This is a genomic window from Candidatus Poriferisodalis sp. (assembly GCF_965203655.1).
Lineage (GTDB): Bacteria > Actinomycetota > Acidimicrobiia > Acidimicrobiales > Poriferisodalaceae > Poriferisodalis.
On sequence record NZ_CBDBDD010000009.1, the window covers coordinates 572,743 to 629,739 of the forward strand.

At 68.1% G+C, this 56,997-nt stretch carries 51 protein-coding genes (2 of these 51 cut by a window edge); 34 read left to right on the top strand and 17 right to left on the bottom strand.

Going from position 1 to position 56,997, the window contains the following annotated elements:
* Positions 1-143 carry the 5' end (the start) of a thiamine pyrophosphate-binding protein gene (locus ACOGW9_RS14010; protein ID WP_419912279.1) on the bottom strand. 1,879 nt of this gene lie to the left of the window's left edge, so the window shows 143 of its 2,022 coding nt (coding positions 1-143); the start codon lies at positions 141-143; the stop codon falls past the left edge of the window.
* A gap of 104 nt (positions 144-247) precedes the next feature.
* Between ACOGW9_RS14010 and ACOGW9_RS14015 the strand changes: the two genes are divergently transcribed.
* From ACOGW9_RS14015 to ppk2, 5 genes are all read left to right on the top strand, one after another.
* Complete coding sequence (locus ACOGW9_RS14015; protein ID WP_419912281.1) at positions 248-736, top strand: SixA phosphatase family protein; 489 nt, start codon at positions 248-250, stop codon at positions 734-736.
* Positions 733-1,935 carry an aminomethyltransferase family protein gene (locus ACOGW9_RS14020; RefSeq protein WP_419912283.1) on the top strand — a complete coding sequence of 401 codons (1,203 nt, stop codon included), beginning with the start codon at positions 733-735 and terminating at the stop codon, positions 1,933-1,935. The genes ACOGW9_RS14015 and ACOGW9_RS14020 overlap by 4 nt, the downstream gene beginning before the upstream one ends.
* Positions 1,935-2,873, top strand: a complete 939-nt coding sequence (locus ACOGW9_RS14025; protein ID WP_419912285.1) for an ornithine cyclodeaminase family protein — start codon at positions 1,935-1,937, stop codon at positions 2,871-2,873. Before ACOGW9_RS14020 ends, ACOGW9_RS14025 begins: the two co-directional genes overlap by 1 nt.
* On the top strand, positions 2,870-3,748 hold the full coding sequence (locus ACOGW9_RS14030; protein WP_419912287.1) for a DMT family transporter: 879 nt from the start codon (positions 2,870-2,872) through the stop codon (positions 3,746-3,748). Before ACOGW9_RS14025 ends, ACOGW9_RS14030 begins: the two co-directional genes overlap by 4 nt.
* Positions 3,749-3,823: 75 nt before the next feature.
* On the top strand, positions 3,824-4,675 hold the full coding sequence (gene ppk2 / locus ACOGW9_RS14035) for a polyphosphate kinase 2 (protein WP_419912289.1): 852 nt from the start codon (positions 3,824-3,826) through the stop codon (positions 4,673-4,675).
* Positions 4,676-4,702: 27 nt separating this feature from the next.
* Here ppk2 and ACOGW9_RS14040 read toward each other — a convergent pair whose 3' ends face one another.
* The 3 genes from ACOGW9_RS14040 to ACOGW9_RS14050 form a co-directional block, all read right to left on the bottom strand.
* A complete protein-coding gene (locus ACOGW9_RS14040) occupies positions 4,703-6,346 on the bottom strand; it encodes a SulP family inorganic anion transporter (protein WP_419912292.1) in 1,644 nt (547 codons plus the stop codon).
* A gap of 95 nt (positions 6,347-6,441) precedes the next feature.
* The gene (locus ACOGW9_RS14045) at positions 6,442-7,185 is read right to left on the bottom strand and encodes an SDR family NAD(P)-dependent oxidoreductase (protein WP_419912294.1); all 744 of its coding nucleotides are present in this window, start codon (positions 7,183-7,185) and stop codon (positions 6,442-6,444) included.
* A gap of 103 nt (positions 7,186-7,288) precedes the next feature.
* On the bottom strand, positions 7,289-8,356 hold the full coding sequence (locus ACOGW9_RS14050; RefSeq protein ID WP_419912296.1) for a TIGR03617 family F420-dependent LLM class oxidoreductase: 1,068 nt from the start codon (positions 8,354-8,356) through the stop codon (positions 7,289-7,291).
* A 98-nt stretch (positions 8,357-8,454) separates the two neighbouring features.
* Here ACOGW9_RS14050 and ACOGW9_RS14055 point away from each other — a divergent pair, with 98 nt between their 5' ends.
* Genes ACOGW9_RS14055 through ACOGW9_RS14065 form a run of 3 tightly spaced genes read left to right on the top strand, consistent with a single transcriptional unit; the run spans position 8,455 to position 11,968 of the window.
* Positions 8,455-9,795, top strand: coding sequence for an MFS transporter (locus ACOGW9_RS14055; protein ID WP_419912298.1), 1,341 nt, complete (start codon positions 8,455-8,457; stop codon positions 9,793-9,795).
* Positions 9,796-9,805: 10 nt separating this feature from the next.
* The gene (gene hmgA / locus ACOGW9_RS14060; RefSeq protein ID WP_419912300.1) at positions 9,806-11,128 is read left to right on the top strand and encodes a homogentisate 1,2-dioxygenase; all 1,323 of its coding nucleotides are present in this window, start codon (positions 9,806-9,808) and stop codon (positions 11,126-11,128) included.
* A 27-nt stretch (positions 11,129-11,155) separates the two neighbouring features.
* A complete protein-coding gene (locus tag ACOGW9_RS14065) occupies positions 11,156-11,968 on the top strand; it encodes an SDR family NAD(P)-dependent oxidoreductase (RefSeq protein ID WP_419912302.1) in 813 nt (270 codons plus the stop codon).
* Positions 11,969-12,038: 70 nt separating this feature from the next.
* Here ACOGW9_RS14065 and ACOGW9_RS14070 read toward each other — a convergent pair whose 3' ends face one another.
* Genes ACOGW9_RS14070 through ACOGW9_RS14080 form a run of 3 tightly spaced genes read right to left on the bottom strand, consistent with a single transcriptional unit; the run spans position 12,039 to position 15,149 of the window.
* A complete protein-coding gene (locus tag ACOGW9_RS14070) occupies positions 12,039-13,418 on the bottom strand; it encodes an LLM class flavin-dependent oxidoreductase (RefSeq protein WP_419912304.1) in 1,380 nt (459 codons plus the stop codon).
* Positions 13,419-13,461: 43 nt separating this feature from the next.
* Entirely contained in the window at positions 13,462-14,211 is a 750-nt protein-coding gene (locus ACOGW9_RS14075; protein ID WP_419912306.1) for an ABC transporter ATP-binding protein, read from the bottom strand.
* Positions 14,208-15,149: an ABC transporter permease gene (locus tag ACOGW9_RS14080; protein WP_419912308.1), complete on the bottom strand. Its 942-nt coding sequence runs from the start codon at positions 15,147-15,149 to the stop codon at positions 14,208-14,210. The genes ACOGW9_RS14075 and ACOGW9_RS14080 overlap by 4 nt, the downstream gene beginning before the upstream one ends.
* A gap of 96 nt (positions 15,150-15,245) precedes the next feature.
* On the opposite strand from ACOGW9_RS14080, the gene ACOGW9_RS14085 reads away from it, so the two are divergent.
* From ACOGW9_RS14085 to ACOGW9_RS14140, 12 genes are all read left to right on the top strand, one after another.
* Positions 15,246-18,365, top strand: a complete 3,120-nt coding sequence (locus tag ACOGW9_RS14085) for a glycosyltransferase family 2 protein (protein WP_419912310.1) — start codon at positions 15,246-15,248, stop codon at positions 18,363-18,365.
* Between the two features lie 27 nt (positions 18,366-18,392).
* The gene (locus tag ACOGW9_RS14090; protein ID WP_419912313.1) at positions 18,393-19,307 is read left to right on the top strand and encodes a phytanoyl-CoA dioxygenase family protein; all 915 of its coding nucleotides are present in this window, start codon (positions 18,393-18,395) and stop codon (positions 19,305-19,307) included.
* Between the two features lie 108 nt (positions 19,308-19,415).
* Positions 19,416-20,192 (top strand): SDR family NAD(P)-dependent oxidoreductase, encoded by a 777-nt coding sequence (locus tag ACOGW9_RS14095; protein ID WP_419912315.1) that lies wholly within the window; start codon positions 19,416-19,418, stop codon positions 20,190-20,192.
* Positions 20,193-20,239: 47 nt separating this feature from the next.
* Positions 20,240-20,686, top strand: coding sequence for a glycine/sarcosine/betaine reductase selenoprotein B family protein (locus tag ACOGW9_RS14100; RefSeq protein ID WP_419912317.1), 447 nt, complete (start codon positions 20,240-20,242; stop codon positions 20,684-20,686).
* A gap of 18 nt (positions 20,687-20,704) precedes the next feature.
* A complete protein-coding gene (locus tag ACOGW9_RS14105; protein WP_419912319.1) occupies positions 20,705-21,385 on the top strand; it encodes a hypothetical protein in 681 nt (226 codons plus the stop codon).
* A gap of 77 nt (positions 21,386-21,462) precedes the next feature.
* Positions 21,463-22,770, top strand: coding sequence for an MFS transporter (locus ACOGW9_RS14110; RefSeq protein WP_419912321.1), 1,308 nt, complete (start codon positions 21,463-21,465; stop codon positions 22,768-22,770).
* A gap of 89 nt (positions 22,771-22,859) precedes the next feature.
* The gene (locus ACOGW9_RS14115; RefSeq protein WP_419912323.1) at positions 22,860-26,423 is read left to right on the top strand and encodes an indolepyruvate ferredoxin oxidoreductase family protein; all 3,564 of its coding nucleotides are present in this window, start codon (positions 22,860-22,862) and stop codon (positions 26,421-26,423) included.
* Between the two features lie 10 nt (positions 26,424-26,433).
* Positions 26,434-27,363, top strand: coding sequence for a phenylacetaldoxime dehydratase family protein (locus ACOGW9_RS14120; RefSeq protein WP_419912325.1), 930 nt, complete (start codon positions 26,434-26,436; stop codon positions 27,361-27,363).
* Between the two features lie 84 nt (positions 27,364-27,447).
* Entirely contained in the window at positions 27,448-28,821 is a 1,374-nt protein-coding gene (locus ACOGW9_RS14125) for a pyridoxal-phosphate dependent enzyme (RefSeq protein ID WP_419913089.1), read from the top strand.
* Positions 28,821-30,020, top strand: a complete 1,200-nt coding sequence (locus tag ACOGW9_RS14130; protein ID WP_419912327.1) for a cystathionine gamma-synthase — start codon at positions 28,821-28,823, stop codon at positions 30,018-30,020. The genes ACOGW9_RS14125 and ACOGW9_RS14130 overlap by 1 nt, the downstream gene beginning before the upstream one ends.
* Before the next feature lie 182 nt (positions 30,021-30,202).
* Entirely contained in the window at positions 30,203-31,402 is a 1,200-nt protein-coding gene (locus ACOGW9_RS14135) for an ammonium transporter (protein WP_419912329.1), read from the top strand.
* A 91-nt stretch (positions 31,403-31,493) separates the two neighbouring features.
* Positions 31,494-32,204: a histidine phosphatase family protein gene (locus ACOGW9_RS14140; protein ID WP_419913091.1), complete on the top strand. Its 711-nt coding sequence runs from the start codon at positions 31,494-31,496 to the stop codon at positions 32,202-32,204.
* A 47-nt stretch (positions 32,205-32,251) separates the two neighbouring features.
* Here ACOGW9_RS14140 and ACOGW9_RS14145 read toward each other — a convergent pair whose 3' ends face one another.
* Both ACOGW9_RS14145 and ACOGW9_RS14150 read right to left on the bottom strand, forming a co-directional pair.
* Positions 32,252-33,535 carry a M18 family aminopeptidase gene (locus tag ACOGW9_RS14145; RefSeq protein WP_419912331.1) on the bottom strand — a complete coding sequence of 428 codons (1,284 nt, stop codon included), beginning with the start codon at positions 33,533-33,535 and terminating at the stop codon, positions 32,252-32,254.
* A gap of 7 nt (positions 33,536-33,542) precedes the next feature.
* Entirely contained in the window at positions 33,543-34,391 is an 849-nt protein-coding gene (locus ACOGW9_RS14150; RefSeq protein WP_419912333.1) for an LLM class F420-dependent oxidoreductase, read from the bottom strand.
* A gap of 164 nt (positions 34,392-34,555) precedes the next feature.
* On the opposite strand from ACOGW9_RS14150, the gene ACOGW9_RS14155 reads away from it, so the two are divergent.
* Together ACOGW9_RS14155 and ACOGW9_RS14160 are read left to right on the top strand one after the other, a co-directional pair.
* Positions 34,556-35,338, top strand: coding sequence for a hypothetical protein (locus ACOGW9_RS14155; protein ID WP_419912335.1), 783 nt, complete (start codon positions 34,556-34,558; stop codon positions 35,336-35,338).
* Positions 35,339-35,367: 29 nt separating this feature from the next.
* Positions 35,368-37,098, top strand: a complete 1,731-nt coding sequence (locus tag ACOGW9_RS14160) for a SulP family inorganic anion transporter (protein WP_419912337.1) — start codon at positions 35,368-35,370, stop codon at positions 37,096-37,098.
* Here ACOGW9_RS14160 and ACOGW9_RS14165 read toward each other — a convergent pair.
* Positions 37,095-37,826 carry a DNA alkylation repair protein gene (locus ACOGW9_RS14165; RefSeq protein WP_419912339.1) on the bottom strand — a complete coding sequence of 244 codons (732 nt, stop codon included), beginning with the start codon at positions 37,824-37,826 and terminating at the stop codon, positions 37,095-37,097. The two genes, ACOGW9_RS14160 and ACOGW9_RS14165, sit on opposite strands and share 4 nt — an antisense overlap.
* 197 nt (positions 37,827-38,023) lie before the next feature.
* Here ACOGW9_RS14165 and ACOGW9_RS14170 point away from each other — a divergent pair, with 197 nt between their 5' ends.
* Positions 38,024-38,782, top strand: a complete 759-nt coding sequence (locus ACOGW9_RS14170) for a rhomboid family intramembrane serine protease (RefSeq protein ID WP_419912341.1) — start codon at positions 38,024-38,026, stop codon at positions 38,780-38,782.
* Positions 38,783-38,807: 25 nt separating this feature from the next.
* Here ACOGW9_RS14170 and ACOGW9_RS14175 read toward each other — a convergent pair whose 3' ends face one another.
* Positions 38,808-39,734 carry an EamA family transporter gene (locus ACOGW9_RS14175; RefSeq protein ID WP_419912343.1) on the bottom strand — a complete coding sequence of 309 codons (927 nt, stop codon included), beginning with the start codon at positions 39,732-39,734 and terminating at the stop codon, positions 38,808-38,810.
* 139 nt (positions 39,735-39,873) lie between these two features.
* Between ACOGW9_RS14175 and ACOGW9_RS14180 the strand changes: the two genes are divergently transcribed.
* The 7 genes from ACOGW9_RS14180 to ACOGW9_RS14210 all read left to right on the top strand — a co-directional run bounded on the left by ACOGW9_RS14180 (position 39,874) and on the right by ACOGW9_RS14210 (position 48,263).
* The gene (locus ACOGW9_RS14180; protein WP_419912345.1) at positions 39,874-41,127 is read left to right on the top strand and encodes a branched-chain amino acid ABC transporter substrate-binding protein; all 1,254 of its coding nucleotides are present in this window, start codon (positions 39,874-39,876) and stop codon (positions 41,125-41,127) included.
* Positions 41,128-41,236: 109 nt separating this feature from the next.
* Positions 41,237-42,382, top strand: coding sequence for a branched-chain amino acid ABC transporter permease (locus ACOGW9_RS14185; RefSeq protein ID WP_419912347.1), 1,146 nt, complete (start codon positions 41,237-41,239; stop codon positions 42,380-42,382).
* Complete coding sequence (locus tag ACOGW9_RS14190; protein ID WP_419912349.1) at positions 42,379-44,202, top strand: branched-chain amino acid ABC transporter permease; 1,824 nt, start codon at positions 42,379-42,381, stop codon at positions 44,200-44,202. The genes ACOGW9_RS14185 and ACOGW9_RS14190 overlap by 4 nt, the downstream gene beginning before the upstream one ends.
* Positions 44,199-44,999, top strand: coding sequence for an ABC transporter ATP-binding protein (locus ACOGW9_RS14195; protein WP_419912351.1), 801 nt, complete (start codon positions 44,199-44,201; stop codon positions 44,997-44,999). The genes ACOGW9_RS14190 and ACOGW9_RS14195 overlap by 4 nt, the downstream gene beginning before the upstream one ends.
* A gap of 67 nt (positions 45,000-45,066) precedes the next feature.
* A complete protein-coding gene (locus ACOGW9_RS14200) occupies positions 45,067-46,380 on the top strand; it encodes a branched-chain amino acid ABC transporter substrate-binding protein (RefSeq protein WP_419912353.1) in 1,314 nt (437 codons plus the stop codon).
* 163 nt (positions 46,381-46,543) lie between these two features.
* Positions 46,544-47,362, top strand: a complete 819-nt coding sequence (locus ACOGW9_RS14205) for an ABC transporter ATP-binding protein (RefSeq protein ID WP_419912355.1) — start codon at positions 46,544-46,546, stop codon at positions 47,360-47,362.
* A gap of 28 nt (positions 47,363-47,390) precedes the next feature.
* Complete coding sequence (locus tag ACOGW9_RS14210; protein ID WP_419912357.1) at positions 47,391-48,263, top strand: DUF1932 domain-containing protein; 873 nt, start codon at positions 47,391-47,393, stop codon at positions 48,261-48,263.
* Positions 48,264-48,341: 78 nt separating this feature from the next.
* On the opposite strand, the gene ACOGW9_RS14215 is transcribed toward ACOGW9_RS14210, so the two are convergent.
* Positions 48,342-49,238, bottom strand: coding sequence for an LLM class flavin-dependent oxidoreductase (locus ACOGW9_RS14215; RefSeq protein ID WP_419912359.1), 897 nt, complete (start codon positions 49,236-49,238; stop codon positions 48,342-48,344).
* Between the two features lie 124 nt (positions 49,239-49,362).
* Here ACOGW9_RS14215 and ACOGW9_RS14220 point away from each other — a divergent pair, with 124 nt between their 5' ends.
* Both ACOGW9_RS14220 and ACOGW9_RS14225 read left to right on the top strand, forming a co-directional pair.
* Entirely contained in the window at positions 49,363-50,157 is a 795-nt protein-coding gene (locus tag ACOGW9_RS14220) for an SDR family NAD(P)-dependent oxidoreductase (RefSeq protein WP_419912361.1), read from the top strand.
* A gap of 46 nt (positions 50,158-50,203) precedes the next feature.
* On the top strand, positions 50,204-50,791 hold the full coding sequence (locus ACOGW9_RS14225) for a GGDEF domain-containing protein (protein WP_419912363.1): 588 nt from the start codon (positions 50,204-50,206) through the stop codon (positions 50,789-50,791).
* Between the two features lie 33 nt (positions 50,792-50,824).
* On the opposite strand, the gene ACOGW9_RS14230 is transcribed toward ACOGW9_RS14225, so the two are convergent.
* The 3 genes from ACOGW9_RS14230 to ACOGW9_RS14240 all read right to left on the bottom strand — a co-directional run bounded on the left by ACOGW9_RS14230 (position 50,825) and on the right by ACOGW9_RS14240 (position 53,845).
* Complete coding sequence (locus tag ACOGW9_RS14230; protein WP_419912365.1) at positions 50,825-51,316, bottom strand: hypothetical protein; 492 nt, start codon at positions 51,314-51,316, stop codon at positions 50,825-50,827.
* Between the two features lie 70 nt (positions 51,317-51,386).
* Positions 51,387-52,178, bottom strand: a complete 792-nt coding sequence (locus tag ACOGW9_RS14235) for a hypothetical protein (protein ID WP_419912367.1) — start codon at positions 52,176-52,178, stop codon at positions 51,387-51,389.
* Between the two features lie 68 nt (positions 52,179-52,246).
* Positions 52,247-53,845 carry an acyl-CoA dehydrogenase family protein gene (locus ACOGW9_RS14240; protein ID WP_419912369.1) on the bottom strand — a complete coding sequence of 533 codons (1,599 nt, stop codon included), beginning with the start codon at positions 53,843-53,845 and terminating at the stop codon, positions 52,247-52,249.
* Between the two features lie 160 nt (positions 53,846-54,005).
* Between ACOGW9_RS14240 and ACOGW9_RS14245 the strand changes: the two genes are divergently transcribed.
* Together ACOGW9_RS14245 and ACOGW9_RS14250 are read left to right on the top strand one after the other, a co-directional pair.
* On the top strand, positions 54,006-54,527 hold the full coding sequence (locus ACOGW9_RS14245) for a MaoC family dehydratase (protein WP_419912371.1): 522 nt from the start codon (positions 54,006-54,008) through the stop codon (positions 54,525-54,527).
* Positions 54,502-55,431, top strand: coding sequence for an A/G-specific adenine glycosylase (locus ACOGW9_RS14250; protein WP_419912373.1), 930 nt, complete (start codon positions 54,502-54,504; stop codon positions 55,429-55,431). The genes ACOGW9_RS14245 and ACOGW9_RS14250 overlap by 26 nt, the downstream gene beginning before the upstream one ends.
* Positions 55,432-55,462: 31 nt before the next feature.
* Here the strand turns inward: ACOGW9_RS14250 and ACOGW9_RS14255 are convergent, their stop codons facing one another.
* Together ACOGW9_RS14255 and ACOGW9_RS14260 are read right to left on the bottom strand one after the other, a co-directional pair.
* On the bottom strand, positions 55,463-55,981 hold the full coding sequence (locus ACOGW9_RS14255; RefSeq protein WP_323672043.1) for a UGSC family (seleno)protein: 519 nt from the start codon (positions 55,979-55,981) through the stop codon (positions 55,463-55,465).
* A gap of 73 nt (positions 55,982-56,054) precedes the next feature.
* Positions 56,055-56,997, bottom strand: the 3' portion of a protein-coding gene (locus ACOGW9_RS14260) for a thioredoxin family protein (protein ID WP_419912375.1). The gene runs 566 nt beyond the window's last position; only the last 943 of its 1,509 coding nucleotides appear in the window; the start codon falls outside the window, past its right edge; its stop codon occupies positions 56,055-56,057.

Sequence of the window (56,997 nt, forward strand, 5' to 3'; positions counted from 1 at the left end):
AGGCTCTCGTGACCGACCGTCACGGTGGTGACCCGTCCCACGTCCAGCTCGTCAACCCCCAGCAGCCGATGCCAGGCGAACTTGCCGGAAGGCAGCGCCGGTACCACGGAGCTCGGCGTCGGATCTGGGGATGTATCGCTCATCGCTCACCCCTGTTCAACTCGCGCTCATCGTCGCACACTGCGCCCGGGGTCCCGTGGTCGCGACGCGGCGCCGGACAGTGCCGCGCGGCTCTAGCGTTCTGCGGGTGCTGCATCTCGTGCGACACGCTTCGGCCGGCGACCGGCACTCCTGGCGAGGCGATGACGACGCTCGGCCGCTGGATGCGGTAGGTCACGCCCAAGCCGAGGCCATCGCCTCAGCGCTCGCCGCCGCCCCAGTCCGCCGCATCCTGTCGAGTCCCAGCGTCCGCTGTACCCAGACGATCGAACCGCTTGCAACCAAGCTGGGACTCGACATCGAGATCAGCGCCGAGCTAGCCGAAGGCGCAGACGGATGGCGGACCGAAGCCCTCCTCGAACGCCTGTGCGGCGAAGCGGGCGACAGCGTGCTGTGCAGCCACGGCGACGTCATACCCGAGGTGCTGTGGCGCCTGTCGTACCGCGGCGTCGAAGTGAGCCCGACACGCTGCAAGAAGGCGTCCATCTGGGAACTCCACGTGCTCGATGGCGCAGTCAGCCATGGCATCTACCGATCCCCTCGTAGTCTCGGCGCCCGGCTGGAGGATCTGATATGAGGACCAACCGGCACTACTACCTCGAGTCGTACGAGCAGATCTCGCTGGCGCCGTACCGGATCAGCCGATCGCCCTTCGCTCATCGGTACACGACCGATCAGACCATCCACGCGGTGTACTGCAACCGGCTGTACGCGGTGAAGTCGTCACCGGATGAGAGTCCCATCGAGGGTTACTGGAAGCTGCGCCGCGGCGTCATGCTCTATGACGTTCCCGAGAAGCCGCTGGAGATCGTCGGGCCCGACGCGGCGCTCCTGCTCGAGCGGGTGCTGGCGTGCAGAGTCGCCGATCTCGGCATCGGCCGCTGCCGTTACGGCCTCGCATGCAACGACGACGGAACGATCCTGATGGACGGCGTCGTGATGCGCTTGGGCCCCGACCGTTTCTGGTACGTCATCGCCAACGGCGAGTTCTTGAGCTGGCTGCGGGCACACGCCATCGGACTCGATGTCAGCGTCAACGACCCCCATTCTCGGGTGCTGCAGATACAGGGCCCCACGTCGCTCGAGGTGCTCGACGCGGCCATCGGCGGCGGCCTGCCGGCCGACTTCAAGTACTTCCGTGCCGGCTTCTTCGACGTGTGCGGGCAGACACTGTGGGTGTCGCGGACCGGGTGGACCGGCGAGGTGGGCATCGAGATCTACTGCAATAGCGGACCGGTGCCCACCGATCACGACGCCCTGTGGGACGGCCTGTTCGCGTGCGGCGAGCCGTTCGGCATGGAGTTCAGCACTGCATCGTCGATGGGGATACGGCGCATCGAGTCGGGCATCCTCGACAACGGCACCGACATCGAGCCAGGACTGACGCCCTACGGCGCCGGTCTCGGCCAGTTCGTCCGGCTCGACAAGGACGACTTTGTAGGCAAGACAGCGCTGTGCGAAGCCGACCGCATCCAGCTGCTGTTCGGTCTGATCTGCCCTACCGCGATGCCGGAGCCCCAGATGGGCGTCAGCTACGCCGATCAGCACGTCGGCCACGTGACGATCGGCACCTGGTCGCCCACGCTCGATGTCGGCGTCGGCTACGTGCGATTCGACGAGCCGCTCGCGGGTGACGACTGGCTCACAAAGACCGTTGCGCTGCGTGACTACGAGGGCACACAGCACGCGGCCACCGTGGACACCCTGCCGTTCGTCGACAAAGAGAAGCAGTTGCCGCGCGTCGCCTGGCAAGGCCCGGGCACAGGCGCGGGGTGATGCTGACGCTCGACGCGGCGGCGGTACGAGAGGCCACGCCGTGGAACGAGCTGATTGAGTCCATCGCAGAACTGCTCGCCGGCGGCACCGCCAACGTTCCCCAGCGAGAGATACACGATGTCGGGCTGCCAGGCGGCGGCGCCGGCTCGCTGCTGGTCATGCCCGCATGGCTGGATGCCGAACTGCTGGGTGTGAAGGCGGTCACGTACTTCCCCTCCAACGCGGGCACGGACCTGCCCACCATCAGCGCCGGCTTCCTGCTGTTCGACGGCAGGACCGGGCAGCTGTGCGCCACCCTCGACGGCGACGAGCTCACGCTGCGACGCACGGCGGCCGTCTCGGCGCTGGCCGCCGACCGCTTGGCGCGCCCCGACGCCAGCGGGTTGCTGGTTGTCGGCACCGGCAAGCTGGCGCCCAACCTGGCGCTCGCCCACGCCGCCGTCCGTGAGTTCGAGGTGATCGAGGTGTGGGGCCGCACGCCGGGCAATGCCGCCGCGACGGCTCGCCGGTTGGTCAGCGAAGGCTTGCCTGCACGACCCGTCGAAGCACTGGACGCCGCCATCGGGCGAGCCGACATCGTGACGTGTGCCACCGGTGCGACCAGCCCGCTCGTGAGTGGCGAGCTGCTCGGGCCCGGCACCCACCTGGATCTGGTGGGGAGCTTTCGCGCTGACATGCGCGAGGCCGACGACGCAGCGGTGCTGGCCGCCACGCTGTTCGTGGACACGCTGGAGGGAGCAGTGCTGGCCGGCGATCTGGCCCAGCCGCTCGCCTCCGGAGTGATCTCGGGCTCCAACATCGCCGCCGACTTGGCGTCGCTGGTCACCGGCAGCCACCCCGGCCGGACCTCGGACGCCGAGATCACCCTGTTCAAGTCCGTCGGTTTCGCGCTGAGCGACCTCGCAGCAGCCAGACTCGTGCATCGCCGCCTCTCGTGATCGGCCGTAACGGCGGCCGCCGCTTCGGCTGGGGCCTCGCGGCGCTCGGCATGCTGCTGGTGTCCACCGACTCGCTGTGGGTGCGCGTCTCAGGAGCCGACGCGCTGAACATCGCCTTCATCGTGGGCGTGCTGTCACTGCTGCTCTACGGCGTCATGGCCCTGCGCCAGGCAGCGGCCTCGTGGGCGTCGCTGCGCGCCGATACCTGGCCGCTGCTGGCGATCGGCGTCCTCGGAGCGATAAGTCAGCTCACCTTCATCTCGGCGATCACCCACACCGAGGTGCCCAACGTGGTGGCGATCGTGGCCTCCGCGCCGGTGCTGGCCGCGGCGTTCGCGTGGGTGGCCCTGCGCGAGCGGACATCGCCTCGTGTCGCCGCGGGCATCGCCCTCACTGTGGTGGGCATCGGCATGGTGGTGTCGACGTCGATTGGTTCGCCCAACCTCTGGGGCGACTTCCTGGCTCTCATCGCGGTGATCTGCTTCGCCGCCAGCACCGTCATCTGGCGCCGCCATCGCGACATGAGCCGTCTCATGGGACTTGCCTTGGCGGCGTTGCTCGTGGTTCTCCCCACCGCCTTCGTGGCCGATCCCGGAGGGCTCGACGCCCCAGCCTGGTTAGCCATCTTGGCCATGGGCCTGGTCTGCAACCCGCTCGGCCGCCTGTCCTACAGCAACGCTCCGAGGTACGCGCCGGCCAGCGAGGTAGCGCTCTTCGCTCCGGTGGAAACCGTGGCCGGCATCGTGTGGGCAGCGCTGTTCTTGGGGGAGTACCCGGCGATCGTCACTCTGGCAGGCGCGGTCGTGGTGATCTTTGGGATGCTCTATGCCACGGTGCTGGACCGCCGCGGAGCGGTGGCGTTCGGCAGCGACTGAACGCTGCTGATCCGCGAGGACCCCCCGACCGCCCGGGTCTTCGCCCCGCGGTTCGCTCGGATACTGTCCGAACACATGGCGTCGGAAACCGAGGCGGACGCGACTGCATCCGACTTCGAGGAATTCCCTGAGCTTCCCCCGAAGCGACCTAGCCGCTTGTCCCGCCGCGCCTACGAGCGCGAGCTCAAGCTCCTGCAGCAGGAACTCGCCCGCCTGCAGCGCTGGATCCGTCACAACGGGCTGAAGGTCGTCGTCATCTTCGAAGGCCGCGACGCTGCGGGCAAGGGCAGCACGATCAAGCGCATCATGGAGCGGCTGAACCACCGCGTGGTGCGGGTCGTCGCGCTCGGCACACCCAGCGACCGCGAGAAGACCCAATGGTGGTTCCAGCGTTACGTCGAGGAGCTGCCGGCGGCGGGCGAGATGGTGATCTTCGACCGCAGCTGGTACAACCGCGGCCTTGTCGAACCGGTCATGGGCTTCTGCAGCGAAGAGGAGTACGAGGAGTTCCTGCGGTCATGCCCCGAGTTCGAACGGATGCTGGTCCGCTCAGGGATCATCCTCATCAAGTACTGGTTCTCGGTCAGCGACGAGGAGCAGGAGCGCCGCTTTCGAAGCCGGATCGCCGACCCGGCCCGGCGTTGGAAGCTCTCCCCGATGGACCTTGAGGCCCGTGCCCGCTGGGTGGATTTCTCACGCGCCAAGGACACGCTGTTTGCCCACACCGACATCAAGCAGGCACCGTGGTACGTCGTCGATGCCGACGACAAGCGGGCGGCCCGGCTGAACTGCATCGCTCATCTGCTGTCGCAGATCCCCTACGAGGCCGTGCCGTGGGAGCACGTCGAGTTGCCTGAGCGCGAATCGGCAGGCGGGTACGTGCGGCCGCCGATGTCAGACCAGACCTTCGTGCCCGAGTTGTACTGAGCCGTCGCGACTGGTCGGCCGATCGGCTCAAGCCTCGGCCCGGGACTCCATGTTGATCTCGAGCAGCCGGGCGGCGATGGTGCGGGCCTCGTCGAAGCTCGCCACGAAGTGGTCGCCGGGCACACTGTGCAGCACATCGAGCGACTGCAGGCTGCCCGAGGGCAGGCTCTCGAGCCCGATCACGATGCACTCGGTGTCGTGCTCCATCGCTGCATCGATGAGCTGCTCCACCACCAGCGCAGCGCTGTCGTCGACGTAGCTCGTCTCGGTGAAGTCCAAGATGACGACTTCGTGCTCGACGATGTCCTTGCTGATGGCAATGCGCAGCCGGTTCGACGAGGCGACGGTGAAGCTGCCACGCATCTTGACCATGCCGACCCTGGCGGAGAACGCGTCGAACTGGCTGATGTCCACCCGGTCGCTGTCGGCGAAGAACACTGCGTCGAGCATCGGCACCGACAGCACGCTGTCAAGCTCCAGCCGTTCGAAGCGACGGCTGGCCGCCAGCGCTGCGGCGACGACGCCGGCCGCGATGGCCACCAGCAGGTCGACGAACACCGTGAGGCCGAGCGTCAGCAGCATCACCAGCATGTGCTCGCGCTGCACCCGGTACAGGTGCGTGATGAGCCGCCAGTCGATGAGCGTGAGCCCCAGCCACAGCAGGATGCCTGCGAGCACCGCATAGGGGATGGCGTCGATGAGTCCGCTGAGCACCACGATCAGCACCAGCGCCAGCACTGCCGAGATAGCACCCGCAGCACGGGTCTGAGCCCCTGCCCGGATGTTGGCCCCGGTGGCATCGGGGGAGCCGGCGCCGGCCAGACCGCCGAACATCGCGGCCACCGCGTTACCGAGTCCGACGCCGATCAATTCTCGATTCGGATCATGCTGCTGGCCCGTCATGGAGTCGGCTTGCGATGCGCTCATCAGGCTGTTCATCGCGCCGATGAGAGCAATGGTGACGGCGGCGCCGACAGCGCCCCAGAAGCCGCCTGGGGGCATCTCCATGGCCCAGAACGACGGTGCCTCGATGACGTCGGCGATGCGTGGCGCCCCGTCGAACATGAGCGCTCCCACGATGACGCCGCACACCAGCGCGCCGGGAACTCGCGGCACATAGCGACGCCATCGCTTCGGCCAGCCGGCGCAGATCACGAACGTGGTGACGGCCAGTCCGAACGCATGAAAGTCCATGTCGCTTGCAGCGTCGTCCCAATGACGGATCGAATCGATCGGGTTGCCTCCGACCGGATCAGCGCCGAAGAACGGCAGCACCTGCAGCAGCACTACCATGACCCCGATGCCGCTGATAAAGCCCGAGGTGACCGAGTGCGGCGTGTACTGCACGAGGCTGCCGAGCCGCAGCAGCCCGATCAGCACCTGCATGATTCCGGCGATGAAGATGATGGTGAAGGCCTCGACTGCGGTGTCGGCGTAACGCACGAGCACGAACGACACGGCGATGGCCACCGGTGCAGTTGCGGCGGAGATCTGCACCCGGGTGCCCCCGAGCACCGCAGCGATCAACCCGACGGCGACCGCACCCCAGAGTCCGGCGATGGGACCGAGTCCGGACACCACACCGAATGCGAGCGCCAGCGGCAGCACGACGATCGCAGAGACCACGCCAGCTTGCAGGTCGGCGCGAAGGCGCTGGGTGTCGTAGTTCATTGCAGATCTCGCCGCGTAGGTTCGTCCGCGGGTCACAGTAGTTGAGGCCTGAGCGGCTACCTACGAATCCGGCTGCCTCTGATCATGCTGCACTCTCAACCAAACATGCCCCCGTCCACGGTGAATTCTTGGCCGGTGCAGTAGCTGCTCGCGTCAGTGGCGAGGAACAGCACCACCCGGCCGACTTCGGCGGGTTCGGCGATGCGTCCCAGCGGCACCTGTCGCAGGATCCGGCGGGTGCGGTCGCTGTCCTCGGTGAACACGTTGGTCTGCGCCAGCATCTCGGTGTCGATGTAGCCGGGGTGCACCGAGTTGACCCGCACGTTGCGGCGGCCCAGCTCCTTGGCGGCCGACTTGGTCATGCCGCGCACCGCCCACTTGCTGGCGCTGTAGGCGAATGAGCCAGCGGTGCCCATCAGTCCCGCCACCGAGCTGATGTTGACGATCGATCCTGACTCGGCCTCGGCCATCGCGGCGCCGACTTTCTGCATGCCCAGGAACACGCCGCGGGCATTGATTGCCAACATGCGGTCGAAGTCGGCAGTCGAGGTCTTCATCAGCCCTGCGCCTTGGAAAATGCCGGCATTGTTGACCAGCACGTCGATGCGCCCGTGGCGAGCGAGCACGTCGGCCACGACCGAGTCCCAAGCCGCCTCATCGGCCACGTCGTGATGCAGGTAGTCGCACCCCAGCTCGCCCGCGGTGCGCTCGCCCTCGTCGTCGAGCACGTCGGTGAGCACCACCGTCGCGCCCTCGCTGGCGAAGAGCTCGCCTTCGATCGCACCCTGTCCCCGTGCGCCGCCGGTGATGATCGCAACTCGTCCGTCCAGAAGACCCATCTGCCTCTTCCCCTCGCTGTGAGATTGGATCCCGGCGCAGACCGCACAGGATCGACGGCGAGACCCTAGACCCCGGAAGATCCGCGTTCCCAAGTCCGGAGGCTCAAGTCCGGGCAGCCTCGCCCAGTTCGACCAGGATCGCGCTGAGCTGCTCGCCGTCGCCCGGCGTGTTGACAGGAATCGAGAACTCGATGCGGTCGATGTGGGGGCCGTATCGCTCGGCGAGCAGCCCGCCGATCTGGTCGTACGTGCCGACCGTGGCGATGGTGTGCAGCATCTCGTCGGACACGATCGCCGAGATCTCGTCCCAGCGTTGTGCTTTCGACAGCGCCGCAGCCTGTTCGGCCTCGTCAGTCCAGTCGTGCACATCGAAGGCCGCCTGGTAGGCGGGAGTCGAGAGGTAGAAGCCCACGCGCTCGCGCACCGTGCGGGCCACGTCGGCCAAGGCTGTCTTGTCGGGTGCCGTGGCGACAAGCGGCTTCATGCACCATTCCACGTTGCCGGCGTCTCGCCCGGCCCGTTCGGCGCCGCGGGCGACAGCAGGCGCCATGACCTCGGTGATGTAGCGGGGCGAGCACACCGGGTGCAGCCGCACACCATCGGCAACCTCGCCGGCGACACCGCACATGTTCGGGTTGATCGCCGCGATGTGCACCGGAATGCGGGGATGGGCGATCGGGCCGGGATCGAACAGCGGCACCATGAGGTTCAGGCTGTAGTGCTCGCTCTCGTACTCCAGCGGCGTTCGGTCCTGCCAGCAGCGCCACACCGACCGGACCGCGCCGACGTAGTCGCGCATCCACGGCCCCGGCGCCGACCATTCCATGCCGTAGCGGCGGCGGATATGGCCGCGCACCTGCGAGCCCAGCCCCAGGATCGACCGTCCCCCCGATGCCTTCTGCAATGTCCACGCCGACAGCGCGGTGACGGTCGGCGAACGGGGAAACGCCATCGCCACCGAGGTGCCGAGACCCAGCGTGGTCGTTGCCACCGCCGCCATGGCCAGCAGCTGGTACGGGTCGTCCTTGGTTTCTTCCACGACGAGGGCGTCGTAGCCCAGCGCCTCGACCTGTACGGCGGCGTTGCCGATGCTCGTGACGTCGAGCGGCACATCGGGTGCACGCAGCCCAGGGTCGAGCTTGCCCAACGGCAGCAGCGTCTCAGTCTTCATCGCACCCAGGGAAGATACGCAGTCGCGCCGAGGCGCGTCGGTAGTCAAAGCGGTCGTCGGCGCGTATCTGCGGGGAAGCGGCCATAGGGTGCGCTGCGATGCGGACGGGCGATGCCCCGAGCGCGACGGCGGGCGCGCCTGACGAGGTCGCTGCGACTGGAGACGGCCCGATGCAGCGCTTCGGCCTGAACTTCGTGCTGGTCGCGACGATGGTGCTCGGCCCGTTCCCGATCATGGCGCCGGCGGTGGTGGCGGTCGATCTCATCGGCGATCTCGGCATCACCACCGGTGCGTTCAGCGTCGCCCTCACCGCCAACACGGTCGTCGCCGCGCTCTTCGCGCCGCTGTCGGGTCGCATCACCGATCAGATCGGGCCGAAGGTGTCCACGGTGCTCACGATCGGCACGGCCGGCGTGGGCCTGTTCGGCATGGCCTTCGCGCCGAACGTGTGGCTGCTCATGGCGGCGGCGGCGTTCTCGGGCCTCGGCCAAGGCTGGTGCAATCCGGCCACCAACAAGCTCATCGCCGAGCGCGTCCCGGAGGGTCGTCGCGGCACCATCACCGGCCTGAAGCAGTCCGGCGTCATGTTCGGCACGTTCCTGTCGGGTGCCACGCTGCCGACGCTGGCGACCCTGTACGGCTGGCGCTGGGCGAGGGGGATTTACGGCGTGGTGACACTGGTGTGCGCGCTGGGCATCCAGCTGTGGCTGCGACCCGACACCAAGACCGACAGCGAGCCGGCCTTCGCCTACGAGGCACCGCCAGGTGCGGTGTTCGCCGTCGCGCCCGCGCAGCCCAGGGTGGTGCGGATGGGACCCGCGGAGCGCCGATTCATCATCACGATCACGTGGTTCTCGCTGCTGATGGGCAGCGTCGTGGGCGGCGTCGGCCGCTTCCAGATCCTCTTCGCCGAGGAGTCGCTGGGCTGGACCAACTTCTGGGCCGGATGGGCCAGCGCCCTCGCCGGCGTGACCGCTATCGGATCGCGCATCTGGTGGGCCCGGCTCACTGAGCGGCGGGTGCATCCTGCGAGCGCGTTGGCCGTCCAATCCGCGTTCACGGTGGTGGCGATGGCGCTGCTGCTCGGTGCGGCCACCGTCCACAGCAGCCTGATGTGGGTGATGTCGCTGCTGGCCGGGTTCACGATGATGTCGTGGAATGCCGTTGCCATGCTGGCCATCATCACCGGCATTCCCGTTGCGCTGGCAGGCCGGGCGTCAGGCATCGTGATGCTCGGCTTCATGTCCGGACTCAGCATCGGGGGTCTCGTCACGGGCTACGTCGCGGAGTGGACGGGCAGCTTCAACCTGGTTTGGACGGGTTTCGCAGTGCTCGCTGCCGGCGCGACCCTGCTGGCGCTGATCATGCGCCGCCAGGGCCGCGGCGCCCCCCCAGCCCCCGGTCCTGAGCCCCAAGAGGGGTTCACCGGCGCGACCTAGGCTGGCCGCCATGGGGGACGACTTCGGCATCGAATACCAGAGCGGTTTCGGCAATGAGCACGTCACCGAGGCAGAACCCGGCGTGCTGCCGATCGGCCAGAACAGCCCCCAGCGCGTCACCCACGACCTGTACACCGAGCAGCTGACCGGCAGCGCGTTCACCGTGCCGAGGGCGGACGCGCTGCGCACCTGGATGTACCGGATCCGCCCGTCGGTACGCCACGTCACTGCGCTGCGCGATATCGAGGCGGGCAACCTGCGCACCTCGCCCTGCCGTGAGGGCACGCCCCCAGTGGCGCAGCTGCGCTGGAGCCCGATCGGGGTTCCCGACGAGCCGCTGAGCTGGCTTGAGGGCCTGTGCACCCTCGCGGCCAACGGCGACGCCCACCTCGGCACGGGTGCCGCGACGCACCTGTACGTCGCCAATCGCTCCATGGACGGCGAGGTGTTCGCCAACGCCGACGGCGAGATGCTGATCCTGCCCCAGCAGGGCTCGCTGCGTCTCGTCACCGAGCTCGGCACCCTCGCCGTCGGGCCTGCGGAACTGGCAACGGTGCCCCGCGGCGTCAAGTTCCGCGTCGAGCTGATGGAGGAGTCCGCCCGGGGCTACGTGTGCGAGAACTACGGCGCCCCGTTCCGGCTGCCCGACCCGGGGCTGATCGGCGTGGATGCGCTCGCCATGCCCCGCGACTTCCTGTTCCCGATGGCTGGCTACGAGGCTGACGATCGACCCACCCGGCTGGTCTTCAAGCACAGTGGCCGCCTGCTCGAGACCCATCTGCCGCACTCGCCGCTCGACGTGGTGGCCTGGCACGGCAACTTCGCCCCCTACAAGTACGACCTGCGCAACTACTGCCCGCTCGGCCCGCTGCTGTTCGACCACCCGGCACCGTCCATCTGGACACTGCTCACCTCCCCGTCAGACACGGCGGGCACCGCCAACGTCGACTTCGTGCTGTTCCGCGAGCGCTGGGCCGTGCAGGAGCACACGTTCCGGCCGCCCTGGTACCACTCCAACGTAATGAGCGAGCTGATGGGGCTCATCGAGGGCACCTACGACGCCAAGCCCGAGGGGGGATTCGAGCCCGGCGGCGTCAGCATCCACAACGCCTTCCTGCCCCACGGTCCCGACATCGAGGCCTACGACGCCGGCACCACCGCCGAGCTCGAACCCCGGCGAATGGCCGACATGCTGGCCTTCATGTTCGAGTCCCGCTACCCATGGATCCCCACGGCGTGGGCGGCCGGCCTCGACGAGCTGCAGGAAAACTACGCCGACGCCTGGACGCCGCTGGACGACCGCAGCACCCTGCGCCGCAACGGCGACGGCTGAGCACTTGTCCCGCCGGAGCGTCGACGGATGACTGCGACTCGGGCGACTGCGGACTTGGGCGGCCGCGTGGCGATCGTCACCGGCGCGGGTGCACGCGGCGACGGGATCGGCAACGGCCGGGCGACGGCAATCCTGCTGGCCGAGGCCGGTGCGCACGTGCTGGCGGTGGACCGCAAGCCCGAGCTCGCCGAGGCCACGGTCGAGATGATCGGCGCCGAGGGAGGCAGCGCCGTCGCCGTCGGTGCCGATGTGACCGTCGAAGCCGACTGCGAGGAGATGGTCAAGGCCTCGCTCGACCAGTGGGGACAGCTGGACATCTTGGTCAACAACGTCGGCATCGGCAGCAGGGGGACGGTGGTGACCGGCGATGTCAATGCGTGGGAACGGGTGATGGAGGTGAACCTCACCTCGATGGTGCTGGCATCTCGTCACGCCATTCCGGCCATGATCGAGCACTCAGGCGGGGGAGCGGTCGTCAACATCTCGTCCATCTCGGCGCTGCGTCCCCGCGGCATGACGGCGTACTCCACGTCGAAGGGGGCGATCATGGCGCTCACGGCCGCCATGGCCGTCGATCACGGCGCCGATGGCGTGCGGGTGAACTGCGTGGCTCCTGGACCCGTGCGCACGCCGCTGGTCGGCGGCGACGAGATGCCCGACGAGCTTGCCGAGGCCCGTCGGCGGGCCAGCGTGCTCAAGATCGAGGGAAATGGCTGGGATGTCGGCGCGGCGGTCAGGTTCCTGTGCACCGACGAGGCCCGCTACATCACCGGCCACACGCTGGTCGTCGACGGCGGTGTGACGCTGCGAGGACCGACTCGGGCCTCGCCGCGGGGCTGAACCGGACGCCGCCGTCACTCTTCGCGCTGGCTGAGCTGGCTCGCCGCCGCCGAGCCGCCGCGCCGATCGGCTACACCCGCTGCTGGCGGAAGCCGCTGGCGTAATGCGTTTCGGGCAGGCGTCTGCTGCCGAACAGCTTCTCGCGCAGCGTTCCCGGCTGGTACTCCCGCTGCACGAGACCTCGCTCGCGCAGCACCGGCACGACACCTTCGATGAAGTCCACGAACGTGCCGGGGGTGGTGGCATACACCAGGTTGAAGCCGTCCACGCCCTGGTCCAGCCGGCGCTGCATCCCGTCCGCGATCTGCTCGGGCGAACCCACCAGGAATTGCCCGGCCATGTTCAGCTTGATGAGGTCGCCGAAGGTCCGGGTGCCCGGCCGCGCCGAATCCAGCAGCGACTTCACCGGGCCGCGCACGCCCTCGGTGTCGAGCGTCTCGAGCGGCTGGTCGGGGTCGATGTGGCTCAGATCGATGTTGAGGTTTCCGCTCAGGTGTGCCAGACCTGCCTCCAGCGAGAGCGTCTCGAGATAGTCGGCGTGCTTGGCTTTCGCCTCGGCCTCCGTGCCGCCCACGATGGGGGACAGGCCGGCGATGACCTTCACGTCATCGGGGTGGCGACCGACCGCACTCACCCGGCGCCGGATGTCCTCGGCGATGCGCGTCAAGCCCCGCGAGGCCGCCACGACAAACACGCATTCGGCGTGTTTGGCCGCGAAATCGCGCCCACGATCCGACGAGCCGGCCTGGTAGATCACCGGCGTGCGCTGCGGCGACGGTTCGGCCAGATGAGGCCCGGCCACCGAGTAGTACGGGCCCTCGTGGTCGATCGGCCGCACCCGGTCAGGGTCGGTATAGACGCCGCGCTCGGTGTCGGCCACCACCGCATCGTCAGACCAGCTGCCCTCCCAGAGCTTGTAGCAGACGTCGAGGTAGTCCTCGGCTCGCTCGTAGCGCGTGTCGTGCTTGGGCAGTCGCGGGTAGCCGAGGCTCTGCGCGCCGTTCTGCAGGTACGAGGTGACGACATTCCAGGCCACCCGCCCGCCCGTGAGGTGGTCGAGCGTGGAGATCTGGCGGGAGAAGGTGAACGGGTGCGCCTGCAGCACGTTGCTGGTGAAGGCGAACCCGAGGTGCTCGGTGACCGTGGCCATGGCCGGGATCAGCAGCATCGGGTCGTTCACGGGCACCTGTATGGCCTCGCGCAGCGAGGTGTCGGCGCTGCCCCGGTAGGTGTCGTACAGCCCGATCACGTCCGCGAGGAAGATGGCGTCGAAGCATCCGGCCTCGCAAATCCGGGCCAGCTCCAGCCAGGGCTCAAGCGAGGTGTACTCCCGCTGGCGGGTGTCGTCTCGCACCCATAGTCCCTGCTGGATGTGGCCCACGCAGTTCATCGTGAACGCGTTCAGGATGATGCGCCGCCCTTGCCCGACTGCCCCCGCTTCCGCCGCCACGGGAGTCAGTCTCGCATCACTGGCTGTGAGCCGTCCCGGCCCTTCAGTGGGAGTTGCGGCTGGGCGCTGTGAGGTAGCTGTCGACGATCTCGGCAGGGTCGCCGACGGCGCGGATGCGGCCCTCGTCCAGCCAGACCACCCGGTCGCAGAAGCGCCGGATCTCGTTCATGTTGTGGGTGACCAGCACGACTGAGCCCGAGGCGGAGCGCACGTCGTCGATGCGCTCGGCCGCCAGCCGCCGGAACTCCTCGTCGCCCACCGTCAGCGCCTCGTCGATCAGCAGGATCTCGGGAATCCGGGCCGTGGCGATGGCGAAGCGCAGCCTGGCCCGCATGCCAGAGGAGTACGTGCGCATCGGCCGGTCGATGTCGGCGCGCAGCCCGGCGAAGTCGATGATCTCGTCCATCCGGCGCTCCACCTCGGCACGGGTGAAGCCCAGCGCCAAACCGCCGATCAGGATGTTGCGGCGCCCCGAGAGCGCCGGTCGCAGCACCGACGACACCCCGAGCAACGACGGCCGCGACCGTCCCCGGATGGTGCCCGAGCGCAGCGGCAGCAGCCCGGTCATCGCGGCGAGCAGCGTCGACTTGCCTGCACCGTTCGGCCCGATCAGCCCCAGCGTCTCGTGCTCGAACAGATCCAGCGTCACGCCCTGCACGGCGGGGATCATGCGGTACTGGCGACGCATCCGGCCCCGGGCAAAGCCCTGCTTGAGACCCGTGGCCGGCTCCTCGAAGACCCGGTAGCTGACGTGGGCGTCGCGCACCTCGACCGTGACAGCGGAGTCGCTCACGCGCCGAGCCTCTGCTCGGACCGGTGGAACACCGCAAACCCGATGGCGGGCATCAGCACGCACCACATCACGAGACCGGTCACCACCCACAGGTCCACGGGCTCGCCCAGCAGACACCAGCGCGCGCACGTGATCACGTCATAGAGCGGGTTGAGCGCGAACGCACGCCGCCACGCCGTGCTCTGCACGAACGCATCGACGCTGAAGATCACGCCCGAGCCGTAGAACAGCAGCCGGAACAGGTGCGGCAGGATTTGGCGCAGGTCGGGCATAGTGGTGCCGATGCGAGCCACGAGCAGCGCAGTGCCGAAGTTGAAGGCGAACTGCGCCACCAGCACGGCAGGGAGCACCAGCCAGCGCAGCGTCGGCAGCTCACCGGTCGCCAGCACCGCCAGGATCGCCAACGCCAGCGCGGGCACGAACGCAGCGGTCTGGCCGTTCACCGACGCTGCGGGCAGCAGGATGCGCGGGAACTGGATGGAGCGGATCAGGCCCATGTTCTGCGTGATCGAGGTGGATGCCTCCAAGGTGACCCGCTGGGTGAGATGGAACAGCACCACGCCGACGATGAGGAAGCCCAGGAAGTTGTCGACCCCGCGCCGGGTGTCGATGATGACGCCGAACACTAGGAAATAGACCCCGACCAGCAGAGCCGGATTCACCAGGTGCCAGAGCTGGCCCAGCGTGGTGTCCATGTTCTGGGCCCGAAGGTCCTGCGCCGGCACCACGATGGCGAACTCGCGCCGGCGCCACGCCTCCCGCAGGTACGTCCGCGCCGTCGGCCTCGATGTCAGGTCGATGAGCGGCCGTGCCGCTGCATCCTGCGAACCGGAGTCGTCGGCGGCCTCAGCGGCCGTGTCGGTCTCGACGCCATCGCTGGCTGTGCTCGCCTCGCCGCCTTCGCCGACTGTGCTTGCCTCGCCGCCTTCGTCGGCCATGCGGGTCATCCTACGAAGGCCGTCCTGGGGCAACGGTGCGGGGCAGGGACAGCCAGCGGCGGCATACTCACGCGGCCGAGTGATGTCCGGCGACGGATGTCTGACCGCAACGGACCGCCCGTGTTCACACCGCCTGCACACCGTCCCACACCGCCGCCCGCCGATGTGCGGGGCAACGACTGGCGCTCCCTGGGCGTGGCCCCGCTGGACGTGTTCGAGCCACTGCTGCCGGTGACCGTGGTCGTCCCCTACTACGAGGCACCGGATGCGCTGGCTCTCACGCTGGCCGGACTCGAGCGACAGACCTACCCCGCGGATCTCTACGAGGTCGTCGTGGTGGACGACGGTTCGGATCCGCCGCTGGACCTGGCTCAGCTCGATCTGGCGGCGCTCAATGGAACGGGCCCGAGCCGGCTGAGCCTTCGAGTGGTCCATCAGGAAGACCTCGGGTTCGGCCTGGCCCGGGCTCGCAACAACGGCGCCCGTGCAGCGCAGGGCGATGTGCTGATCTTCCTCGACTGCGACATGGTCCCCGAGGCCGACTGGCTGTCCGCGCACGCCCGCTGGCACCACGCAGCCAGCGACCTGCTCACGCTGGGGTTCCGCCACCACGTCGATGTGGACGGCATCGGGGCGTCCGACGTGCGTAACCGTCCCGGGACACTCGCCGACCTGTTCGAGGGACGACCGATCCAGCGTCCCGAGTGGATCGAGCGCCGCATGGAGCAGACCGACAACCTCGCCTCGGACGCCGACGACGTGTTCCGGGTCGTCACCGGCGGCAACTTCGCTGTGTCGAAGGCGTTCTTCGAGACCGTGGGCTGCTTTGACGAGTCGTTCACGCAATGGGGTTCGGAGGACATCGAGTTCGGCTGGCGTGCCTACGCGCAGGGTGCAGTGTTGGTGCCCGAGCGCTCGGCGCTGTGCTGGCACCAAGGCGAGGGAGCGGTGCTCAGCGAGGACGAGACGGTCAGCCTCGCCCAGCAACGCGACAAACTGTCTCACCTCATTCCCGACCGGCGGCTGCGCACCTCGCCCCCCGGCCGCTCGTACACCGTGCCGCAGTTCGTGGTGACGGTGCAGCCCGGGCACGTCGACGAATCCGAGATGCTCGACACCGTCGAGCAAGTGCTGGCCAGCAACTTCCACGACCTGGTGGTGTGGGTCGACGAGCGCCCCGGCGAGCAATTCGAGCGGCTCCGCCGCCAGCTCGACCCCGATCCCCGCGTGAGCGTGGGCGCAGCTGGGGGCGCGGCGCTCGCGCATCCCGCCGCGGCATACCACGTGCGTGTTCCCGCCGGCGCGGGCATCCGGCCGCGAATGTTCGACCGGCTTCAGAACCAGCTCGGCACTGCCGCGGCGGGTGAATCTGATCTGGCGTCAGGACACCGGGTGGGCATCACCCGCGGCTGGGCGATTCACCGCGCCCGCCGCTCGCACCGGACCGTGGCCGAATTCGGAGCGGTCGTCGAGCTCGACGTCGACAGCCTGCAGGTCACCCAGGAAGCCAAGCCCCAAGGGTGGCTTGCCAGCAAGCTGCATGGGCCCGCCAAGCGATTCCTGCGGCTGTGGGCTCGAATGCGCCGGCACGGCTCGACGCTGTTCGTCGCGGTGCGACGCATTCGGCGGCCCGCAGATGTCGCCCGCCTCATCGGCACGGTTGCACGGGCCGTGTGGTGGCGTCTCAAGAACCTCCGTTGGAAGTTCCGCAGCATGATGTGGGCCTTGCGGCGGGCAAGAAAGCACTGGCCGCGGCTCATCAAGAGAATCAAGAAGCGCCTGCGCATCTGGCTGGGCCTCCAGCCCCGCAGCCAGCGTTACGTGCAGCGTCTCGCCCGCTACCCGCTCGGCGCCGAGATCGTCGCAGTTGGCCGCGAGGCCTCGGCCGTGTTCGCCGCTTCGACCAGGGTGGCGACTCACGTCGGCGATGACGGCGACCACCATGTCGATGTCGTCGTTGCCGATTCGGCCAAGGCGGGTGAGGCGGCGCTTCAAGGTGCACCAAGCGAGCGGCAACCCCTCGTTGCCGTGCTGGCGGACATGGCCCCCTCGGCCAAGGTGCAGGCCTTCAACCCCGAGGCGGTGAATCCGATCGGCTGGTCGGCCGGGTTCGAGTCAGAACCGGCGTCGGTGCGGTCGCTGCTGTCGCCGGCTCGTGGCTCGATCTTCAGCCTCTACCTCGGCGGCGAGCTGCTGGCCGACCTGCGCGCCCCGCATCATCTCACTGACAGCGCTGCCGACCACCGCGACGCGGTGCAGCGGGCAGGAGCGCTGGCGGCGCTGGCCGGCGCCGGCATTGTCGTGCACATCGACGCACCCGATCCCGAGCTCGCAGCGACGCTTGGGCCAGCGCTGCACGACCTGATGGCGTCGGGTGATATCACCGATGCCGATGCACACCGCCGCGAGCAGCTCAGCGTCGAGATGCGACGCTGCGCGTTGCGCGACCACTCGCTTCGCAGCCGGGCGCGCCAGATCCTCTCGGCGTCGGGCGTCGGCGCTCAGCCGCCAGAGGTGTCCATCGTGGCCCCGACCCGGCGGCCGGACCGCGTCGCCGATGTGATCACGACCGCCGCCCGCCAGACCTACCCCCGACTCGAGCTCGTGCTCGCCCTGCACGGCGATGGCTTCGACAGTGACACGGAGATCGAAGCGCTGGCCGGAGAACTTGGCCAACCCCTCCAGATCGTGCGGGTCGACGGCACCCAGAACCTGGGAGGGGTGCTGCGAGCCGCCGCAGAGGAGGCCGGCGGATCCCTGCTCACCAAGATGGACGACGACGACTACTACGGGGCCGAGCACATCTGGGACCTCGTGCTCGCCCACGAGTACTCCCGGGCCGAGCTGATCGGCAAGTCTGCCGAATACGTGTACTTGGAACGGCTCAACACGACCGTGCGCGACCAGAACCGCCAGAAGTTCTCAGAGCGCTACATCCCCTTCGTGGGCGTCTCGGGCGGCGTGCTGATGATCTCCCGCCACGATCTCGAAGCCGCCGGAGGATGGCGCCGGGTGCCCCGGCGGGTCGACATCGCCCTGGCCCATGACATCACGCTGGCAGGCGGGCGCATCTACTGGACCCACGGCGCCGGCTACCTGCGCGTGCGCCACGGCGACGAGCACACCTGGAACGTCGAGGACAGCCATTTCTTGGGCCGGGCCAGCGAGGTACGTGACGGCTGCGACCTGTCCTTCGCGGGAGTCGCAGAGGCTTGACCGCTCCCATCCTGCGAGACTGGGGCCATGAGCGGCACCTTGGACCTCACTGCGAACGAATCCGAACTCCAGCGCTATCTCGACGAAGTCGACGAGAACGGCTACTGCATCGTCGAAGGCGCCATCGAACCCGAGTTGGTCACTGAGATCCGCGAGACCGTCGCACGGGTCGAGGACGAGCTGAACGTGCAGCCGAAGGGCAACCGCATCGAGGGCTTCGCCACCAAGCGCATGTACAACCTGCTCAACAAGGACCGGTCGTTCTGGAAGCTGCCGATCCACCGCAACGTGCTGCCGTTCCCGCAGCATCTGATGGAGCCCGGGGCGATCCTGTCTGGCACCACCTGCATGCACATCGGTCCGGGCGAGGTGCACCAGGGCCTGCACTCCGACGACGGCCTCGTCGATCAGATCGACGTGCCGCGGCCCCGCGCGCCGTTCATGGTCACCACCATCTGGGCTTTCACCGACTTCACCGATGAGAACGGCGCCACCCGCCTCGTTCCGGGCTCGCACCGCTACGACCACGAGCCCCAGCCGGGCGAGAAGCCGGAGTACATCGCGGCCGAGATGCCGGCCGGCTCGGTGCTGATCGTCAACGGCGGCACCTGGCACTGCGGCGGCGCCAACACGTCCGACGACGATTGGCGCCTTGGCATCAGCGTGCAGTACTGCCGGGGCTGGATGCGCCAGCAGCAGAACCAGTACTACAGCCTCGCTCCCGAAGACGTCCGTGAGATGCCCGAAGAGTTGGCGGCGCTGTGCGGATTCAGCCTCTACCGGGGGATCATGGGCCACATCGACGGCGCCAGCCCCGGTCGATTCCTCGGCGCCGAGGGCCTCGCCGAGACCGCTTATGCGGCACGGATCAAGGCCATCGACGAGGGTGAGCAAGTCGGCGGCATCGGCACGGCCGAGCCTGAAGCTGCTGCGGCCGATTGATCCGGCTGCGCGCTGACGCTGTTCGGCACTGCCGAGAGCGACCACGCTGCGCGACACTGAGCCGGTTCACCGCGCCGAGAGGCCGCAGACGAGCAAGGAGCAAGGGCCATGGAACTGCGTGATCGAGTTGCGATCATCACGGGCGGGGGAGGCGGCATCGGCGGGGCCACCGCCCGGCACTGGATGGCCGAGGGTGCTCGACACATCGTCGTCGCCGACTACAACGCCGATGCTGCCCAAGCCGTCGCGCATGAGATCGGCTGTGAGGGCGTCGGACTGGATGTCACCGACGAAACCGCGGTGGCAGACCTCGTCGAACGAACGCTCGACACGCACGGGCCGATCGACGTGTTCTTCTCCAACGCCGGCGCCGGCGCCGAAGGCGGCGTGGTTGCTTCGAACGATGCCTGGCAGTCGCAGTGGGAGCTGCACGTGATGAGCCACGTGTACGCGGCGCGGGCAGTGCTGCCCTCGATGCTGGCCCGCGGCGAGGGCTACCTGGTGCACACCGCCAGTGCCGCCGGACTGCTGGCGGCCATGGGCTCGGCGCCCTACTCGGTCACCAAGGCGGCTTGCATCAAGCTGGCCGAGATGGAAGCGATCCTGCACGGCGACGACGGCATCCGGGTCTCGGTGTTGTGCCCCCAGGGTGTCAACACAGCTATGGCGCCGCAGCGACTCGCCGACGGCGGCACCGACGGCATCGTCGAGCCCGAATTCGTTGCCGAGGTCATCACCCAAGCCATGGCCGAGGAGCGCTTCTTGATCCTGTCCCACCCCGAGGCCCAGACCTACGTCGAGCGCAAGGCCTCCGATCCAGACCGCTGGCTCAAGGGAATGCGCCGCCTCCGCCAGCGCTCCCTCGACCTCGAGGAAACCGCCTAGCCCCCAGTGCCGAGCAAGGCAGTGCAGCAAGTCGTAGCTTTGCCGCCATGGCTGATTCCGATGTCAAGGCACTGACGGGCGGGCTCGAGCTCCCCGATTTCGAGACCACAGCGTTCACCACGCCTCCGCCCCTCGCCGAAGCCAAGGTCGCCATCGTGACCTCGGCTTCGCTGCACCATCCCGACCAGGATGATTTCGAACCGATAGACACCGGCTACCGGGTGCTCGACGGCAGCCGGCGCGACTACATGTGCGGCCACTGGAGCCCCAACTTCGATGCCACCGGGATAGCCCTCGACCTCAACACGGTGTTCCCGATCGACCGCCTCGACGAGCTCTCTGCCGACGGCACCATCGGCGAGGTCTCCGACATCCACCTTTCCTACGCCGGCAACCAGTTCGACCTGTCCGGGGTGCGCATGGACTCCGGGCCTGCGGGTGCCAAGTTCCTGCGTGACCACGAGGTGGACGTGGTGCTGCTCACCCCCGTCTGACCGCTGTGCACCCGCACCGTGAGTGCGCTCGGACATGTCTTCGAGGAAGCCGGCTTGGCGACGGTGGCGCTGGGCTCCATCGGCGCCCACATCCAGGGAACCGCCCCGCCCCGAGGCCTCTGGTGCGACTTCCCGCTGGGGCGCCCACTCGGCAAGCCCAACGATGCCGACTTCCAGCATCGGGTGCTGGCCCACGCCTTCGGGCTGCTCACCTCGCCCGAGCCGGTGGTGGAGAAGTTCGCCGAGACGATCGACGACGATGGCACCGCCACGATGTCGTGCGAGCTGCCGCCACGGCACGACCCCAGCCTGCACCCCGCCGTCGACGAGGCCAACGGCCTGCGGCAGGCCTATGACCGGGCTGTGGCCAAGCTGGGCAACCGCACCGGCGCGGGGCGCGTCGTGGCCGCCGACGACATCGGCGCGGCCGTGCAGTCGTTCGTGCGCGTGGCCGAGGGCACCCCGTGGAAGGAAGCCGGCATACCGGGCATCCCGGCGCGGGTGGCACAGGACATACGCGGCTACTACGAAACCGCCGCGCTGGCGCTGGCCGAGCACGCACCGGCCCCGTGGGCGGGCGCTCGCTGGTTCTTCACCTCCACCGAAGCGGGCCGCACGATCATGGCTGCTCGCAAGGCCATGGCCGACGCCGGCGAGAAGCAGCCCATCTGGTTCTTCCTGGCACCTGGCGACATGTAGCGGCTGCCGCCTCGGGCGGCCTCCGGCTCACTCCAAGCTCATCGCGTGAACCCGCTCACTGGCCAGCCGTCCGGCGGATGGCAATGCTGATCGGTCGGCCGTTTCACGGCTGGCGGGTGGCGTGGGCCGGGTTCTGGGTGCTGTTCATCGTTTACGGACTGCAGTTCAGCTACGGCACATTCGAAGGGGCCATCAGCGCAGACACCGGCTGGTCGACCAACTGGCTGCAGCTCGCCTACTCGCTGTACATCCTCAGCTACAGCGCGATCAGCGTGTGGAGCGGGCAGCTCACCGACCGAATCGGCCCCCGTCAGGTCATCGCCGTAGGCGCTCTGCTGCTGGCCGCCGGCTACCTGGTGCTGTCGTCTGCGTCGAGCCTGGTGCTGGTCTTCGTCGGGCTGGCGGTGATCGCGCCGCTCGGCATGTCATCGTCGTGGGTGCCTGCGAATGCGACCGTGGTGCGCTGGTTCACCGCTCGGCGCGGCTTGGCGACCGGCATCGTGGGCTCGGGCGGCAGCGCTGGCGGGATCGTGGCACCGCCGATCGCTGCGTGGCTCGTCTCGCAGTTCGGCTGGCGCACGGCAATTGCCGTGATGGCCGTAGTGGGCGGTGTGTTCATGGCGGCCACCGCCATGCTGTTCGTGCGCGATCCCGAGTCGATCGGCCAGTATCCCGACGGTCGCACGCCGGATCGTGCTGACCGCCCGCTGGCCCGTTCGCGGGTCGTGTCGAGGCCGGCAGGGTTCGTCGTGGAGGCCACCCGCAGCGGCGCAGAGGACGCCGAGAATCCCCGCACCGCGTGGACCGCCTCTGCTGCGTGGCGTACCTCGGTGTTCTGGCGCATCTTCGGGATGTTCGCCTTGACGTTCGTCGTGGTGTTTGTGCCGTTTGCACACGGTGTCCAGTACGCCCGGAGCCTTGGATTCTCATTGCAATGGGCCTCAGGCGTCATCAGCTCGGTCGGCGTCGGCGGCCTCGTGGGGCGCATCGTGACCGGCCCGCTGTCGGACCGCATCGACCGCCGCCGAGCCGTGGCGCTGGCGCTGGCGGTGGAGACGCTGTCGTTCGTCGGCATCGCCGTGGCCGACAATCTGGTGCTGCTGTACGCCTCGGCTATCGCGTTCGGCATGTCCTACGGCGGCAGCGTGGCGGTCTTCCCGGCGCTGGTCGCCGACTACTTCGGCCGTACCCATGCCGGTGCGATCGTCGGCCGTTTCTTCGCGACCGCGGGGTCGTGCGCCGCGATCGGGCCGTACGTGGCGCAGCAGCTGCTGAATGCAACGGGGGGCTATGGCTGGACGTTCTCGATGGCGGCGGTTGCCAACGCCTGCGCACTGGGCTTGGCATTCACGCTGCCCCGGCCCGGTCTGCTGCCCAAGCGCTGAACCGCAGCGCCGCGCCCCGCAGCGAGCCAGCCAAACATGAGCGCGCTCGCTTCACCGGCGGCAATTCGGGCTGACGGGTAGCCTCGCAGGTGGCCGCCGCACCCGCCGCCGCGGCGCATGAGGGGGATTCGATGGCTCTCGCAGACTTCAAGCTCGAAGATCGCTTCGACCGTATGGAAGGCGATGTCGCGATGTCGGGCGTGCAGGCGCTGCTGCGCGTGCTGCTGGATCAGCTGCGGGCCGACCGCCGTGACGGACTGAACAACGCTGCGATGGTGTCGGGCTACCGCGGATCGCCGCTGGGCGGCATCGACTCGCTCATGCTCGGCAACGCCGAGGAGCTGAAGCAGAACAACATCATGTTCGAGCCGGGTCTCAACGAGGACCTCGGCGCCACGATCGTGTGGGGCAGCCAGCTCGCCAACCGCAACTTCCAGGGCCGCTACGACGGCGTGCTGGGCATGTGGTACGGCAAGGCCCCCGGCGTCGACCGCTCCGGCGATGCCATCAAGCACGCCAACGTCTGCGGCGTCGACCCCAAGGGCGGCGTGCTGCTCGTAGCCGGCGACGACCCGGCATCGAAGTCCTCCACGCTGGCCTCAGAGTCCGAGCCGGTGCTGATCCACTACCAGACGCCGATCCTGTACCCGGGCTCGGTGCAGGAGGTCATCGACTTCGGGCGCTGGGGCTTCGAGCTGTCCCGCTACAGCGGATTCTGGTCGGCGCTCAAGATCGTCACCAACGTGGCCGACGGGTACGCGACGGTGCAGGTCGGCCCTGGCCGCGTGTCGGTCGCCCGACCCGAATTCGAGTGGGAGGGCAAGCCCTGGGCGCACACCCAGCAGGACGCCCTGTTCGGCCCCAACGCAGTGCGCATGGAGCTCGAGATCCACGAGGGCCGCATGGTTGCGGTCGACAAGTTCGTGGCCGCCAACAAGCTCAACCGACAGACGCTTCCCACCCGCGACGCCCGTATCGGCCTCGTCGCTGCGGGCAAGACCTACTACGACCTGCGCGAGGCGCTCGACCGCATGGGGCTCGACGACATCGAGCTGGAACGCCGGGGCGTGCGCATCTGGAAGCCCGCGGTGGTGTGGCCGCTCGAGCCCACCAGCGTGCGCGAGTTCGCCGACGGGCTCGACCTGATCGTCGCCGTGGAGGAGAAGCGCTCGATCATCGAGTCGCTCATCAAGGAGAACCTGTACGGCATGGCCGACGCCCCGGTCGTGCTCGGCAAGCGCGACGCGCAGGGCGGCTTCTGGTTCCCCGGCCACGGCGAGATGGACGCCGATCTCATCGCCCGCAAGATCCGGCCGTTCCTTGTGGACCGGCTCGGTCCCGAAGGCATCGGGCCCGCTGTGCCCGAGCGCATCACGATCCCGCTGGCGGTCACCACCTCCAAGGGCGAGAAGGCCGCCGGCCGCACACCGGGGTTCTGCTCGGGTTGCCCCCACAACCGCTCGACCTGGGTGCCCGAGGGCTCCGAAGCAGGCGGCGGCATCGGTTGTCACGGCATGGCGGCTATGACGCCGACGCGCAACGTCCGCGGCACCACCCAGATGGGTGGCGAGGGCTGCCAGTGGGTCGGCGCTGCGCCGTTCGTGACCATGGAGCACCGGTTCCAGAACATCGGCGACGGCACCTACCACCACTCCGGTTCGCTGGCCCTGCGTCAAGCGGTGGCCGCAGGCACCAACGTCACCTACAAGATCCTCTTCAACGGCGCGGTGGCCATGACCGGCGGCCAGGACGTGGACGGCGGCATGGCCGTGCCCGAGCTCACCCGCTCGGTGCACGCCGAGGGCGTCGCCAAGGTGATGGTGGTCACCGACGACCCCAAGAAGTACCCCGCCGACGCGGAGTTCGCTCCCGACACCGAGGTCTGGCACCGGGATCGCATGGATGAAGCACAGCGGCTGCTGCGCGACATCGAGGGCTGCACGGTGCTGATCTACGACCAGGCCTGTGCAGCCGAGCTGCGGCGCGACCGCAAGCGCGGCAAGGTGGCCGAGCCCACGATGCGGGTCTTCATCAACGAGGCGGTCTGCGAGGGCTGCGGCGACTGCGGCGAGAAGTCGAGCTGCCTGAGCGTGCAGCCCGTCGAGACCGAGTTCGGCCGCAAGACCCAGATTCACCAGTCGTCGTGCAATAAGGATTTCACCTGCCTCGACGGCGACTGCCCCGCCTTCATCGAGGTGGTGCCTGCGGGGAAGATCCCCACCAAGGCCACGGTGGCTACCGAGCACATCGGCGATGACCTGCCCGAGCCCGACCGGATCGACGAGGGCAACATCTTGATGATGGGCATCGGCGGCACCGGCGTGGTGACCGTCAACCAGATGCTCGCCACCGCAGCGCTGCTCGACGGCAAGCAGGCCAACGGCCTCGACCAGACCGGTCTCGCCCAGAAGGGCGGCCCGGTGCTGTCGAACCTCAAGGTCCGGCGCCTGGGTGCGAACGGTGACGACACCCCGGCGGCAGATCATGACGGGGGCGACGAGGCCAACAAGGTCGGCGTCGGCGAGGCGGATGCGTACATCGTGTTCGACCTGCTGACCGGCACCAACCCGGCAAACCTCGACAAGGCGTTGGCCGGCAAGACCGTTGCCGTCGTGTCGTCATCCAAGGTGCCCACGACTTCGATGGTGCGTGACACCTCCGCCGAGTTCCCCGAGTGGACGGCGTTCCAACGGGTCATCGACGAGTCCACCAGCGCAGAGCGCAACGTCTATTTCGATGCGGGCACGCTGTCGGACAGCCTGTTCCGCTCGCACATGCCTGCCAACGTGCTGGTGGTGGGCGCGGCCTACCAGGCGGGCGTGGTGCCGATCAGCGCATCGGCGATCGAGCGGGCCATCGAGCTGAACGGCGTTGCGGTGGAGATGAACACCCAAGCGTTCCGCATCGGTCGCAAGATCGTGCTCGACCCCGACTTCTTGGGAACGCTCGAGGTCGAGCGGGTCGGCAAGGTCAAGCGTGACACCGGACCGTCGAAGCGTCAGCAGGACCTCATCGACACGGTGCCCAACCAGTCCGAGGAGCTGGCACGGCTGATGCGCATCCGGGTGCCCGACCTGGTCGGCTACCAGAACCACGCATATGCATCGGACTACGCCTCCTTCATTGCCAAGGTGCGCGAGGCCGAGGCAGCGGCAGGTGGCGAGACCTCGTTGAGCGAGGCCGTGGCGATGTACCTCTACAAGCTGATGGCCTACAAGGACGAGTACGAGGTGGCCCGGCTGCACCGTTCGGGGGCGTTCAAGCAGGCAGTGCGCGACCAGTTCGGCGACAAGAGCGAGGTCACCTACAAGCTGCACCCGCCGATCATGCGGCGCATGGGCGTCGAGAAGAAGATCGGCCTCGGCCGCTCCGGCGACATGGCGTTCGCACTGCTGGCGCGGATGAAGGGCCTGCGCGGCGGAGCGCTGGACGTCTTCGGCAAAACCGCTCACCGCAAGATGGAGCGGGAGCTGATCGACGAGTACCGCGGGATGATCGAGCGGGCACTCGACACGCTGGGCGCAGGCGACGATGCCGCCTACGCCCGAGCCGTCGAGATTGCCCGGCTGCCCGACATGATCCGCGGCTACGAGGAAATCAAGGAGAACAACGTCGAGCTGTTCCGGGCCCGCGCCGCCGAACTCGGCGCCTGAGCGGGGCCGCATGGCTGCCAACCGGCCCGAGGGGCATACGCCTAGCGCGCCAGCGTGGTGCGTGGTCGACTTTCCCGAGCTGACGGCCTATTCGATGGTCTTCTCGAAGGGGCCTGACAACGCCGACACGCTGGTGGAGCTGCAGGCGGCGTTGACCGGCGGCGAGCACCGGCCCGATCACGTCGAGCGGGCCCGGGTCGTCAACTTCACCGACGAGGGCGACGACGCAGCCGAGGCCGAGGGCGACGTCGAGACCGTGTTCATGGCGTATTGGGTCGATCCGGCGGTCTACGAGCGTTGGCGGGATGGCTGCGATGTGCTCGAACGGGACGGGGTCTACTGCGAGACGGCCGTCATCCCGGCGGAGCGCTGGGAGACGATCGCGGGGACCAAGCGGCCGCTGCCGGGCGTGCGCAACCTGACTTCGGTGGACCTCACTGAGCTGCACGACTACTGGGGTGCTGCGCGCGACCGCATGGCGGCCAGCGCGGACGATCCGTTCGAGGCCGCTCCGGGTTCGCCGCTGCCCGCCAATCTGTGCCTCATCCGCTCGGGCCAGAAATGGGACGAGTGCCTCGACGACGAGCGCGAGATGTACTTCACCGACATCGAGCCGAAGCTGCGGGCCGGAATCGAGTTTCTGGCCGCCAACCGTGACTCCGGCTGCATCTCGAGCAGATTCCTGCGCGAGCAATCCATCGACGGCGAGGATCTCAAGTCCACGAGCTTCGTCGGCTGGTTCGACGACTTGGCGTCACTCGAAGCGTGGTCCCGGTCGCACTCCACGCACTTGGCCATCTTCCACTCGTTCCTCTCAACGGTGCATCTGCTGGGACGCCCGCCCAAGCTGCGGCTGTGGCACGAAGTATCGGTGCTGCCCGAAGGCGGCGTGGAGCTGGTCAACACCGAGCTGTCCCCGCTGGCCGAGCTGATCACCTGACAGCCGTGAAGTGGCTTCGGCGCGGCCCGCATCGCGTTCCTAGGCTGTGATGCCGTGACTGACGCCCACCCAGGGCCTTCGCCGATGCCCGAGGCCCTGAAGGGCCTCGACATTGCGTCGTCGGTGCTGGACCTTGTGGGCCGCACGCCGATGGTTCGGCTGAGGAAGGTCGAACCTGACATCGCAACGCCGGTTGTCGCCAAGCTGGAGACCACCAATCCCGGCGGCTCGGTGAAAGACCGCGCCGCGGTGGCGATGATCGACGCCGCCGAAGCCGACGGCTCGCTGCAGCCGGGCGGCGTGATCGTCGAGCCCACTTCGGGAAACACCGGCGTGGGCCTTGCCGTGGTCGCTGCGCAGCGCGGTTACCGGTGCATCTTCGTATGCACCGACAAGGTGGCACCCGAGAAGGTGGCGCTGCTGCGGGCCTATGGCGCAGAGGTGGTGGTCTGCCCGGTGGCGGTTGCGCCCGACGATCCACGCTCGTACTACTCGACCGCGGAGCGCCTGAGGAGCGAGACGCCAGGCGCATACTCGCCGAACCAGTACGGCAACCCGACAAACCCTCAAGCGCACTACGAGACCACCGGACCAGAGATCTGGGCACAGACCGAGGGTCGCATCACCCACTTCGTGGCGGGTGCAGGCACAGGCGGCACCGTCACCGGCGTAGGTCGCTATCTCAAAGAACAGGATCCCGGCATACAGGTCGTGATCGCTGACCCGCCGGAGTCGGTGTATGTCGGCGGCGACGGGCGGCCCTACTTGGTGGAAGGCATCGGCGAGGACTTCTGGCCGTCCACCTACGATCCCGGCGTCGTCGACCGTGGAATCCCCGTGACCGATGCCGAGTCGTTCGCGATGGCACGCCGGGTTGCCCGGCGCGAGGGCCTGCTGATCGGCGGCTCCGGCGGCACGGCAGTGGCGGGCGCATTCACCGTCGCAGCGGAACTCGATGCCGCCGGCCGCGCGGAGGAGTCGCTGGTAGTCACGCTCATCCCGGACTCGGGCCGGGGCTACCTCAGTCGGGTGTTCGACGACGAGTGGATGGCACAGATGGGGTTCCTGCCGCAGGAGCCTGGGCCCGGAACGGTGAGCAGCCTCGTCCACGGCGAGTTCGTGTTCGTACGGCCCGACGACACCGTGGCCGCTGCGCGGCAATGCATGGATCAGACGGGATTGCGTGCCGTTCCGGTATGCAAGGGCGAGATGCCCCTGGCCGCTGCTCAGGTGGTCGGTTCGGTGGCCCAAGACGGGCTGCTGGCGGTGGAGGGCAGCGCAAAGGTGTCTGCGGCGATCGAACCGCCTCTGCCTGCCGTCGGCATCGGAGAACCAGTCGGTCGAATCGCCGAACTGCTGGCCCGAGCCGACTTGCTCGCAGGACCCGAGGCGGTCGTGGTCTATGACCGGGGCAGGCCCGTTGCGACGCTCGGCGCGGACGCAATTGGAGGCAGTTGATGCTGGGTGGCGATCCGCAGGTCTCGGGCTTCGAGGATCCTGATGAGTTCGGCTTCGAGACCCGCGCTATCCGGGCGGGTCAGCCTCACGATCCCTATACGGGCGCGGTGGTCACGCCGATCTCGCTGGCCACGACGTTCGCCCAGGAGGCGGTCGGGCAACCCCGGCATGGCTACGAGTACGGCCGCACGGGGAATCCCACTCGTCACGCCTACCAGGTCTGCGTGGCGTCGCTGGAAGGCGCCCGCCACGGGTTTGCATTCGCCAGCGGGCTGGCAGCGTCGGATGCGCTGCTGCGGGTGCTGCGCCCCGGTGACAGCCTGCTGCTCGGCGATGACGCCTACGGCGGCACGTTCCGGCTCATCGACAAGGTGTTCGGCAACGCGGGCGTGGGACTCGCCGCGGTCGATCTCACTGCCCCCGACAAGATCCGCGACGCCTGGACGCCCAGCACGCGCATGGTGTGGCTGGAAACGCCCACCAATCCGCTGCTGACGGTGTTCGACATCGAGGCCATCTGCGCCGTCACGCACGAGCTGGGCGGCATCGTCGTGGTCGACAACACGTTTGCCACGCCGTACCTGCAGCAACCGCTGGCACTGGGTGCCGATGCCGTGCTGCACTCGGCCACCAAGTACCTCGGCGGCCACAGCGATGTGGTCGGAGGCTTTGTGGCCACCGACGACGACGAGCTGGCCGACCACTTGGTGTTCACCCAGAACGCCGTCGGCGCCGTGCCGAGCCCGTTCGACTGCTACCTGGCCTTGCGGGGCACCAAGACGCTCGGCGTGCGCATGGACCGTCACGGTGAGAACGCGCACGCGGTGGTCGAGTTGCTGGAGGAGCATCCGGCAGTGCGGTCAGTGCTCTATCCGGGGCGCCCCGATCATCTCGGACACGACATCGCCTGCCGCCAGATGAGCGGCTTCGGCGGCATGGTGTCGTTCCGGCTGCACGGCGGGAGAGCCGCAGCCGAGCAGGTCGCAGCGTCGACCAAGGTATTCACGCTGGCGGAGTCGCTGGGCGCAGTCGAATCGCTGATCGAGCACCCCGGCGCGATGACGCACGCATCCGTCGCCGGTTCGGCCCTGGAGGTGCCTGACGACCTGGTGCGGCTGTCGGTAGGGCTTGAGACGGAAAGCGACCTGCTGGACGACCTCGGCGCCGCCCTCGACACAGCACCTTCAGCAGCGAATTAGCTCCCGCGAGCAACCCTGAAACGTTCTCGCCTTCGGAGTGCAGGCGAGGACATCCCAGCCGAGAACGTGGTCTCCGGCGGCGGCACAGCGAATCCGCTGTGCGAGCGGCTCACCTGCAATGATGTGCGGATCAGCCGCCCCATTGCCCGCTAGCGCATGCGCGCGCAACGAGGAGAGAAGTGATGGAAGGCAACATCGCCTGGATATTGACCGCAGCGGCCCTGGTGCTGTTCATGGTGCCGGGGCTTGCGCTGTTCTACGGCGGCATGGTGCGCGCCAAAAACGCGCTGAACATGCTCAATATGAACATGTGGTGCCTCGGCATCGTGCCGGTGATCTGGGTGCTCGTCGGCTACAGCTTGGCGGCGGGCGAGAGCGGCCTGCCGATCATCGGCGATTTCTCGATTGTCGGCATGAAGGGCATTCACGGCGCCGAGGGATTGGCAAAGTTCGCGTTCCTGATGACGTTCGCCGCAATCACTCCAGCGCTCATCTCCGGTGCAGTCGCGGACCGCATGAAGTTCTCGGCTTGGATGGTGTTCGTCCCCGTGTGGTCGCTGCTGGTGTACGCACCGGTCGTGTACTGGGTGTACGGCGCAGATGGTTGGATCTTCAACTTGCCCGCCCACGACTTTGCCGGCGGCACCGCCATCCATGTGAACGCCGGCGCCGCCGCTATGGCGCTGGCGCTCGTCGTGGGCCGGCGCTCAGGCTGGCCCGACAACCGGCCCGTTCCGCACAACGTCCCCTTCGTGATGCTGGGTGCGGGCATCCTGTGGTTCGGCTGGTTCGGCTTCAACGCAGGATCGGCCTTGGCGGCCAACGGTGCGGCGGCGCAGGCATTCGTGAACACATTCATTGCTGCCGCGGCCGGCATGGTGGGCTGGGCATTCGCCGAATACGCACGGCACCAGCGGGTGTCCACCATCGGCATCGCCTCCGGCGTTGTCGCAGCGCTGGTGGCCATCACACCTGCGGCGGGCTTCGTCGGTTCGATGCACTCGCTGGCATTCGGCGCGATCGCCGGCGTGGTGTGCTTCTTTGCCATCGAGGCCAAGTTCCGGGTCGGCTTCGACGACAGCCTCGACGTCGTCGGCATCCACTGGGTGGGCGGCGCGGTCGGCGGCATCCTGCTCGGCTTCTTCGCCGATGCCTCGGCGGTCCCCGGGGGCGACTTCATCGACGGCGTGTTCTTCGGCGGCGGTGTGCTGCTGTGGAACCAGGTGCTCTCGATCGCCGTGGTCACCGCGTACTCGTTCGCTGCGACATGGATCATCGCCAGCGTGATCAAGGCGACCATGGGCATCCGGGTCTCGCCCGAGGTCGAGATGGCCGGCATCGACGTGAGCGACCACGGCGAGGCCGCGTACCAGATCGAATAGCACCGCGAAGGGCCGTCCCTGCGAGACACGGCGGAGCAGGCGTTAGCTTGCCGGCGTGACACGCGCAGAGACACCGGCTTCAAGCGGCGAGATTTACGACAATTACGACCTCGCGCCGTCCGATACCGAAGTCCGCCAGTTTGAGCAGCAGCGGTGGATCCGGCCGCCGGGCGCAACCGAGGTGCTGCTGGTGCGCCACGGCGCGTCCCAAGCCTTCATTCCGGGCGAGCCGTTCCCCATGCTCGGCGAGCAAGGCGACCCGGCGCTGGCCCCGAAGGGGCACGACCAGGCTGCGGCGATGGCGAACCGGCTGGCGCACGAGCCGATCGACGCGCTGTACGTATCGTCGCTGCAGCGCACCCAGCAGACGTTCGCGCCGCTTGCCGAACGGCTGGGCATGATCCCGACGATCGAGCACGATCTGCGCGAGGTCGCCCTGGGCGAGTGGGACGGGGGGCGGATCCGCCAGTACGCCGCCGACAATCACCCGCTGTACGAGCGCCTGCACATCGAGCGGCGCTGGGATGTCATCCCCGGTGCCGAGTCGAACGAGCAGCTCATCGGCCGGTGCATGGCCGCCCTCGGGCGCATCGCCGACGCACATCCTGACCAGCTCGTGGCAGCATGCGTGCACGGCGGCGTCATCGGCGCGGTGCTGGCGCACATCACCGGGTCCACACCGTTCTCCTTCGGCGGATCCGACAACTGCTCGATCACCCAGGTGGTGCGATGCGACGGCGACTGGGTATTGCGCCGGTTCAACGACTGCTCGCACCTCGACGACCACCTGCACCACGCCTGAGCTGTGGAGCCGCATTCAGAGGGAATCCCCCACGCGCGCGAGCGGCGCTAGCGCGCAGCGAGGAAGGCGCCGAGTGCGGCCGTGAGCATGGCGGCGTCATCGCTGCCGCCGAGCTCGCGGGCAGAGTGCATCGACAGCTGGGGTGAGCCCACGTCGACGACGCTCATGCCGAGCCGGGAGGCCGTGATGGGCCCGATGGTCGAGCCGCACGGCAGGTTCCCCCGATGGGAGTAGATCTGATGCGGCACGCCGGCCGCGTCGCACGCCGCCGCGAAGCGGGCGTGGGTGCGCGCATCGGTGGCGTAGCGCACGTTGACGTTGGTCTTGATGACCGGGCCGCCGTTCAGCCGCGGCAGGTGCTGGGGCTCGTGGCGTTCGGGGTAGTTCGGATGTACCGCGTGGGCGCCGTCGGCTGAAACGCACAGCGAGCGGGCCACCGCCCGCAAGTACTGCTCACGGCTGGCGCCGAGGCAGTGGGCGATGCGCTCGAGGGCATCGGCGAGGATCGGGCTGCCGGCGCCGGTGGCGGAGTCGCTGCCGATCTCCTCGTGGTCGAACAGCACGACGACCGCTGCAGTGTCGGTGGGCACGGCATCCAGCCCGGCCAGGGCCTCGACGGCTGCATGACACGAAGCGAGGTTGTCGATGCGACCGGCTGCGTACATCTCGCCGTCGCGTCCGAGTCGGGTCGGCGGGGTGAGGTCGTGTGCCATGACATCCCACGCCAGCACGGCGTCGGGCTCCACGTCGAGCTCCGCTGCCAGAAACTCACGGAATCCATCGGCGCTCGGCTCGCCCAGCCCCCACACCGGGGTCATGTGCTGCTGGCGATCCAGCTTCAGCCCGTCGTTCACGTCCCGATCGAGGTGGATCGCCAGCTGCGGGACGCGCAGCAGCGCCCGGTCGCACCGCCACAGCACCGTCTGTGGGCCGTCGCCAACCTCGGTGGCAACCGTGACCCGGCCCGACAGTCCGAGGTCGCGGTCGAGCCAGGAGTTGAGCAGCACACCGCCGTAGATCTCCACCCCGAGCTGGCGATAGCCGAGCGTGCCGCTGTCGGGCTGGGGTCTGATCCGTAAGTTGGGACTGTCGGTGTGTGCGCCTATCACGCTGAAGCGCAACCGCTCAGGGTCGACCCCAGCGCCAGCCCGTACGGCCACCACGGTGCCGCCATCGCGCACCACGAGGCCCTGCGCAGCATCGAGTCCGTTCCACGATGCGCTGCGGCCGGTCTCGATGCAGCCAGCGGCGATCAGTCGCTCGACGGCCGAAGCAGCCGCGTGAAACGGTGACGGTGACGCCTCGATGAACTCGAACAGCGAGTCGAGCATGCGGCCCCTAGGCGTCGGCGTACGCCGTGATGATGTCCCGGCTGAAATCGTCGAACTTGGATCGGGACATCGGGTTTACCACCAGCCGACTCACGCCGATGGCGGCAACCTGCTCGATCCACTCCGGCGTCGCCGGTCCCATAGTCGTGAATTCGATCTTCTCGGGGTCTCGTCCCGTCTTCTCGGCGCAATGCTTGGCGTGCTGGTACAGCATCGCCATCTCTTCGAGATCGCCAGACACGGGGAAGAATCCATCTCCGTGCTCGCCTGCGCGGCGAGCGGCGCGCTTGCTGTCGCCGCCCACGATGATCGGCACCGGACCGACAGGTTGCGGTCGGCAATAGACCCGGTCAAACGAGACGTGCTCGCCCATATAGGAGCAGACCTCGTCGCGCCACAGCGACTGGTAGGCCTCGAGGTGCTCATCGGTGATGTCGCCGCGGTCGGCAAACGACACGCCCAGCGCGTCGAATTCCTCCTCCATCCATCCGGCGCCGATGCCCAGCAGTACCCGGCCGCCCGAGAGGCGGTCGAGCGTGGCAACCGCTTTTGCCGTGACGGCGAAATTGCGCTGCGGGACGATGAGGATGCCGGTGCCCAGCTTGATCTCGGAGGTCACCGACGCCACGAAGGCCATCCACATCAGCGGATCGGGAATGTCGATGTCGTCCCGCTTGCCGGGCATCTTGCCGTCTTCGGCGTACGGGTATGGCGTCTGGTAGCCCTCCGGCACCACCACATGCTCGACAGTCCAGAGCGACTCGAAGCCTGCCGCCTCGGCTTCCTGTGCATACGCGATGGCAGTCCCGCCGTCCACCTGCGGACCCGTGTTTGCCAGTGTCATGCCGAACTTCACAGTGCACTCCTGTCGTTCTCGTGTCGGCACGTTGCGATGCCGAGGTACCTCGTTCGCCAACGGCCGGCACGACCCTACTTCGGTGATGCAGATATCTCCCGGGCGCAGCCGACGTTGCGCCCTGTCTGCACGCCTGAGCAAGTTTGACGGCCTACGCTGCGGGAATGCGAAAGATCCTGGCTCTCTCACTCGCAATCGTGTTCTTGGTCGCTGCATGCGGCGGCGACGATCCGCCTCCCGCCACTGAAGCGGCGGCACCGACCACCGCTGCGCCCACCACCGTTGCCACGACGGAGGCCCCGCCACCCACCACCACCGAGGCGCCGCCGCCCACGACAACCGAAGCGCCGCCGCCCACCACAGCGGCCCCGCCGCCCACGACGACAGAGGCGCCGCCGCCGCCGACCACCGAAGCTGCCGCACCGGAGGCCGGCGCGCTGCCCCCAGCGGTGGAAGGCACCCTGCTCGAAGGCCAGACACCCGAGGGCTTTGACACCCTGCAGACCGCCACCAACATTCCGCGAGCCGAAACCTGTCCCGGCACTCCGGCCTACGGCGGGATCGTGCCGGTGGCGTACTCCGAATCGGTCTGGGCAGCCGATCCGCTCACGGGACCGTTCCTCGATGTCTCCATCTCCCGATTCGAATCGGCTGACGTAGCTTCGCAAGCCTTCAACAACTACCGCGTCGAGATCGTTGCCTGCGGCGAGTTCCCCGAGCCGTCGACTGGCGCGGTGGGTGCGTTCGTCGAAGGCGAAGACCCCGCTCTGGGCGACGAGTCGTTCGGCACCGACTACACGGCCACCTTCCAGGGGCTTCCCGTCAACCGCTACGGAGTCCTCGTACGCATCGGCGACTCGATCTACAGCTCGGGTGCCACCCATGTCTTCGTGGATCCCGACAAAGCCACCGTGCTGGAGGCGCTGAACACCTTCCTCGGCCAGTAGCCGAGCGGTCGGCCTGACTCGGCGTTGACATGCCAACGCTGAAGACGCCGACGCTGAACTACAGCGCAGAACAGCTGCGCGGGGACGTCTTCGGAGGTCTCACTGCAGCGGTGGTGATGCTGCCGCTCTCGCTGGCGTTCGGCGTGGCTTCGGGCCTCGGCGCCATTGCCGGGCTCTACGGCGCCGTCGCCGTCGGATTGCTCACCGCGCTCGGAGGCGGCACCAAGACACAGATCTCGGGACCGACAGCGCCGCTGTCGGTGGCGATGTCGGTGGTGGTGGTCGATTACGCCGGGGGCGACATCAACAAGGCGCTGGCCATCATGGTGCTGGCGGGAGCCCTGCAGATCGTGCTGGGTGCGCTGCGACTGGGCAGCTTCGTGGCCTACACGCCCTACCCCGTCGTCTCGGGGTTCACGTCGGCTGTCGGTGTGATCATCATCGTGGTGCAGCTCATCCCGCTGCTCGGACACGAGGTAGCGCTCGGCGGCGTGGCGGCCTCGATCAGCGCGCTGCCGGATGCCGTCGGGAACATCGACGCCAGCGCGGCCGCGCTCGGCGCCTTGGCAATCGTGATCTGCTTGTTCTGGCCACGGTCATTGGGGCGGTTCCTGCCCTCTTCGGTGGCTGCCCTTCTGATTGCCACGGTGGTCAGCGTGCTGTGGATCGACGATGTCGCGGTGATCGGCGATGTGCCGTCCGGCCTGCCCGACTTGGTGGTGCCGAGCTTCGACTGGGCCGGCATCGGCGGTGCCTTGCCCCCTGCCATCACGCTTGCCCTGCTCGGCTCGATCAACAGCCTGCTGACGGCGAGAGTCGCCGACTCGATGACCCGCGATTCGCATCACCCCAATCGCGAGCTGATCGGCGTCGGCACCGCCAACTTCCTGTCAGCGTTCATCGGGGCCGTGCCCGGTGCGGGGGCCACGTCGGCCACCGTTGCAAACGTCAAGGCGGGTGGCCGCTCGCGGGTGTCCGGAGCGCTGTGCGCCGTGGTGCTGGGTGCGCTGGTGCTCGGGTTGGGGCGGTTCGCCGAGGTCATCCCGCATCCGGTGCTCGCCGGCATCCTCATCAAGATCGGCTTCGACATCATCGACTGGCAATACGTGGTGCGGGTGCGGCGAACGCAATTCGACCAATACGCCGTCATGGGCCTCACCTTGGGCCTGTCGATCGTGTCCGATCTTCTCCTGGCAGTCGGCGCCGGCCTGCTTGCGGCCGCAATGACTGCCTCCCGGCAATTCGAGCGTCTTGAGCTCGACAACGTGGTCTCGACCCCGCTGCTCGACATGACGTTCCTGAACGTGCCAGACCCCGATGCCACCGACGAGGCTGCAGCCCCCGCGGTGCCCAGCTTCGACCTCGACGGCCCCGACCCGTTCGCAGCCCGCACCGGCCTGCTGTCGTTGCGAGGCACGTACACGGCGGCCTCGTCGATCAAGCTGTTCAACACGATCAACCACGATGTGGAAGAGCATGAGGTGGTGATCTTCGACTTCACCGACACGCGCTATATGGACGACAGCGCTGCGTACATGGTCGGCCAGCTCGTCGATGTCGCCGTCGACTCCGGCACCAAGTGCATCGTGATGGGTCTGGAAGGCTCACAAGCGACGAACGTCAGGGAGCTGAACGTGCTTCGCAGTGTGCCCGTCGATCAGTTCGTGGATGATCTCGACGCTGCCCGGATTGTCGCCCGCCGGCTCCTCGACAGCCCCGGCGGCGGCGAGAACGGTGGCAGCGAGGACGGCGAGGGCTAAGCGCCGGGCTTCGCAGCCGCTTTGGCTGCTGCCTTGGCGGCTCGGCGTGCCGCCATCTTTCTTCGATGTTCCAGCGTGCGATCGATGTAGGGCGCGATGGCAGGCGTCTTGCAGCCCGTCTCGCCGTGGTCGACCTGTACGGGCCCGATGCGGGCGTCCAGCTCGAGCACCGAGCGTCGGAGGTTCTCGTCCCGCAACGCGATCGCGATGAGCACGCCGTTCATCTCGTGACGCACCCGATTCGGCCGCTCGGCGATCTCTGCGTCGATCTGCCTCACCAGGCCACGCAATTCACTGGCGGACCAGATGTCAGCCTGCTCGGCGGTACAGGCCACGATGAACCAGCCCACCGACGCAGGCCACTCCTTGGGCGAATCTCGCCACTCGTCGCTGAGCGCGCGTGCATGTGGCGCCTGTGACAGCAGCCCTCCCAACGCCTCGGCGAGGATGTAGTTGTCGACATCACGAAGCCATCGTCGAGCCTGTGTCTTGGTCATGGCGGACGCATCGGCGACACGCAGCGCCAGCACCCGAGCGTCGTGATTGGCTGAGATCCACAAGTCTGCCGCGAGCGCATGATCGGTCTTGAGCGGCTTGGCGATAACGCCCAAGTCCTTGTAGCTGACACCGAACATCGGCTCGGCGGCACCATGGCGGGCATACACCTTGCGATTCTGCGCCGTTCCGGCGAGCCGCAACTGCGCCATCACATCCTGCAGTGTCGACATAGCAACCAAGCTTTCTGAAACGTCCCTGACAGATGTGGGGACAGCTAAACCGGCAAATGCTACGTCGCTGCGACTGCACATGCTCGAGCGTTTGCAAGAGGGCTTGAAACTACAGCGGGTTACAGGTGCCCGAATGCGCGCGCCCAGACGGAACGCTGCTGCGGCCGGCATGTACACAACTCGTAGGGTTCAGGGCCGTGCGTGGACTTGGCGTTCGGCGGGGCGGGCAGCCGCTGGCGACCGTCGCGCTCGCTGCTGTCTCGGTGGCGATCTTCTTCCTGACTCACGACTTCGTGCGGGTGCTGTCGCTCACCCGCCGTTCCCTGAGCGACTCGGCCCTTGAGGGCTACAGCACGTTCGGTCCCTACATCGCCGAGTGGGGGGAGTGGTGGCGCGTCGCGACCGGCACCTTCTTGCACGCCGATCTGCGTCACTTGATCTTCAACATGCTGATCCTGTACCTGCTCGGTCGCAGGCTGGAGCACACGGTCGGTCCCGCCCTGCTGGCGGGCACGTATGTCGTTTCCCTGCTGGGCGGTTCGGCGGGTGCGCTGCTGCACCGCCCTGATGTGGCAGCTGTCGGGGCATCAGGGGCGGTATACGGCGTCATGGGCGCGGCCTATGTCGTGGAGTACCTGCGGGGCGGCAACCCGTGGCGAGACGGGCTCGGCACCCTGATCCTCATCAACGTGGTCTTCTCGTTCCTCGTTCCCAACATTTCGATCGGCGGTCACCTCGGCGGTCTGGCAGCGGGCGTGCTGGCGGGCTTTGCGATCGGCGACACCAGCCGGCGCCGTCACCCGCCCACGCTGGCGGAGCGGCTCTCGAATGAGCCCATCGACACGCGGATGCGGCGATCGCCGGTCATGATCTGGGGGCTGCTGGCGCTCATCGCCGCAGCGGGGTTCGCCGGAGCACTGGCGGCCGCGACCACCTGGCGCAGCCCGCTCTTCTAGCGACGGGCCGTTGGCGCCCAGCCGCTCAGGGCACGACATCGCTCGGCGCCGGGTCCGACTCCCGGTTGATCACGATCGCCGCAATCACCGCCACGATGCCCGCGACCTCACGCACACTGGGCACCTGCGACAGCCACACGAGCCCTATCAGCGTCGCAGTGACCGGCAGCAGCGCCTGCAGCAGGGCGAATCTCGCCCGTGCCAGCCGCTGCATCACGAGCTGGTCGATGCCGTAGGGGATGACGTTTGACAGCACGCCCGCCGCCACGCCGCCTGCCAGCAGCAGCGGCGCGCCCACCGCGGCGCCCAGCCCGCCGGCGCCACCGGCACCGTCGGCGATGCCCACCGGGCTGATCACCAGGGCACCGATGAGCATGCCCACGCCGAGCCCGTCCACTGCCATCCCGGCACGGGCCACCCGATGCCCGAGCACGATGTATCCGGCCCACAGCGCTCCGGCAATCAACGAGAACAGCGCCCCGAGCTGGGCCTCGGGCGGCGCGAATCCCGCCAATGCCACCACCCCGCCGACGGCCAGCGCCAGCGCCCCGCCCGACCGCAGCGTTCGGGTGCCGAATGCCGCCACGGCAATCGGCCCGATGAACTCGATCGCCACCGAGTTCCCCAACGGCACCCGCTCGATCGCCAGGTAGAAGAACAGGTTCATTGACGCCAGCGCCGCCCCGAATGCTGCCGTCCACGCCAGTTCGGTGTATGACCAGCGCCGCCGCCACGACCGGCGCAGCAGCACCACCACCGCTCCGGCACCGGCCACCCGCAGCAGTGCGACCGTGCCCGGCCCCAGCTCGTCGAACAGCTCGAATGCCGTGGCAGCACCCAGGTACTGCGACACGGCGCCCACGGCGAACAGCGCCTCCGGCGACACCCGTCCCGCTCCCCAACTTCGTACGACAGGTGCGCTCAATAGGTACCTTCCCGTGGCAGTCGTCATCTAGGGTCAGGGCAAGACGCATACAGCTTGGCGAACCATGCTGGCGCTCGTGCACGATGCAGGTGGCTGCGGCAGCGAGTGACGGCGCGCGAGGAATCTCGCGGGGCCTCGTCGGGCCAACTCAGGGAGGAACATGCGCATGAACAAGAAACTGCTGACACTCTTTGCGGCGCTCGTCGCGTTGTCGCTCGTTGCTGCCGCATGCGGTGAAGATCGGCCTGAAGCAGGCGCGCTTGGCGTGGTGGAGGTCAATGAGGGCGAGGAGGTCCAGATCCGTTCGCTCAACGCCATCACGGGAGATGTGGCTTTCTTGGGGCTGCCCAATCAGCGTGGCGTCGAGCTGGCCATCGAGCACTTCGGCCCGATTCACGGTTTCGGAGTTGACATAGGAACCGGCCTCGACGACTTGTGTTCGGCCGACGGCGGTCAGGCGGCGGCGCAGGCGATCGTGGCCGATGACAGCGTCGTGGGAGTCATCGGGACATCCTGCTCGGGAGCGGCCGTCGCAGCGGCACCGCTCATCACCAATGCGGGCATGGTGATGATCTCGCCGTCGAATACGTCACCTGCTCTGACGTCGGACTTGGCAGGCACAGCAGGCGAGAACTACAGCGTCGGCTACTACCGGACAGCTCACAACGATCTCTACCAAGGCGCCGCCATGGCAGAGTTCGTCTACGAGGAACTGGGCTTGACCAGCGCTGCTGCCATTCACGATGGCGATCCCTACACACAGGGCCTCGCCCAGGCATTCGCAGATGCCTATGAGGAACTCGGCGGCACCGTCACCGGATTCACGGGTGTCAACAAGGAGGACACCGACATGGTGCCTGTCTTGACCGAGATAGCGGCTGGCGGGCCGGACGCGCTGTTCTTCCCGATTTTCCAACCTGCAGGCGATCACGTTGCCGCTCAGGCGTCCGGCGTCGCCGGACTCGAGAACGTGGTGCTGCTCGCGGCTGATGGCTTGCTCACGGACGGATTCTTGGAGCTGTCGCAGACAGCAGGGATGTACTTCTCGGGTCCTGACGTGCGATTCGGCGACAACACCAACGAGAGCACAGGCCGCACCGCGGACGATTTCTTGGCCGAGTACGAGACCCTGTACGGCGGGGCACCCGAAGCCGCTTTCTGGGCACATTCGTACGATGCGACCACGTTGCTGCTTGAAGCCGTCGAGGCAGCCTCCTACGTGGACGGCGACACGCTGGTCATCGACCGTCAAGGCGTTCGGGACTATCTCAACGGCGTCAGCGACTACAGCGGCTTGATCGGGTCCATCAGCTGCGATGAGTTCGGTGACTGCGGCGCGCAGCGGATCACCGTCATCCATCATGAGGATCCGAACGACATCGCTACGAGCAAGGCAAACGTAGTCTTCGAGTACCCCTGATCGTGTCGTGCGGTGACGCTCAGCGACCCGCGGCGCGGCCCGGTTGGACCGTGTCCGGTCGCACTGCGCCCGTGCGAGGCGTGGGTGGCCGCGCGCTACCTGGGCTCGGATGAACCGGCCTGACGCGGGCGTCTCGCGCGCGGCACGCACCGGCCGCCGACGCAGTCGCCGTACAAGAGTCGACTGGTTTCTCACGGTCCTGCGGGTGGCGGTGATCGCTGTGGTCGCGGTCGGCGTGCTGGCCTTCATCGCCCAAGAGATCGACCCCGACAACCCGTTTGCCCGCTGGGCGAACCCCGATGCCACCGGCCTCACCGGGGCGCAGTTCCGCGGCTTGGTGATCTCGGGTATCGCCCAAGGATCGATGTACGGGCTGATCGCGCTCGGGTACTCGATGGTCTACGGCGTGCTGGGGTTCATCAACTTCGCCCACGGCGAGGTGTTCATGGTGGGCGCCATGACCGGCATGATCACATCGAACAAGCTGGCCGACGCCGGCCTGTGGGAGTCGAACTTCGTCGGCTCGCTGGTGTTCATCGTGGTGGTGTCGATCATCGTGTCGTCCCTGACTGCGGTGATCATGGAGCGGGTCGCGTACCGGCCGCTGCGGGGTTCGCCACGGCTCATCCCGTTGATCACCTCGATCGGCGTGTCGTTCTTCCTGCAGAACGCGTCGGTGGTGCTGCTGGGGCCGGCCAGCAAGTCGTACCCCGACGTGCCGGACTGGGTGAAGGCCAAGCACACGTTCTTGCAGATCGAGGGCGCCAAGATCCTGGTGATCGTTGTGGCGGCGCTGTCGATGGCAGCCCTGTGGTACTACGTCGATCGCACCAAGACCGGCAAGGCGATGCGGGCGGTGGCCGAGGACGCCGAGATAGCGGCCCTCATGGGCATCAACGTGAACCGCACCATCGTGAAGGTGTTCGCGGTGGGCGGGGCCATGGCCGGCATGGCGGGGATCCTGTGGGGAATCCTGTTCCGCAGCGTCATCCACACCACCGGTTTCCTGCCGGGCATCAAGGCCTTCAGCGCGGCGGTGGTGGGCGGCATCGGCCACCTCGGCGGTGCAATGGCGGGCGGGCTGTCGATCGGCGTGGCCGAGTCGGTCGGGCCGCTGCTGATCCTGGAGCCGTTGGGCGTGAGCGGGGTGTCGCAGCTGCGCGACGCCGTGGCGTTCTCGATGCTGATCATCGTGCTGCTGGTGAAGCCGGCTGGCCTGTTCGGCGAGCGGCTGCCTGCGGAGGACCGGGCATGAGCCTCGCCGCGCCGCCCGAGCCGAGCTCTGCCAGCGCCGACGCGCCGCCGCGCCCGCCGTTCGCCCAGGACTGGCGCCGCATCGCCCGCATGGGCGCCATCGGCGCCTTCGGGCAGATCTTCATCTCGCTTTCCAACATGCCCGTCAAGCTCGACGGCCGGGCGATCATCGAGGGCGTCCTCAGCCTGGGCTACCTCTCGCTGGTGGTGCTGCCGCTGGCGGCAGGCAGCCGCGTCGGCCACCAGATCCGGCGCAAGGGCGTGCCGTTCCACCGTCCAGGTGCCCACGAGGTTGTCGGCGGGGCCGCATGCGGTGCGCTCGTCGGCGGGGGACTGTCGCTGCTGGCAGTGCTCATCGCCAACTTCGACCTGCGCGAGCCCCTGGTCAACTGGAGCCCGATCCTGGCGGACTTGCTGGCGTTCAACCGCGGCACGGCGTTTGCGGTGGTCATCTGGCTCGCCGTCGGCGCGGCCGTCGGCGCTGTGGGCGGGCTGCTGCGGATGGTGACGCCGCTGGCGCGGCGCGTGCTGTGGACCATGGCGCTCACGCTGTTCGGCGCTGCGGTGCTCGAATCGCTGACCACCGACTTGGCCGAGGGCATGGGCATCGAGGCGCTGATCGACTGGTTCTATGCCCCCCGCGGTGGGCTCACCATCACCGGCGCGATCGCCCTCGCAGCCGGATCGGGCGTGCTGGCGCTTGTGGGCCGGGGCCGCATCAGGGGGGCCAAGGTCCGCATCGATGCGCTCGAAGGCCCTGCCCGCAACCGGGCGCAGGGGGGCCTGATCCTGGCCACGGCCGCGGTGCTCGTCATCCTGCCGATGTTCGCCGGCAAGCTCACCAATGAGCTGCTGGCCAACGTGGGCCTGTTCGTGCTGCTGGCGCTGGGGCTGAACATCGTCGTCGGCCTCGCCGGCATCCTCGACCTGGGCTACGTCGCGTTCTTTGCTGTCGGCAGCTACAGCGCGGCGGTGCTCACCGCTGCCGCATCGCCGCGCATCAACCCCGAGCTGCCGTGGTTCGTGGCCCTCATCGGCGTCGTGATCCTGACCGGGCTGGTGGGGTTGTTCATCGGCGCCCCGGTCATCCGCATGCGCGGCGACTACCTGGCCATCGTCACGCTCGGCTTCGGCGAGATCATCCGCCTGCTGTTCCTGTCGGACTGGCTGTCGGGCTGGTTCGGCGGCTCCCAGGGCATCACCAACATCCCGGGTGCGGAGATCTTCGGATTGGCCGAGGTGGCCGGAACCGATCCGCGCAGCGTCTTCTATCTCGTGCTCGCGTTCTGCGCGATCGCGATCTATGTCTCGTGGCGCTTGGAGCGGTCGCGCATTGGCCGCGCCTGGATGGCGGTGCGCGAGGACGAGACGGTGGCCGAGGCCATGGGCATCAACACGGTCAACGTCAAACTGCTGGCGTTTGTCGTGGGTGCGGTGCTCGGGTCGTTCAGCGGGGCGATCTTCTCGGCGAAGGTCGGCTCGGTGTTCCCCGCCAGCTTCCTGATCCTGGTGTCGATCGTGATCCTGGTGGTGGTCATCTTCGGCGGCATGGGCAACATCGTCGGCGTCATCGCCGGCTCGGCGGTGCTGATCGGCGTGCTCGGCGGGCCGAAGCAGCCGGGCTTGCTGGCCGAATTCTCCGAGTTCAAGCTGCTGATCTACGGCGCACTGCTGGTGTGGATGATGCTGGCGCGGCCCGAGGGCCTGATCCCGAGCGTGCGCCGCACCCGAGAGCTGCACCAGGAAGAGCTGGCCCAGGATGCCTGGCTGCGAGGCCAGACCGAGGATGAGCACGTCGAGAGCAGCGAGGGTCGCTCATGAACGCCCCAGCCGCCGAGCCCATCCTCGAGGCCCGCAGTCTCAGCGTCGACTTCGGCGGCCTGAAAGCCCTCGACGGGCTGGACATGGCGGTCTACCCGGGCGAGATCGTGTCGGTCATCGGTCCCAACGGCGCCGGCAAGACCACGCTGTTCAACGCCATCACCGCCACGGTGGCTGCCAGCGAGGGCGACATCCGCTTCGAGGGCGAGTCGCTGATCGGTCTCGACCCCAACCGGGTCACCTCCCGGGGCATCGCCCGCACCTTCCAGAACGTTCGCCTCTTCGCCAACATGACCGTGCTCGAGAACGTCATGGTGTCCCAGCACTGCCGCACCCGCCAGAGCGTGTTCGGGGCGCTGCTGTACACCAAGGCGTTCCGCGACGAAGAGGCCGAGATCACCGAGCGGGGCAAGCAGGTGCTGTCGTTCTTCGGTCACCGACTCGTCGGCTACCGCTTCGACCAGCCCGCCTACACCTTGTCCTACGCCAATCGCCGCCGGCTCGAGATCGCCCGCGCCATGGCCACCCAGCCCAAGTTGATCCTGCTCGACGAGCCCGTTGCCGGCATGAATCCCACCGAGTCGGCCGAACTGACGGGCCTGATCGGGCGGCTGCGCGATGAGTGGGGCTTCGCCATCGTGGTGATCGAGCACGACATGGAAGTGGTGCGCGAAGTCTCCGACCGGGTGGTGGTGCTGGATCACGGTGTGAAGATCGCCGAGGGCGACTACGCCGATGTCTCGGTGGACCCGCAGGTCATCGAGGCGTACCTCGGCCGGAGCGCGGCAGGCTCATGAGCGCCGAACGTCCCGATTCTTTCGTCGGTGCCCTTGTGCACCACAGTGCGGTCGCGCGATGAGAACGATGTCGAAACTCCGGGTGCCCCGGCTGACGGTTCTGCTCGCAGTCGTGACTGCCATGGCATTCGCAGCCGCCGCGTGCAGCGCGGACGCGGGCCAAGACGCTGATCTCAACGTCGGCTCTGCCGGCACGGCGGCCGGCGAGAGTTCGCTCGGCGTCGTGGAGGTCCAAGAGGGCGATGCCATCCAGATCCGCTCGCTCGAAGCCATCACCGGCGACTATTCGATCGTCGGCCTCGCGATCGACCGCGCTACCGCTATTGCGGTGAACGACTACGGCCAGATCAACGGATTCGATGTTGATCTCGGCGCGAGCCTCGACGACCTGTGCTCGAGCGACGGCGGACAGGCTGCTGCCCAAGCCATCGTCGCCGACTCCGATGTCGTCGGAGTCATCGGGACGTCGTGTTCGAGCGCAGCTATTGCCGTGGCACCGCTGGTGACGGCTGCCGGCATGGTGATGATCTCCGGAGGTGCTACGTCTCCCGCGCTCACATCGGATCTGGAAGGCAACCCGGGCCCGAACTACAGCCCGGGCTTCTACCGCACCGTCACCAACGACGTATTCCAAGGCGCGGCGATGGCCAAGTTCGTGCATGACGATCTGGGCTTGAGCACTGCAGCGGCGATCCACGACGGCGACCCCTTCACCCAAGGCCTGGCCCGGGCCTTCGCCGCTGCGTTCGAGCGGGAGGGCGGCACGATCACGCGCCTGTCGGCCATCAACAAGGAAGACAGCGACATGGTGCCGGTGCTCACCGAGATCGCCGCAGCTCGTCCCGAGGCGCTGTTCTTGCCCATCTTCCAGCCGGCAGGCGACTTCGTGGCCAACCAGGCACCGGGAGTGCCGGGCCTCGAAGACACCGTGCTGGTTGCGGCTGACAGCCTGCTGAACCTCAATTTCCTGTCCCTGCCGCAATCTCAGGGCATGTACTTCACGGGTCCCGACCGGCGTTTTGCGGGCAATGTGAACCAGAGCACCGGCAAGACCGCTGACGATTTCGTGGCCGCATACGAGGACCTGTACGGCCACAAGCCCGGCTCGCCGTTCTGGGCGCATGCCTACGACGCCACGACACTGCTGCTGGACGCCATAGCGGCCGCATCGCGGGTGGACGAGGGCACCCTCATCATCGACCGGGCAGGCATTCGGGAGCACCTCGACAGCGTGCGCGGTTATGAGGGGCTCATCGGCCGCATCGCCTGCGATTCGTTCGGCGACTGCGGCTCCAACAAGCTCGTCGTCGTTCGCAACCTCGGCGGCGAGTCCAATGCCGAAGCCAGCATGGAGAACATCGTGTTCTCCTACGCTCCCTAGGGGCTGAGCCGAATGGCGAAGCCGTGGCCCGAGCGGCCCGTGAGCGCGGCGAACAAGAGCGGGAAATAATGGCAATGCGACGCGCAGGTGCTCCATTCGGCGCATGCTCTTCGAGGATGCAGGGGAACCAACGGTGTGCGCGGCTGCAATGTCGCCCTGCCCGATGAGCGGCACAGCACGCGCGGACATCCGGCGCGAGGGCGCTGCCGCAGCCGCGAGCACGCCGCTGCTCGAGATGCGCAAGGTGAACGCGCACTACGGGGCCGTGCATGCCTTGCGCGACGTCGACCTGTCGATCTACGAGGGCGAGCTGGTGTGCCTGCTGGGCGGCAACGCCAGCGGCAAGTCGACGACGCTCAAGACGCTGCTGGGCATGCTCAAGCCCACCTCCGGCGAGGTGGTGCTCGACGGTGAGGTCGTCAACGAGCGCCCGACCAGCTACCGGGTTGCCCGGGGCGTCACGATGGTTCCCGAGAACCGGCGCCTGTTCAAGCGGCTCACGGTGCGAGAGAACCTGCAGCTCGGCGCCTATCTCCGCAAGGACAGCGACGACATCGCAGCAGACATGGAGCGTGTCTACGAGCTGTTCCCTCGAGTCAAGGAGCGGTTGGCTCAGAAGGCGGGCACGCTGTCGGGCGGCGAGCAGCAGATGGTGGCCATCGGCCGGGCGCTCATGTCCCAGCCCCGTGTGCTGCTGATGGATGAGCCGTCGATGGGGTTGGCACCGGCGCTGGTGCAGCAGAACTTCGAGCTGATCTCCCAGATTCACGAGGCTGGCATGACGGTGTTCATGGTGGAGCAGAACGCCAACATGGCACTCGGCATCGCCGATCGGGGCTGGGTGCTGCAGACGGGTCGTGTGGTGCTGGACGACACCGCTGAGGCCTTGCTGGCGAATCCGGCGCTGCGCACGTCGTATCTGGGCGGCGGCCAGGGCGACAGCGGCAACGAGGCAGGCGAGGGATCCGCAGGGGAGTCCTAGTAGCAGCGAGCCTGCTAGGACTGGCTGCGTGAGCGAGGCCTCAGGCGGGCAGGTGCCTGACGACGCCGTGACCGGGGTCCTGCACCCCGGCGACATGGGCGTGACCGTGGCTGCGGCCTGTGCGGGCACGGTGCTGTGGGCCAGCGAAGGTCGATCGACCGCGACCTGCGAGCGTGCTGCCAGCGCCGGCCTCACCGATGCGGGCGACTTGGCATCGTTGGCGGCCGCGGCTGACATGGTGATCTCGATCTGCCCGCCCCACGGTGCCGAAGCACTGGCCGCCACCCTGGCCGATGCCGGCTTTGCGGGCTGTTACGTCGACGCCAACGCTGTCTCGCCGGCTACTGCCCGGCGCATCGCAGCCCGCTTTGAGCACTTCGTTGACGGCAGCGTGATCGGTCCGCCGGCGCGAGAACCCGGAACCACGCGGCTCTACCTCGCAGGCCCCGACGCCGCTCGTGTCGCAGCGAGGTTCGCCGGGTCGCTGCTGGACGCCCGCGTGCTCGACGGTGGCGACATCGGCGCTGCCTCGGCGCTGAAGATGGCCTACGCGTCATGGACCAAGGGCACCAACGCGCTGCTGGTGGCGGTGGCGGCCTTGGCCGCTGCCGAGGGCGTGTCGGACGAGCTGACCGCCGAGTGGGGTCTGTCCCAATCAGGCCTGTCGCAGCGATTGACGTACACCGCGATCCGATCCGCACCCAAGGCGTGGCGCTGGGTGGGCGAAATGGACGAGATCGCCGACACGTTCGCCGCGGCTGGCCTGCCCGACGGCTTCCACCGCGCCGCCAGCGAGGTATTCGCCCGCCTCGGCGAATTCAAGAACGCCCGCAGCGCCTCCGTCGAGCAGATGCTCGAAGCGCTGCTGAACCCCGCAGCACCAGCCGACGACGCCGGCTGACGCTGAACGGCTTGACCACTCGGCTGTTCGGCTCTGTAGAGGCAGCATCGCGTCGGCGAAAGCCGAACGGTGCAGCCTCTAGTTCTGCAACGGCAGGACGGCGCTGGCGACGCCTTCGAGCTCCGCGAACCAGTCGTCAGGCTCGCCCACCAGCACGGGCACGAACTTCGACGCGCCCACCTCGATGAAGCGCTGGATCTGGTCGCGCAAGCCGTCCCAGCCGGTCGGGATGATGTCGCCCGGGTCGGCATCAGGCGCCCGCCGCTCGAGGATGGCCTTGTAGCCAGGGCTGATCTCGCCGTGCGTGTAGGGGATGAGCACGCCGAAGTGCTCGGGATCCATCCAGCGTTCGTGCTCGTCGGCGGCCTCGTTCACGATCTTCCAGCCCGCCGCAGCGATGTCGGGCGTGCAGAACGACGGCAGCCATCCGTCGCCGAAGCGTCCGCAGCGGCGCAGCTCCACCTCGGCTGCCCCGCCCAGCCAGATGTCCATCGGCTTCTGCGCCGGCTTCGGCAGCAGCGACACTTCGTCGTAGTGGTACCAGTCGCCATGATGGGTGACGGGCTCGTCTTCCCAGAAGCGCTTCAGCAGCGGCAGGGCCTCGTTGAACATCTTGGCCCGCTGGCGGCGCTCGACACCGAAGGCTGCCTGCTCGTGCACATCGGCCACGCCCAGACCGAACGCGGGCAGCAGCCGGCCGTCGGACAGCCGATCGAGGCTGGCCAGCTCCTTGGCCAGCACCGCGAGGTTGCGCCCGGGCAGCACCAGCACCGACATGCCGAACTTCATGCGCTTGGTGCGGCCCGCTGCGTACGCGAGTCCCACGATCGGATCCGGGCATTCGCCGCCGAGCCGTTCGCTCAGCCACAGCGAGTCGAAGCCGTTGTCTTCCAGCGCATCCACGAACGGGTCGAAGGTGGCGTGGTCGTTGGTGAAGCTGCGCGTGCCCAGCCCGAAGCCGATCCGGATCTTCATGGCCCACACGCTAGGGCACTGCTGCCGCCTCGACCCGGGCCTCCAGCGTGGCGCCGATCCGATGGCGAGTGCAGACATCTCGTACCCTCGGACGTCGCGTGCACTTGGTGACGAAGGAGCGTCGATGAACGAGCCAGCAGCGAATGGGCAGATCGACCTGACTTCGCCGTTCCGGCTCGACGGGCAGGTCTGCTTGGTGACCGGTGCATCGAGCGGATTCGGGGTCCGCTTTGCCCGAGTGTTCGCAGCCGCGGGCGCCAAGGTGGCGGTGGCTGCCCGGCGAGCCGATCGGCTGGAGGCGCTGGCTGCCGAGCTGCCCGACGCGCTTGCCGTGCCGTGCGATGTCGGCGATGACGACGCCTGCCGCGACCTCGTAGCACAGGTACTGGACCGCTACGGCAAGATCGACGTGCTGGTCAACAACGCCGGGGTGAGCGACGCCATCAACCCCGGTGAGCAGGCCGACATCGACAGCTTCCGGCACGTCGTCGACATCAACCTCAACGCATGCTTCCTGCTGGCGGGGCTCGCTGCCGCCGACATCATCGGCCGTGAGGCGCGTGGCAGCATCATCAATGTGGCCTCGGTGCACGGTCATGTGGCATCCGCTCCGAACCTGCAGCCTGCCTACGCGGCGTCGAAGGCGGGCCTGGTGAACCTGACCCGCGACCTGGCCGTGCAGTGGGCGACGCGGGGCGTACGGGTCAACGCGCTGTGCCCCGGTTATTTCGAGACGGAGCTGACGGCGCCGATGTTCGACGACGATCGCTCGATGGCATGGATCAGCAGGAATGCTCCGATGCGGCGTCCTGGCTCGGAGCACGAGCTGGACGGGGCGCTGCTGTTCCTGGCCAGCGACGCCAGCAGCTATGTGACCGGCAGCTCGCTGATGGTGGACGGGGGCTGGACCGCCCGATGAGCGCGACCCGCCGCCTCGGTACGCGTCCGCAGTGCGGAGGTGCTTGGTGAGCCGGCGGGATGCATCGAGGCTGCGAGTGGGCGCAGCCGCACTGGCGGCGGCCTTCGGCGGCGGGGTCTGGTGGGCGTCGGGCCGTCGGCGGCGGGCGTGGCGCACCGATGCCCTCACGGGAGTCCCGACCCGCGACGGGGCACTGGCCCACTTGCGCGCCGAGCTGGTGCGCTCTTCGAGGTCTGGACGGGTGGTCGGCGTGGCGTTCTGCGACATCGATGCCTTCAAGCAGGTGAACGACCACCACGGCCATCTCGCCGGCGATCTGGTGCTGGTCACGGTGGCGCAGTGCCTGCAAGGCGCGGTGCGGCCGTCCGATGTGGTGGCTCGTGTCGGCGGTGACGAGTTCGTGGTGGTGTGCGGCGGGCTGCGCAGCGCCGACGACATGGAGGTCATCGTCGCCCGCCTGCATGCGGCACTGGGCGGAACGTCGATGGCGAGCGGCACTGCCGATCCGCTTGCCGAGATGGGTGTCACGGTGAGCGTCGGCAGCGCCACCGGTCGTGGCGGCGAGGTATCTCCCGGCGCCCTGCTGCACGCAGCCGACCGGTCGATGTACCGCCAGAAGGGCCAGCTGCCCTAGCGCCTCTCAATCGAGCCGGCTAGGAGCAGCGGGCTAGCCCAGCGCGGGGGTGCCTTCGAAGTTGCCTGGGTCGCCCTCGGTGGGCAGCACCGGGCGCATTCGCCAGTCCATGACTTCTTCCACGCCGGTGATCACGTCGTACCACTCGTCGGCATCCCAGCCTTGGGCCGAGCCGAGCACGCTCGCATCCTGGGCGAGGTGCACGAGGGCGGGAAGCTGTTCGAGCTCCAGGGCACGGACGAACTCCCGATCGGGGTCCAGCAGCACCAAGTGCTCGTCAGCGAAACGGCCCAAGAAGCTGCGAGCGCCGTCGGCATCGGTGCAAACCACGAACGCGCAGCGGATGTCGGCCTCCTCGTAGTGGAACAGCACGCGCGACGCCGTGGGCAGGATCCAGCCGCTCTGGCGGGTGTACGGGTCGATGATCACCACGAGTAGGTTGAAGACCACGAGCCATTCGGCCAGCGTGTGACCGTGGCCGGTGACGGTCTCGAGCTTGATGTCGGCGGAAGGCGCAGCAAGCACGGCAGGCAAACTAGCGCTCCGCGACGGCGTGACCACGGCTTAGGAGGCTCGATGTGCCCGAGCGCGTGTGTCAGATCGGGGGGCGCAGCAGTTCGGCGGCGAGGGGGCAGTCCGCCCGCTGCCAGCCGGCGGCCGGCTCGATGCCGCCCGGGCCGACGACCTGGCTGAACAGGCCGAGCGGCACGACCTCCTCGTCGCAGTCCCACGGCTCGTCGGCAACCGAGGCGGCAGCGGCGTCGAAGAACTGCTGGGGCAGCGCCCGTCCCCATCCGACGACGCACCAGACCTCGGTGCTCGAGGTGTACCCGACTGCCGCGGCGGCATGGGAGCCGCCTGCTGCGATCACGGCATCAGGCCCCGCGGCGGCAGCTTCCACCAGGATCACATCGGCGTTCGAGCATGCCGCGGCCAAGCCCGCGAGGGGCACGTCAGTCACCTCGCAGCCGTTGCCCGCCAGCCTCCGGGCCAGGCCCGCCCCCTCGCCGAAGGCATCGATGATGCGCACGTCGATGTCGGAGCGGCGTCCGAGGCCGTCGGCTGCTATGTCGGGCCAGCCCAGCAGGCACACCGCGGCACCGTCGGGCAGTGCATCTGCGGCGTGATCCGCGGTGGCCTCAGCGCGCATCTCGGATGCGAACTCCTGCGCCGCCCGGTAGGGCTGCGCCGAGGTGCACACCCGGGCCGCCATCGACCACAGCGCGCCGGCGATCGGGTACTTGTCGAGGATCCGGCGGCACACCGTGACCAGCTCCAGCGGGTCCGACGCGAGCGCGCCCAGCGCCGATGCGGCCTCGCGTACCAGCACGTCCTGGGACAGGTCGCCCGCACGCGCCACATAGCGCAGGTGTTCCATCGGGTGCACGCGCCGAAGCTATCCCGTGCGGGTGAACTGATTCGCTGCGGGCGCGAGAGGGCGCTCCGCGGCGCTGCTCAGGCGCTCTGTGTCTGCAGCCGGCGCGCGATCACCTTGAGGCACAGCGTCTCATCGGCGCCCTCGAAGATCGACAGCACCCGGGCATCCACGAACAGCCGGCTCACCGTGTATTCCTCGGCGAAGCCGAAGCCGCCGTGAAGCTGCTGCGCCTCGCGGGTCACCCACTCGGCCGCCTTGCAGACATATGCCTTGATCATCGACGCCTCGAGCGCGCCGCCGCCTCGAGCCATCATGCGGGCCACCTCGTAGCTGTACTGGCGGGCGGCGGCGATGATCGCCGCCATGCGGCCCAGCTTCGCCTGCGTCAGCTGGTACTCGGCGATCGGCTGGCCGAACACCTTGCGCTCGTCGGCATAGGTGCGGGCCTCGTCGTAGGCCGCCTGCATCACGCCCACCGCCCGGGCCGCCGTCTGCAGCCGCCCGTTCTCGAATCCGGCCATCTGCAGGTAGAAGCCCTGCCCGATCCCGTCGCCGCCGCCGATGAGGTTCTCTGCGGGCACGAACCAGTCGTCGAATGCGATCTCGAAGCTGTGCATGCCCCGGTAGCCCAGTGTGGCGATGGCCCGCCCCTCGATAGTTCCGCCCCGCTCGTCGGTGAACTGGAAGTCGTGGCCCTCCGACTGCGGCTTCGGCACGATGAACAGACTGAGGCCCCTGTGGGCTTTGCGCCGGTCGGGATCGGTGCGGGCCAGCAGCATCAGCACGTCGGCCCGGCCAGCGAAGGTGCACCACGTCTTGGTGCCTGAAATCAGCCAGCCGCCCTCGGTGGGCGAAGCCGACACCACCAGGTTGGCCACGTCGCTGCCGTAGTCGGGCTCGGTGACGGCGACCGCCACCATGGTCTCGCCGGTGGCGATCTGAGGGAACCAGTGCTTCTTCTGCTCCTCGGTGCCGCCCCGCTCCAGCGCCCGGGTGAGGATCTCGGGCCGGGTGATGAGCGAGCCGCCCGCACCCAGCGACGCCCGCGACAGCTCCTCAGTGGCGATGACCATGCCTAGGTAGTCGCTCTCGGAACCGGAGGCGAACCCGCCGTATTCCTCGGGCACCGACAGGCCGAAGCAGCCCAGCTCAGCGAGCCCGCCGATGATGTCTTCGGGGATGTCGGTGTCGCCCCGGTGGATGTGCTCGGCGGCGGGGGCGATCTTGTCCTCGCCGAAGCGGCGGAAGGTCTCCGCCACGAGCTCGAAGTCGTCGTCGAGGTGGCTGGGTGCGTCGAGGCCGGCCAGCGTGGCCACGTAGGCCGGGTCGCGGTAGGCGGCTACGAAGTCGCGAGCGCCGTCGAGGGCGCCGGGCGCGAGACCCCACTGGGCTTCGCGGGCGAACAGCCGGGCGTGGAACTCGCCAAGAGCGTCGGCGATGAACCCGCAGGCGAGACGGGCTTCAGCGACGCCCAGCGCACCCCAGCCGACGAGCGAGTCGCAGATGCGCAGCGCCGAGGCGGTGTGCGCCAGGTCGTACAGGAAGCACTGGTGGTCGTCGCCCATGCCGACCGCATGGCTGCACGCACGGCTCAATGCGGCGTTGCCCACAGCCAGCGCATCGGCCGCCGCGTGCATATCCGGCTCGGTCACAGCAAGGCCAGCATCGGCAGTCATGTCGTCCCCGTCGTCGTCACAGCCGCACAGGCTAAAGCCCGCTCCTGCGCGCGGCCCGGGCAGTGACGGGGCTGGGTCCGGTCAGCGAGGACGCTTCGCCGTACGATGGCCCGACCCCTGCACCAACACCACTGCTCGTGACCACCGCACGGAGGTTCCTGTGACCGTCCATGACCGCCCGTTCGGGCGCTACTTCGAGGACTTCGAGATCGGCGACGTGTACCGGCACTGGCCGGGCAAGACCATCACTGAGGCCGACGATCACCTCTTCTGCATGATCACGATGAACCATCACCCGCTGCACACCAACGAGTGGTTCGCTCAGCACGAGACCGTGCACGGCAAGAACGTGGTGGTGGGCAATCTCGTGTACTCGCTGGTGCTGGGCATGAGCGTGCCCGACGTGAGCGGCGCGGCCATTGCAAACCTCGAGGTTGAGACGCTGACCCACTCCCGTCCGACGTTCCACGGCGACACGATCTACGCCGTCACCAAGGTGCTCGACAAGCGTGAGTCTGGCTCGCGGCCCGACCGGGGCGTGGTGACCGTGGAGACCCGGGCGTTCAACCAGCGCTCCGAAGAGGTGTGCTACTTCCGCCGCAAGGTCATGATCTGGAAGCGGGAAGCTGGGCCCGAGCGCCGCTTCCCCTACAGCGATGAGGCAGCCTTCGGCGAGGGCTGATCGCTTGCCCCACACTGAGTCGGATGCGCGTGGCTTGCGCCACGCCGAACTAATCGGGTGGTGGCAGGCCGAGCGGCGAGATCTGCCGTGGCGGCGCACCCGTGACCCGTGGCTTGTGCTGGTCTCGGAGGTCATGCTGCAGCAGACCCAGGTGGAGCGGGCGCTGCCGTACTTCGAGGCGTTTGCCGAACGCTGGCCGACGCCGGCGCAGTGCGCGGCAGCGGAGTTGGCCGATGTGCTGGCTGCCTGGCAGGGACTGGGTTATCCCCGGCGCGCTCGCAATCTCTGGCGGACGGCGACCTTCATCACCGAGCGGCATGGGGGCGGAGTGCCTGCCGATCTCGACGACCTGCTGGCGCTGCCCGGCGTGGGGCCGTATACGGCACGTGCAGTGCAGGCCTTCGCCTTCGGCATCGACACCGGCGTAGTGGATACCAACGTGGGCCGCATCCTGGCCCGCTGGATGGGTCGCCGGCTGAGCCCTAGGGAGGCCCAGCGCACAGCCGATGAACTGGTGCCTGCGGGGGAGAGCTGGGCATGGAACCAGGCCATGATGGACCTCGGTGCCCAGGTTTGCACCAAGCGCGATCCGAGCTGCGGCCGATGCCCTGCTCAGCCGTGGTGCGCGTGGGGGAACATGGTCTTGGGCTCGGAGCCCTCGGGCCAGCTGGATCCGGCCGACGGCAGCGCCGGGGTCAGCACGCGTCAGGCCCCATTCGAAGGAAGCGACCGCCAGGCTCGGGGCCGTCTGCTGGCCGCGCTGTCAGATGGCCCGCTTCCGACGGAACGGGCTGCTGCCGAGATGGGGCTCGAACACGACGAAGCACGCGCTCGACGGCTCGTCGCCGAGTTGATTGGCGAGGATTTGGTCAGCGCCGCGGGCAGCCAGCTTCGCTTGGGCTAAGCAGCCACGCTGTGCTTGTTTGGCTCGTAGCTCAAGCAGCTACGAGCTGCTCGATCAGCTCGTCGAAGGCCTTGTCGGCGATGGCGACCATCTCGTCGTCGGTGCGGTCCTGGATGGGATGCTCCACCCACACGGCCGCCGGATCGAAGCCGAGCGCCTTGCCCTGCACCTCGGCCCCGTCGACGAACTGGACGGTGGCGACGAACACCGACGGGATGCCGCGGCGTTCTAGATCAGCGATGTCGTGCACACTGCACGACGTGCAGCTGCCTCAATCGGCTAGCGCTTCGATCACCACGTCGCACTTGGTGGCGATCTCGTGGCGCAGGTCGACTGGGGCTGGCTTGGTGAACGTGGGCTTGGAGTAGCGCTCGACGCGTAGGCCCCGCTCTGTCAGCCGTTCCTCGAGCCGGTTCAGGAAGCGGTCGCCGCGGGGCTTGCTGATGTCCAGCAGGCCCACGGTGAGGCCGTCCAGCGAATCGGGCCGGGTGACCCGTTCACGATGGGCGGGTGCCGCTTCGTTCGTCGGGTCCAAGACGACAGTGCTCATGTGGTCCCCCCTGTGTTGGATCCGGTGGGCACGTCCTCATCGACTGTAGCCGCCCGGTGTCCAGGTGGCCCTGCTAGCGCCAGGGATCGATCCCGACGCACACGGGCTGAGCGCCGACCTCGCCGTTCACCCAGCCGCCGATGACTGCCGAGAACAGCCCTGCGCCGCCGCCGCAGTGCACCAGGTGCAGGCCGCCCTCACGGAACTTCGGCAGGTCGGCCTCGGCCAGGAATTCGGGGACCCCTTCGGCGATGCCGTCGGCGCCGCGCACCAGCTCCGAGCCGGGGCGGGTCGTCAGCTCGTTGATGCGCTCGGCAGTCTGCTGGCGTGTCCAGCCGCTGTCGATGAACACGCGGGAATGATCCGGCGCCACCGCCAGGATCGCATCGAAGCCCAGCACCAGCTTCGGGTGATGGATCGCATTGAGCGACGCAGCCAGGGTGCGGGCCAGCGACTCGGGATCGCGGGAGAGCTGGTCGACCACCGAGCGGGGCGCCTCGCCCGGGAAGGCCGTCACAGCGTTAGTGCCGGCCTCGAAGCCGAAGTCGGTGCACAGCGGGTCCCAGCCGGCACCGCCGCCTTCTTCCGACGCCTCATCCCCGCCTTCGATCTCAGCGAAGCAAAAGCCCACCTTGCCGGGCTGGCCGAGCGCCGCCCGGTCCACTTCGCCGGGGCGTCCGCCGCCCACGTTGCGGACGATGAGCTGCACCGCCCGCCCGATCGTGCTGTTGGCCCGGTTGCCTTGGCCGAACACATTGATCCCGTTGTTCATGCCGATCTGGCGGGCGATCGGTCCGTTCACGATGAACACCGGCCCGACCGGCATTGTCGTGGCGAGCATCCCGTGCATGTTGAACGTGTCATTGCACACGGCGGTCAGCGCAGCGAGCACCACCGGGAAGTACTCGGGCCGGCAGCCGGCCATGACAGCGTTCACTGCGGCCTTCTCGACGGTGCAGTCGGCAAGATCGGGCGCGACATTGGCCATCACCTCGTCGGCGGCACGCGACGTTCCC

What these genes read in the sequence shown, in the direction of transcription:
- ACOGW9_RS14065 (WP_419912302.1), top strand. Translation starts at nt 11,156, where the DNA reads ATGACTGCGACTCGGGCGACTGCGGACTTGGGCGGCCGCGTGGCGATC.
- ACOGW9_RS14215 (WP_419912359.1), bottom strand. Translation starts at nt 49,238, where the DNA reads ATGAAGATCCGGATCGGCTTCGGGCTGGGCACGCGCAGCTTCACCAAC.
- ACOGW9_RS14175 (WP_419912343.1), bottom strand. Translation starts at nt 39,734, where the DNA reads ATGACGACTGCCACGGGAAGGTACCTATTGAGCGCACCTGTCGTACGA.
- ACOGW9_RS14185 (WP_419912347.1), top strand. Translation starts at nt 41,237, where the DNA reads ATGAACCGGCCTGACGCGGGCGTCTCGCGCGCGGCACGCACCGGCCGC.
- ACOGW9_RS14205 (WP_419912355.1), top strand. Translation starts at nt 46,544, where the DNA reads ATGAGCGGCACAGCACGCGCGGACATCCGGCGCGAGGGCGCTGCCGCA.
- ACOGW9_RS14200 (WP_419912353.1), top strand. Translation starts at nt 45,067, where the DNA reads ATGTCGAAACTCCGGGTGCCCCGGCTGACGGTTCTGCTCGCAGTCGTG.
- ACOGW9_RS14250 (WP_419912373.1), top strand. Translation starts at nt 54,502, where the DNA reads ATGAGGCAGCCTTCGGCGAGGGCTGATCGCTTGCCCCACACTGAGTCG.
- ACOGW9_RS14045 (WP_419912294.1), bottom strand. Translation starts at nt 7,185, where the DNA reads ATGGGTCTTCTGGACGGACGAGTTGCGATCATCACCGGCGGCGCACGG.
- ACOGW9_RS14080 (WP_419912308.1), bottom strand. Translation starts at nt 15,149, where the DNA reads ATGGCCGACGAAGGCGGCGAGGCAAGCACAGTCGGCGAAGGCGGCGAG.
- ACOGW9_RS14090 (WP_419912313.1), top strand. Translation starts at nt 18,393, where the DNA reads ATGAGCGGCACCTTGGACCTCACTGCGAACGAATCCGAACTCCAGCGC.
- ACOGW9_RS14120 (WP_419912325.1), top strand. Translation starts at nt 26,434, where the DNA reads ATGGCTGCCAACCGGCCCGAGGGGCATACGCCTAGCGCGCCAGCGTGG.
- ACOGW9_RS14130 (WP_419912327.1), top strand. Translation starts at nt 28,821, where the DNA reads ATGCTGGGTGGCGATCCGCAGGTCTCGGGCTTCGAGGATCCTGATGAG.
- ACOGW9_RS14165 (WP_419912339.1), bottom strand. Translation starts at nt 37,826, where the DNA reads ATGTCGACACTGCAGGATGTGATGGCGCAGTTGCGGCTCGCCGGAACG.
- ACOGW9_RS14110 (WP_419912321.1), top strand. Translation starts at nt 21,463, where the DNA reads ATGGCAATGCTGATCGGTCGGCCGTTTCACGGCTGGCGGGTGGCGTGG.
- ACOGW9_RS14240 (WP_419912369.1), bottom strand. Translation starts at nt 53,845, where the DNA reads ATGACTGCCGATGCTGGCCTTGCTGTGACCGAGCCGGATATGCACGCG.
- ACOGW9_RS14190 (WP_419912349.1), top strand. Translation starts at nt 42,379, where the DNA reads ATGAGCCTCGCCGCGCCGCCCGAGCCGAGCTCTGCCAGCGCCGACGCG.
- ACOGW9_RS14040 (WP_419912292.1), bottom strand. Translation starts at nt 6,346, where the DNA reads ATGAACTACGACACCCAGCGCCTTCGCGCCGACCTGCAAGCTGGCGTG.
- ACOGW9_RS14085 (WP_419912310.1), top strand. Translation starts at nt 15,246, where the DNA reads ATGTCTGACCGCAACGGACCGCCCGTGTTCACACCGCCTGCACACCGT.
- ppk2 (WP_419912289.1), top strand. Translation starts at nt 3,824, where the DNA reads ATGGCGTCGGAAACCGAGGCGGACGCGACTGCATCCGACTTCGAGGAA.
- ACOGW9_RS14050 (WP_419912296.1), bottom strand. Translation starts at nt 8,356, where the DNA reads ATGAAGACTGAGACGCTGCTGCCGTTGGGCAAGCTCGACCCTGGGCTG.
- ACOGW9_RS14025 (WP_419912285.1), top strand. Translation starts at nt 1,935, where the DNA reads ATGCTGACGCTCGACGCGGCGGCGGTACGAGAGGCCACGCCGTGGAAC.
- hmgA (WP_419912300.1), top strand. Translation starts at nt 9,806, where the DNA reads ATGGGGGACGACTTCGGCATCGAATACCAGAGCGGTTTCGGCAATGAG.
- ACOGW9_RS14160 (WP_419912337.1), top strand. Translation starts at nt 35,368, where the DNA reads ATGCCAACGCTGAAGACGCCGACGCTGAACTACAGCGCAGAACAGCTG.
- ACOGW9_RS14125 (WP_419913089.1), top strand. Translation starts at nt 27,448, where the DNA reads ATGCCCGAGGCCCTGAAGGGCCTCGACATTGCGTCGTCGGTGCTGGAC.
- ACOGW9_RS14220 (WP_419912361.1), top strand. Translation starts at nt 49,363, where the DNA reads ATGAACGAGCCAGCAGCGAATGGGCAGATCGACCTGACTTCGCCGTTC.
- ACOGW9_RS14020 (WP_419912283.1), top strand. Translation starts at nt 733, where the DNA reads ATGAGGACCAACCGGCACTACTACCTCGAGTCGTACGAGCAGATCTCG.
- ACOGW9_RS14135 (WP_419912329.1), top strand. Translation starts at nt 30,203, where the DNA reads ATGGAAGGCAACATCGCCTGGATATTGACCGCAGCGGCCCTGGTGCTG.
- ACOGW9_RS14180 (WP_419912345.1), top strand. Translation starts at nt 39,874, where the DNA reads ATGAACAAGAAACTGCTGACACTCTTTGCGGCGCTCGTCGCGTTGTCG.
- ACOGW9_RS14095 (WP_419912315.1), top strand. Translation starts at nt 19,416, where the DNA reads ATGGAACTGCGTGATCGAGTTGCGATCATCACGGGCGGGGGAGGCGGC.
- ACOGW9_RS14145 (WP_419912331.1), bottom strand. Translation starts at nt 33,535, where the DNA reads ATGCTCGACTCGCTGTTCGAGTTCATCGAGGCGTCACCGTCACCGTTT.
- ACOGW9_RS14155 (WP_419912335.1), top strand. Translation starts at nt 34,556, where the DNA reads ATGCGAAAGATCCTGGCTCTCTCACTCGCAATCGTGTTCTTGGTCGCT.
- ACOGW9_RS14100 (WP_419912317.1), top strand. Translation starts at nt 20,240, where the DNA reads ATGGCTGATTCCGATGTCAAGGCACTGACGGGCGGGCTCGAGCTCCCC.
- ACOGW9_RS14195 (WP_419912351.1), top strand. Translation starts at nt 44,199, where the DNA reads ATGAACGCCCCAGCCGCCGAGCCCATCCTCGAGGCCCGCAGTCTCAGC.
- ACOGW9_RS14055 (WP_419912298.1), top strand. Translation starts at nt 8,455, where the DNA reads ATGCGGACGGGCGATGCCCCGAGCGCGACGGCGGGCGCGCCTGACGAG.